Source organism: Leisingera sp. CC-HEC093 (assembly GCF_059429195.1).
The window spans coordinates 113,670-163,337 of sequence record NZ_JCAIJR010000002.1 but is presented as its reverse complement, the minus strand read 5'-3'; the positions used below and the strand labels follow the sequence as shown (position 1 = coordinate 163,337).

Below are 49,668 nucleotides of genomic sequence, written 5' to 3'. Positions count from 1 at the left end.
GGATGGGTAATTAACCTCGCTTTCAGGGGGGGGACATGAAAGAGATATCGGGGCTCTCATCGCCAGAGCTCGTGAAAGGGGCGTCGCCTGACCGGGCCCGAAGTTTGGCTTCCTGCGCGGGCGACAGATCATTCCTTCTATCGAAACGGATCTTCGATATTGCCGTCAGCCTGCTTGCGCTGCCTGTGCTGCTGGGGATTTGCAGCGTTCTGCTTGTGCTCAATCCGGTTTGGAACAAGGGCAGCCTTTTCTTCACGCAGCGGCGCACCGGCAAGGACGGCAAGGATTTCGTGATGATCAAGTTCCGTTCGATGTCACCGGCGGGCTCCAAGCTGCGCGGGGCGGACGATTCCCTGGAGCAGCATCGCATCACGCCGCTGGGGCACTGGCTGCGGCGCACGAAAATTGATGAAACCCCGCAATTTCTGAACGTCCTGAACGGCGACATGAGCCTGATCGGGCCGCGTCCCGAAGCTGCCGCGTTCAAGCAGGCCTATCTGGCCGAGATTCCGTTCTATTCCCTGCGTTGGGCGGTGCGGCCGGGCATCACCGGCTATGCGCAGGTCACGCAAGGCTACACGGACAGCATTGAGATGGTGCGCCGGAAGTCGGAGTTTGATGATTACTATATACGCAACATGGGGTGGCGGATTGATCTGCGCATTATCGTCAAAACGATCAAGATCATTTTTGTGCCGCAGACGGACGCCTGAAGCGGCCCGCCGGACCGCGCCTGCCCCGCCAGGCCGGCGGGCGGGGGCGCTCCCGGCATTCGGGTGCAGTTCCCGATGACGGTCTTTCGCTTCCCGCAGGCCCTGCTTCTGGCATCTGCCGCCCTGGGCGCCGTGTTGGCCGTCATTGCCGGTGTTGTGCCCGAGGCTGGGCGGTCGCACTCGACGGCGCGCAATTTCCATTCCAGCGACCTCAACTGGCAGCCCGGGGGGGATGTGACGGCCGACTTCGCCCGGTTTGCGGCAAGGGTGATCCGCCCGGGCGAGAGTCTGGTTCTGGATCACATGTACGGCCTGGATGCCGGGGCAAAGATCCAGCTGCCCGACAACGTTACCCTGGCTGCCAAGAACGGCGGCGGCTTCGACCTGCAAAGGACCGGCGCCTCCAACCGCAGCACGATCCTGATGGGCAATGGCGGCACCCTCAGCAATATCACCATCACCGCCAGCGGCGCCCCCGACACCGATTTCGAGGGCCTCAACCCGATGCGCGGCATCGATTTCGATCCGGCCCGGGCGGTCGGCATCCACGGTGCTGACAACGTGACGGTGATCAACAGCAGCTTTTCGGGCAATATCGACCAGTTCCTGAATGTCCACAACAGCGACAACCTGATTGTGCAGGGCACCCGTTTCACCGGCGCGCGGACCCAGCTGCAGATGAGCGGCAACGTGGCCGGCGCGCTGATCTACCGCAGCCGTTTCGCGGGCGCGCTCGGGGACGGGATCAAGACGCTCGACGGCAACAACACCGGCACCCGGGTGATCGAGAGCCTGTTTGAGGACAATAGCCGGGACGGGATCGACACCACCGGCGGCTTTAAGGACGCGGTAGTCCGGGGCACGGTGTTTTACAACAACTCCAGCGCGCTGGACATCAAGTCCCCGATCCATGACGCGGGCGACCTGACCCGGCCGCATGTGAACAGCAACATCCTGATCGACGGGGCCTATATCACCGGGTCGGGCAATGCGATCGTGACCACCTTCACGGATTACACCGGCCAGGTCACCGCCGCGACTGCCGACAGCTATATCCCGCACGACATCACGGTGGCCAACTCCACCTTCGAGAATGTCGGCCGGGCGTTCCTGATCAAGGACGGCTACAATATCACCTGGTCGGATCTGGTGTTCCGCAACGTGGACAGCGAAGCGCGGATCATGAACAGCGACGCGCCCGATGGCTGGCACCGGCTGAGCGGCGGCCGCCAGAACATCGGCGGCGGCTACTCGACCGCGCCGGTGCAGAACCTGACCGCAGACGCGCTGTGGGGGTTTGAGGCGGGGGCCGGGGGCGGTCCCCCGTGACCCACCCCCGGGCAGGAGGGTTTTAGGGCCGGCTGTTCCGGCCTTGCGGTTCCTGCCTTGCAAGCGCCCTGCCGGGGCGGCGGAACGGCACCGGAAAACACGCATCTTTGAGGCGGAGAAAGAAATGCAGCTTTGCGCACAACTGGCAGGATCAGGCAATGTCTGAAACGAGACCCCCGAAAGTCAGCATCGGCCTGCCTGTCTACAACGGCGCAAGGTACCTGGCAGAGGCGGTCGGCTCCGTTCTTGCCCAGGACTTCGCAGACTTCGAGCTGATCCTGTCCGACAATGCCTCGAGTGATGAAACCCAAGAGATCTGCATGGCCTTTGCCAAGGCGGATTCCCGGGTAAAATACGTGCGCCATCCTAAGAACATCGGGGCCGCCAAAAACCACAATTACACCTTCCTTGCAGCCTCCGGCGAGTTCTTTCAGTGGTTTGCCCATGACGACGTTCTGGGGCCGCAGTTTCTGTCCCTGTGCCTCAGCGAGTATGAGCGCCGCGAAGCCGATCCTATGCTGGTCTATCCGAAGTTCGCATTCATTGACGAGAATTCGAACGTGCTCGACCGGCCAAGACGGACGGTGGTGGCCACGGCTGAAACCGCCTCGGAGCGCCTTGTCCAAACGCTGGATTCCATTGGCGCGATGGTTGAGGTCTACGGCTTGTTCCGGAGAGAGTCCCTGGCCAGGACGCGGCTGGTAGGCAGCTATGTCAGCTCCGACATCTTCTTTCTGGCCGAATGCGCGCTGGCCGGGCCTATCGTCTGCGCCGAAGGCGAGACGCAGTTCTTCCGCCGCATGCATGGCGGCAGTTCACGGCAGGCCAACACAACCGATGAAACCGTTCTGCAATGGTTCGATCCCGATGCGGCAGTCCGCAAACCCGCCAAATGGAGGGCCCGGTCGTATGATTATTACCTGCAAAGCGGGGTTGAGGAGTATTTGAAGGCGGCGCTGCTGGTCAGGGGCATTCCCTTTTCCCAGCGGGCCGGCGCCGTCGCGGCACTGCTGGGCCGCCGCATCCGGAACAAGTTCCGGCGGCGCAGGAGACCTGCGCCCAAGTACTCCCGGCCGCAGCCGTGACCGCGCTGCCGGCGTTTGCCTTCAGAACGGGGCTCTCCCCGGCGCCTTTCGGGGCCGGAGAGGCCTTGCGTTCTTGACGCAGCCCGGGCGCGCGGACCGGGCCGCCGTGTATCTGCGCCGCCGTGCGGCGGTCAGAAGATGAAGTCGCCGGCGTCCAGCATGCTTTCCGCCACACCTGCCAGCGTCATCGTGTTGCCGAGACCATCGGAAATCACGGCCTCAGCGCCGCCGGACAGGTGATTGGCCTTCAGGTCGGCGAAACCGGTGATCCCGGCGACGCCGCTGAGATCAATCTGATCGCCCGCCTCAAAGCCGTCCACCAGATCGGCGCCGCTTGAAAACACCAGCGTATCCGCCCCCGCGCCGCCGCGCAGGGTGTCGTTGCCGCCGCCGCCGTTCAGGACATCCGTGCCGCTGCCGCCTTTCAGGACATCCCTGCCGCGGCCGCCGTGCAGGCCGTCGCCGCCGCTGCCGCCGTGCAGAAAGTCGTTGCCGCGGCCGCCGTGCAGGTCATCGTTGCCGCTGCCGCCGCGCTCCCTGTCGCGGCCGCCGCCGCCACGCAGAATGTCGCCGCCGTCACCGCCGAAGATCAGGTCCCTGCCGGTGCCGCCGCCGATCTCGTCGCTGCCGCCTTTGCCGTCGATGGTGTCATTGCCGGCGCCGCCGAAGAAGATATCCTGTTCCGCGCTGCCCGTGATAAGATTGTCGCCGCTCAGATCGCCGGGCTCGCCGCCGCCGTCACCGCCGTCTCCGCTGCCCAGTGTGCCGCTGGCGCCCGCTTCAAAGCCCCACAGCGCGTCGGCGGAGCGGTTCTGCACCGGCGCGGTCGAGTAGTCGCCGCCGATGTTCTGGCTGCCGTCGCTCAGCCGGTGCCAGCCGTTGGGCGCGTCGCTGTTCATGATCCGCGCTTCGCTGTCCACATTGCGGAACACCAGGTCCGACCAGGTGATGTTGTAGCCGTCCTTGATCAGGAACGCCCGGCCGACATTCTCGAAGGTGGAGTTGGTCACCGTGATGTCGTGCGGGATATAGCTGTCGGCGTTCGCGGCGGTGACCTTGCCGGTGTAATCCGTGAAGGTGGTCACGATCCCGCTGTTGGAGCCGGAGATATGGACGCCGTCGATCAGGATGTTGCTGTTCACATACGGGCGGGTCATGTCGCCGGAATCATGGATCGGGGACTTGATGTCCAGCGCGCTGAAATTGCGGTAGAAAACAGAGTCCTTGACCACCGCGTCCTTAAAGCCGCCGGTGGTGTCGATCCCGTCCCGGGTGTTGTTCTCAAACAGGCTCTCGATCACCCGGGTGCCGGTGTTGCGGCCGTCGATCGTCTTGATCCCGTCGCCGACCGCCTCTTCGAAATGGCTGCGGTAGATCAGCGCGTCCGCCACGTCGCCGCCCATCAGCAGCTGGGTCCGCGCGCCGGTGAAATGGGTGTTCTCGACAACCAGGTTGTCGCTGTCGTGGACATTCAGGAACTGGTCGATATTGCCCGCAAAGCTGCTGTTGATCACCGTGACATCATCAGCGTCGTGGATGCCGATCGCCCGGCCGCGGTGGAAATCGGTGCCCTGCTGCGGGTTGAGGCCCTCGAAATCGGTGTCCGGGGCGCCGCTGGCGGTGATGGTGATGTTGTTGAGCGTGCCGCCATTGCCCATCAGGATCGAGCTGCGGTTGGAGGCATTGGTGTTCTGCAGGTCAAAGCCGCCGCCGTTTTCTGCTGCCAGGGTGACATTGTCAGGCAGCTGGATCTCCATACCGGCGTTCAGGTCGTGCATCCGGTCGAGCACCAAAGTGTCGCCAGGCTTCAGAACCTTGCTGACCAGCTCCGCAAGCTGGCTCGTAACATTCTGACCGGCTGCCCAGCCCAGGTCGGAGGAATAGTAAACAGTCATAGATCTTCCTTTCGCGGACGGCCGTTCAGAGCCGTTTTGCGAGTGTTCAGTCATTGGCAGGGAAAGCGGGCTTTGCCTGATCCCTCTTGTTTTGCGCAGCGGGGTCGCATGCGCAGCTTGGCACCATGGGCTTGATGGCCCTGTTTACACTTCGAATGAGGCAACTCGAAGGCGGGATCATGACTGTTCGAAAGCGCCCTTAGGGACAACTGCAATCCCGGCGCAGGTCCTGATCCGGCGCGAAACCGCCGAGTTCGGGGGAACGGCGGCGGGGGATTGCTGAATCGGGAGGCGGGCGGCACGCCATGCCCCGGGCCGCCCGTCCCGGTGCCGACAGGGGGGCGGAGGAGGGTCTGCTCAACGCGGCAAGGCTGCTGGAACCGCCGCGCAGAGATCTCCGGTCAGGCATATCCCCGCCTATTTTGTGCCTTGCAGTTTAATCAAGCCCTCCACACTCCGCCTCAAATATACTAAAGTGGTAAAAACTGACCTTAAGAGAGTGTTAATCTCGCGAATATACCCTGTTCGACTAAGGTGTTTCTGCTGAAAAAGGAGCAGTGATCTTGGGACTTATGCTGGTTGGCATACTTGTCGGGACAGTGTCGGCCGCGGCCGCATTGATCGCCGGATACTCGCTCTTGGGTGCATTCGCCATTTATCTTGGCAGCAGCTGCTTGAGCATGCTCATTGCTGCCGCGGCAGCAATTCTCATTTCTGAACGCAAGCTGTTTGCGAAAGATCCGCAAAACAAAGCCCTCCGTTCTTGACCCAGGGCCTGCCCGGGCGGCCTCTCTCCCTGCCTTCTGCCGGTTTCTGCCGCGCCAGGCCGGTACAGCACCGCTGCTGAGACCTGAGCCCTCGCCATCGGCCGCCGCTGCGCCATTGGCGCGCGCAGGCGGTTTGCCCTCAGGCATTTACCTGATGTGCTGCATGCGCGGGCCTGCCGGATCAGGGCCGGAAGACGAGATCCCGGCGCATCGTGAAAAAGACGGAGTGGGATTGCGCGCGCGGCTCTGCCAGCTCCTCGCGCAGGCGGTAGCGGTAGCCAAGATCCAGCCCCCAGTCCCTGGTCAGGGCGTGCCGGTATGAGACCGTGAAATCCCCGATGTCGGTCTGGTCGCCGGTTTCCTCGCTGATCGAGTAGCCGGCATTGAGGCCGATGGCTGAAACACTGTTGATGTCGTGGGCATAGTCAAGGAACAGGGCGGTTCTCAGAGTGTTGCCGTTTTCTTCATCAAAGCTCACGGAACGGTCGAACCGCGCGCTCATTACGCCGCTGGCAAGCTCCTGGCTCCAGTCAAGGGAGCCGATGACATCGGCGCCGCCCGCATCGGTGTCCGCAACACCAAGCGTAACCGCAAAAGCGCCGGTCTTCATGTCGAGGCTGCGCCCGGCCCGGAAGGTGCGGATGTCCCCGTCCTCTGTCACGATCTGCTCGATTTCGGCATTGACGGTTCCATTGGGCATATCCCGCACCAGCCGCAGGAAACCGGACGGGCCCTGGGTTTGCGTAACGGTGCCGAACTCCCGCGTGTCGATGGTGGTATAGCCCAGCTGCGTCTGAAGACGCAGGATCGGGGATACCTCAAGGTTCAGGCCCAAATACCCGGTTTTGGTTTCCCGCCGCGTCTGCTCCTCATCCTCGGCATCATACACCTGGTAAGCGGCCCCCAATGTGCCTGTCACCAGCGGCGTGAAGCGCAGGGAAACATCCGCATCCAGATTGCTGAGGTCGTTGTCGAACAGGCTCGGGTTGGTTGTGTCGGAATAGCGCAGCGCAAGATACTCGCCGCTGAGCGCCGCCCCGACCGGCGCGTCCTCGCCAAGCTTGAGATTGAACCCGGTCTGGTAGCGCTCACGGGTGCCGGTTCCGTTCAGATCGTCCAGATCGGGCGGCAGATCGATTTCGCCGGCGTCATTCTCGAAATCCTCAAGCGGGCGCAGGAATTCGATGTCCGACTGAAAATAGCTGGCATTGAAATCAAACGCGGATTGCGCGCCTGTGCGGCCGTAGCCCAGTTCAAGGCGCTGCTCGTCAAGCCCCGATTCCGCCCCCGGCCCGTTCACCGCGCGCAGAGTGCCGGAAGCGGTCAGCCCGAACCGGTCCAGCGGCGTTTCACGCAGCAGCCCGAAAGACAGGCCGGTGGAGGCGAAGGTCGTGCTGCCCAGGCTGACCGGATCCAGGCTGAGATTGTCGCTGCTCTCAAAGCTCTGGCTGAAGCCGTAAGCGATTTGAGTCTCATTGCCCTGAACTGCGGCGGGCAGCAGGCAGCCCGCAAAACAGGCGCCGGCTGAAAGGCTGCGATAGATTAGATGCCGTCCCACGATTGCCCCAACTCTTGCTGTCATCGTTTTTATACTTTGCTTCCGCCGCCGCAGCCAGTGTTGCCTCTGGCCGCCTGCAGCCTGTCGTCCTGCATTCCTATTATACGGATTCCATAGCCTTGCGCGCGGCACGTCCGCGAATACAGCCGCTGGCAGGATCTTTGCCCCGCGCCGTATTGAAATTGCAACATATCGGGGGGCGGTTGAGCCTGCGGCCCGGCTGCAGGCCTTGCGCCGGGCGGCCAGGCTGCTTTCAGGATCTGTCCTGCCCTGCCGGCGGGAACAGCGGCCCGGGTGCGAAAAAAACGCCCTACCTTAGGGCAGTTCTGAATAAAATCTAGGCCTTACAGTGAGGCAAGACACGCGCTAAGCTGTCCCAATAGCCACAAACCTTGTGAGGACCAGCCATGTTCAGGGTTCTGTTAGGAATTTTTGCCGCGCTGCTTTTTACGGCCGCAGCTCAGGCGCAAAGCAGCTACCGGATCAAATCGGGCGATACGCTCAACGTTGAAGTTCTTGAGGATTCGACCCTCAACCGCAGCACGCTCGTGCTGCCGGACGGCTCCATCAGCTTTCCGCTGGCGGGCAGCGTTCCGGCCGGCGGGCGCACCGTCGACCAGGTCCGGAGCGACCTGACACGGAAACTGTCCTCCACTTTTGCCTCGCCGCCGACGGTGTTCGTATCGGTCGGCGCTGTCGGCGTGCGCCCGGCGGCCGCGGTTTCGGCGGCTCCGGCGACCAGGGCAATCTACGTCACCGGCGAAATCGCCAATCCGGGAAAGCTGGAGGCAACCCGGGGCACCACGCTTCTGCAGGCGATTGCGCAGGCTGGCGGGCTGACCCGGTTCGCAGCGGACAAGCGGATCCAGCTGCGCCGCGGGGACAAGATTTTCCTGTACAACTTCAGAACAAACGGCGGCAGCCTCTCCGGCAGTACGGTTCTGGTTCCGGGCGATGTGATCGTCGTGCCGCAGCGGCGTCTGTTTGAATAGGGCTGCGGCCCTCCCGGAAATCTTTGGGAAAAAGGCGCGGCCCGCGGCCGCTCAGGGGCTGCCGTCCCGCCCCTGCCCGCTCCGGCCGCCCGGCGGCAGCCGGAAGTCAGGCAATCGTGTCGCTGAAAACAAACTCGTCACCGGTGATCGAAAGGCCGTAAGTCCCCGCCAGAACCCCGATCAGCTCGTCTGCGCTGCCCGGCGCCCCGCGCAGCCAGACCGCCGTGCCGTCAGGCAATCCGGCGGCGTCCTCGGACAGGACGTAATCCGATGCGCTGCCGTGCAGCTGCACCTGGTCCTGGCCCGCCGTGAAATCCCAGACATAGGCGTAATCGTCGAGACCGGCCCCGGTTGTGCCGTCATCGTAGTAGACGAACGTGTCGTCCCCCAGCAGGAACAGGTCGCCGCCGCCATTGCCGGCAAGGATATCGAGTTCGCCCTGCCCCGGGGCGGCCGACCCCGTATCCACCGCCGACAGAAGGTCGCTGGTGCCGGTGCCTTTCACAATGTCGCTGCCGCCGATCTCGGTGACGGCTATGTCATGGAAGGTCACGTCGTAATAATGGCTGAGCAGCGCAAAGCCGCTGGTAATCGGCGCCTCCGATGCAATGATGCGCTGGAACAGCCAGTCCACAGGCTCAGCAGTGCCTTCTTCCCAGACTTTCACGCTGTACAGCCGGTCTATGACATTGGCCTGCTCCACCCGGATGGTGAAATTGTATTCCGTGTCTTCTTCCAGCTTGACCGGATAATTGCCGCCATCGTTGAAGAACCGGAACCGCCCGTTCGGATCGCCGTTGAAATAGAACAGCCATTCTGAAGGGTCGTATCCGGATTTCGGCTGCCAGCCGGACAGCGGATCATCCGTATGCCCTTCCCACCACGGGCCGAATCCGAAGGTGCCGCCGTCACGCCCCCGGGGATCCTCGGAATACAGATCGTGCCCGGTGAAGGACAGGTTGACCTCGTAATAATCCCAGCTGTCGTCGCCCAGAACCACGAACCGGTCATAGCCGGGTTCCGTAAGCCGGAGGCCGTCACCGGTCAGGGCCCAGTGCCCGTCGACGACCTGCACAACATCCTGAACATTGGTGACCGTGCTCCAGTCGATCGAGTAATCGGCCGCCCAGGTGCTGCCGCTCTGGTATTCGATCGTCACGTCCTGGGTATGGGACGAACCGTCATCATAGCGCGCGATGATCGAAATCTGATCGTCCGCGGCGCTGCCATCAAGCTCGGCAAAGTCGATATCGATGTTGAAATCGCCCTCTTCGGCAAGGCGCCGTGTGTCCGGGCCGATTTCAAGGGCGCGTTCGGCGCCGCCATTGAGCGTGTAACTCAGCGAGGTGAGATTGGTGGCGACGGCATTCCCGAGGACGTTGATCCAGCGCTGCGCTTCTCCAAGAAGCCCAAAGGTCTGGGTATCGCCGTACCACACGTGGATCGGGCTGCCGACATTGATGGTTGCGGTTGCGGTATCGCTGCCGGTGCCGTCGCTGACCGTGTAGGTAAAGCTGTCGGTGCCGGTGAAGCCCGCGTCCGGCGTGTAGGTGATGGTGTTGTCGGCATTGATCACTGCCGTGCCGCTGGCGGGGGCGGTGACCGCGGTAACGCTGAGCGGATCGCCGTCCGCGTCGCTGTCATTGGCCAGCACATCCAGCACCACGGCGGTGTCCTGGGCCGCATTGGCGCTGTCATCACCCGCCGCAGGCGGGGTGTTGCCCGGCGGGGTGACCGTCACCGTTGCGGTTGCGGTATCGATGCCGGTGCCGTCGCTGACCGTATAGGTAAAGCTGTCGGTGCCGGTGAAGCCCGCGTCCGGCGTGTAGGTGATGGTGTTGTCGGCATTGATCACTGCCGTGCCGCTGGCGGGGGCGGTGACCGCGGTGACGGTGAGCGGGTCGCCGTCCGCGTCGCTGTCATTGGCCAGCACATCCAGCACCACGGCGGTGTCCTGGGCCGCATTGGCACTGTCGTCACCCGCCGCAGGCGGGGTGTTGGTGCTGCCCCCGTCCTCATTGGCAATCGGCGCTGCGGTGTTCTCAAAGTAATCGGCCTCGGCGATGTAGCCCGGCGCGCCGCCGCTGCTGTTTGACATCAGCCCCACCGCCGTCACCGTGATTGCTTCGGTGAAGCTGCGCGACACCGTCCAGTTGCTGCCGTCGGCAGACAGCTCGAAGGTCCACCTGTCCCCGTCCCGGGTCAGCCGCATATAGGGCATCTCGGCGGTGCCCAGGCTGAGGTTGAACTTGGTGCGGGTGTCGCCGCCGGTTGTCGCCGCGCCATAGGCGAACAGCCCGGAGCCGTTTGAGTAGATATCAAAACGCAGCCAGGTGCCCGCGTCCTGCTCCACCAGGAACCCCTGCCCCTGGTACTGCGCGTCCGGCGAGGTCAGCCAGCGCGTGACGAGCTGGAAATCCTCGTCCGCCGCCGCCTGGACAATGCGCGCGCCGTTGTTGGTGTCATAAGGGTTGAAGTCGCCCGCCGGCGTCTCCAGCCGGATAAAGGCCTCCTCGCCGGCCGTGCCGGACGCCGCCGTGGCCCCCGCAGGCGCCACAAAGCTCCAGACAAGCGGATCAAGCGCGCCAGACGAAAAATCGTCAGAGACGATTTCTCCCGGCGGCGGGCTGACCGTCACCGTTGCGGTTGCGGTATCGCTGCCGGTGCCGTCGCTGACCGTGTAGGTAAAGCTGTCGGTGCCGGTGAAGCCCGCGTCCGGCGTGTAGGTGATGGTGTTGTCGGCGTTGATCACCGCCGTGCCGCTGGCGGGGGCGGTGACCGCGGTGACGGTGAGCGGGTCGCCGTCCGCGTCGCTGTCATTGGCCAGCACATCCAGCACCACGGCGGTGTCCTGGGCCGCATTGGCGCTGTCATCACCCGCCGCTGGCGGAGTGTTGCCCGGCGGGCTGACCGTCACGGTTGCGGTTGCGGTATCGCTGCCGGTGCCGTCGCTGACCGTATAGGTAAAGCTGTCGGTGCCGGTGAAGCCCGCATCCGGCGTGTAGGTGATGGTGTTGTCGGCATTGATCACTGCCGTGCCGCTGGCGGGGGCGGTGACCGCGGTGACGGTGAGCGGGTCGCCGTCCGCGTCGCTGTCATTGGCCAGCACATCCAGCACCACGGCGGTGTCCTGGGCCGCATTGGCGCTGTCATCACCCGCCGCTGGCGGGGTGTTGCCCGGCGGGCTGACCGTCACGGTTGCGGTTGCGGTATCGCTGCCGGTGCCGTCGCTGACCGTGTAGGTGAAGCTGTCGGTGCCGGTGAAGCCCGCGTCCGGCGTGTAGGTGATGGTGTTGTCGGCATTGATCACTGCCGTGCCGCTGGCGGGGGCGGTGACCGCGGTAACGCTGAGCGGATCGCCGTCCGCGTCGCTGTCATTGGCCAGCACATCCAGCACCACGGCGGTGTCCTGGGCCGCATTGGCGCTGTCATCACCCGCCGCAGGCGGGGTGTTGCCCGGCGGGGTGACCGTCACCGTTGCGGTTGCGGTATCGATGCCGGTGCCGTCGCTGACCGTATAGGTAAAGCTGTCGGTGCCGGTGAAGCCCGCGTCCGGCGTGTAGGTGATGGTGTTGTCGGCATTGATCACTGCCGTGCCGCTGGCGGGGGCGGTGACCGCGGTGACGGTGAGCGGGTCGCCGTCCGCGTCGCTGTCATTGGCCAGCACATCCAGCACCACGGCGGTGTCCTGGGCCGCATTGGCGCTGTCGTCACCCGCCGCAGGCGGGGTGTTGGTGCTGCCCCCGTCCTCATTGGCAATCGGCGCTGCGGTGTTCTCAAAGTAATCGGCCTCGGCGATGTAGCCCGGCGCGCCGCCGCTGCTGTTTGACATCAGCCCCACCGCCGTCACCGTGATTGCTTCGGTGAAGCTGCGCGACACCGTCCAGTTGCTGCCGTCGGCAGACAGCTCGAAGGTCCACCTGTCCCCGTCCCGGGTCAGCCGCATATAGGGCATCTCGGCGGTGCCCAGGCTGAGGTTGAACTTGGTGCGGGTGTCGCCGCCGGTTGTCGCCGCGCCATAGGCGAACAGCCCGGAGCCGTTTGAGTAGATATCAAAACGCAGCCAGGTGCCCGCGTCCTGCTCCACCAGGAACCCCTGCCCCTGGTACTGCGCGTCCGGCGAGGTCAGCCAGCGCGTGACGAGCTGGAAATCCTCGTCCGCCGCCGCCTGGACAATGCGCGCGCCGTTGTTGGTGTCATAAGGGTTGAAGTCGCCCGCCGGCGTCTCCAGCCGGATAAAGGCCTCCTCGCCGGCCGTGCCGGACGCCGCCGTGGCCCCCGCAGGCGCCACAAAGCTCCAGACAAGCGGATCAAGCGCGCCAGACGAAAAATCGTCAGAGACGATTTCTCCCGGCGGCGGGCTGACCGTCACCGTTGCGGTTGCGGTATCGCTGCCGGTGCCGTCGCTGACCGTGTAGGTAAAGCTGTCGGTGCCGGTGAAGCCCGCGTCCGGCGTGTAGGTGATGGTGTTGTCGGCGTTGATCACCGCCGTGCCGCTGGCGGGGGCGGTGACCGCGGTGACGGTGAGCGGGTCGCCGTCCGCGTCGCTGTCATTGGCCAGCACATCCAGCACCACGGCGGTGTCCTGGGCCGCATTGGCGCTGTCATCACCCGCCGCTGGCGGAGTGTTGCCCGGCGGGCTGACCGTCACGGTTGCGGTTGCGGTATCGCTGCCGGTGCCGTCGCTGACCGTATAGGTAAAGCTGTCGGTGCCGGTGAAGCCCGCATCCGGCGTGTAGGTGATGGTGTTGTCGGCATTGATCACTGCCGTGCCGCTGGCGGGGGCGGTGACCGCGGTGACGGTGAGCGGGTCGCCGTCCGCGTCGCTGTCATTGGCCAGCACATCCAGCACCACGGCGGTGTCCTGGGCCGCATTGGCGCTGTCATCACCCGCCGCAGGCGGGGTGTTGGTGCTGCCCCCGTCCTCATTGGCAATCGGCGCTGCGGTGTTCTCAAAGTAATCGGCCTCGGCGATGTAGCCCGGCGCGCCGCCGCTGCTGTTCGACATCAACCCCACCGCCGTCACTGTGATTGCTTCGGTGAAACTGCGCGACACCGTCCAGTTGCTGCCGTCGGCAGACAGCTCGAAGGTCCACCTGTCCCCGTCCCGGGTCAGCCGCATATAGGGCATCTCGGCGGTGCCCAGGCTGAGGTTGAACTTGGTGCGGGTGTCGCCGCCGGTTGTCGCCGCGCCATAGGCGAACAGTCCGGAGCCGTTTGAGTAGATATCAAAACGCAGCCAGGTGCCGGCGTCCTGCTCCACCAGGAAGCCCTGCCCCTGGTACTGCGCGTCCGGCGAGGTCAGCCAGCGCGTGACGAGCTGGAAATCCTCGTCCGCCGCCGCCTGGACAATGCGCGCGCCGTTGTTGGTGTCATAAGGGTTGAAGTCGCCCGCGGGCGTCTCCAGCCGGATAAAGGCCTCCTCGCCGGCCGTGCCGGACGCCGCCGTGGCCCCCGCAGGCGCCACAAAGCTCCAGACAAGCGGATCAAGCGCGCCAGACGAAAAATCGTCAGACTGAAAGGTCATCGGCCCCCCCAAGCGATACACAACAAACACAGTCAGCAGCTAACCCAAGGCCGCTAGAAAGCAAGGCATGCGGGGCGCCAACCCTTACCGCCGCATTGCCACAAGGCCCTGCCAACACTATCAGTTACAGCCCGTTCTGCCAAGCTGGGGAGGTTTTTGCGGACAGCTGCGATGAGGGCTCCGTCCGGGATCTCAACCCAAAAGCGAATTGCCCGCGGATGGTGCGGACAACCAGGCAGGACAGCCCGTATCCGGCCTTCATCTCATGCGGGCAGCTCATGCGGGAAGGAGCGCTGCCGGGCCGCCGCAGGGGCTGGAGGGCATGTTCTCAGAAGCGGTATCCGCCCGGGCGGGGGCAGGTTTCTCCAGAGTGCCGGCAGACATGAAAAACGGGCCCGAAAGGCCCGTTTCCTTGAAAGCATTCCAAGTGCCCCGGAGGGCAGCCGGATCAATCGGTGGTGGTGGTGCTGGTTGCGTTGTCGTCGTCATTGGCAACCACGCCAATCACAACCACGCCGGCCACGATGCCTGCAGTGGCACCGGCGCTCAGGCCGCCCAGGGCAAAGCCGTTTGCAGCACCTGCGCCGCCGGCACCTGCACCTGCGCCGCCGGCGCCTGCGCCGGCACCCGGTGCAGCCGGTGTAGCCGGCTGCTGCTGCGCCGAAACGGCAGTGGCGGATGCCAGGGCTGCCAAGGTCAGGGCGGTCATAAGTTTCTTCATATCAAACTCCTTCGGAGAACTGTGGAACAGGCCGTTGATCGGACCTTAGGGGAGGCGGGTTTTCATTTCAACGTGGAGAATAGCTGCAAAACTGTTGAAATCCGGTTTGCAGCGCGGATTTTTTCCGTCCGTTGCCGCAATGCCGCTGGTGCCGGGGGCAAGGGTCAGCGCCGCAGCTGGCGGATCCGCACATAGCCGATTTCAGCGCCTGCCCATTGCCGCGACTGCCACACCAGGGTGCGCCCGGGGCGGGAATCGACCCAGTAATCGTTGACCACCGCCCCGCCGCCGCCCTCGCAGTGCTCCTGCAGATGGCGGGCGGGATGGGTGATGCCGACGATCTCCACCGGCACCAGGCCCAGATCCTGCAGGCTGCAGGCCATGTTCACGATGGTCTGGCCGTTGCCTTCGGCACGCAATGCATAGCGGCGGGCGCCGCCGCGGGCGGGGCCGCCAATACCCTCTGCCGCAGGCACCTGCGCCGACAGGAGGCCGCCGCCGAGGCCGCGGGTGGCGATCAGCATGCCCTGGCGCAGAGCGACCGAGACATTGTCCTGGGTGCGCCAGACCTCGATCTGCCCGGGATGGCTGTCGCGGCGGCTGAGCGTCCGGCTCAGATAGGCCTTGGCATCGCGGTTCTCGACGGTGACCTCGATATAGTCCTGGGGCTGCTGGTCCAAGAGCGCCCGGGTCAGCTGGGCCGGCGGCGGCGCGTCGCCGCGGCGGCTGAATTGCTCGCCGACAGCCTGCAGCACCGCCAGCTCGGCCGGCGCCTCGTCGGGGCCGCGGGCGCATCCCCCCAGCAGCAGGGCGGCGGCCAGGACGGCGGCAGCGGCACGGATCATGCTCATTCCCAGAACCTCGCACGCTGGTTTTCCAGGCTTCTGCGGTGGGCTGCGCGCACCGGCGCGTAAAGCCGGCCCGGCACGATCACCTTCTGGCCGCCGTCGCGCTGGGTCGGGCGGATGGTCAGGCCGAAGCTGGAGCGTGACGGTTTGCCCAGGAGCCAGTCCACCGGAATGCGGAAACGGAAGCCCTTGTCAAAGGAGCCTTCGCCAAAGTCCTCGGACGAGACATCGGTGAGGGTGAAGAAGGCGCCGACCAGGAAGCCGTTGTTGAACTCGCGGTTCAGGCTGACGGTGCCGCCGTAATCGCCGGCCAGGTAGCGCCCGGCATCCAGCTGCAGCTGGTAGCCCCGGTCCAGCTCGTAATAGGCCGAGGCATGGCCGGTGAAGGTCCTGTAGTCGCGGAAGGAAAACCGCTGGTCGAAATCACGCTGCACCACATAGTTGGCTTCCAGCCCGAGGCCGAGGCGGCTGTTCACCGGCTTCCACAGCACCTCGCCGGAAACACCGCCGTACATGCTCTCAAACAGGCCGGCAGTGGCGCGGGCATAGAGATTGCTGCCCGGCTTCCACAGGCGGCTGACATAGAGGTTTTCCAGCGTGGTGCCGTATTGGGCATATTCCGCCTGGTCGGTGCGCACATGCGGCAGCACCGAGTTGGAGGCGCGGCCGCCTTCCACATTGCCCCAGATCCGCTGGCGGATGGCACCGGCGATGCGCCAGCCGGGCGCGGGCGCATAGGAGGCGGCGAAATCGACCCCGGCATCCAGGCGGAACGGCTGATCCGGGTCGAAATAGGCCGGCTGGGTGTAGGGGCTGACCGAGGTGGCAAAGGCCGGGTACAATTCATCCGAGAAGATCGCATCCTGCGGCAGCGGGCCTGCGTCCCTGATCCCGGCGGCAGCCAGCAGCGCATCTGCGGCCTCCGGGTCGAACTCCAGCGCCTCCAGGTCGGAACGGCGGATCTCGACCGCCGCCAGGCCGGTGCCGCGGCGCACCGGCACCAGGCGGAAGGTCTCCACCGAGGGCGGCATGGTCTGCGCCAGCGCGCGGGCGGCGCGGCCGGCGGCCTGCGATTCAGAGCGGTAGCGCAGGTTGCGGTAGCGCAGCTCGGCCTCTGTGCCGGTCAAGGTGACCGCCTCCAGCACCAGCCCGTCCGCCTTCAGCGCCTCTGCCGCCAGGTCGCGGATCTGGCGCTTGCGGCTGGCGCTTGCGGCCCAGTCCCGGGTCCAGTGCGCCTGTTCGGTGGCCCATTGGGTCCGCGGCACAACCGGGTGCGGCGCAGGCACGGCCAGCGGGGTGGGCGGATGTTTCGGATTGAGCTGGATCTGCGCGTTGAAGCCGAGTTCTGATCCGTAGAGGTAATAGGCGCCGAGCCGGACCCGGTCGGAATACTGGTATTCCACCCCGAAGTTGGCGGCGGACTTATGCTCGAACACATCCGAGTCGCGGGTTTCGATCACATAAGCATCGGTGGAATATTCCGCCTTGAAGCTCCAGCGCTCATCCGGCTGCCACTCAAAGCCTGCAAAAGGGGACACCGTGCCGCGGAACCACTGATCCGTGGACAGTTCGCCGCCGGTGTCGCCGGCGGCAAAGGCCGGGCGGGCGCCGCCGGTGGTGGCGATGCCGCCATTGCTGCCGAGCCGCCCCCAGCCGAAGCCGCCGGTGAGCTTCAGCCGCCCCGGCCCGCGGCCCCAGCCTAAGGCGGCGGCCTCAAAGCGCTTGGTGGCGACGAAATATTCCGCCGCATAGATGCCGGTGCCGGCAAAATCCTGCAGCCCCATGGTGACCTCGGGCAGCCAGCCCCGCTCGCGCCAGAGCCGGGCGCGCACGTCGAAGCCGCGGTCGTAATAGGTGTCAAAGCCGAACAGGTTCAGGTTCTGGATGCCGTTGTAGCGGAAGCTGGCCGACAGCCAGGGCAGCGCCTGAAAGGTGAGGTTGTAGCGGCTCTGGCCCGCGAACCAGGAATAGCTGACCGCGTACTGGCCGTCCGGCAGCATCTCCGCGCTTGGCATGTCGATGAGACCGGGGCTGCCATAGAAGTTGAGGCTGGGGGGCGGCAGCGGTTTCAGCCGCGGCGCGGCAGCGGCGGTGCCGGGTGCCGCCGCCCCGTCCGCGGCCCCGGGGTCCAGCGCCTGGCCCGGCAGGGCTGCCAGGCACAGCGCCGCCGCCGGGGCGGTCCTGCGCACGAGGGATTTGATCGGGGTCACGGGAAATGCCTGCCTTCTGGTGCTGCCTGCCGCCGGGTGCTGTTGCCCGGGCGCTGTTATCTGCTGCCTTGCTTAGACCATGACGGCGGGCCGGATCAATTGCCCGCAGGCCCGGCGGCGGCGGTTTTGCGGGGATTGCAGCCCCGGCGCCGCACTTGCGGCGGCCGCCGGATCAGGAGCTTATGCGCCCTGCCGCCGCGGCCTGGCCATAGCCCTCGACCCAGTGCCGCACCACCTGCAGCGCCGCCGCCTCGTCGCCAGCCGCCACCGCCTGGCGCAGGCTGCGCAGGAAGCCCGCGACCTCGATCTCCGACAGCACGGTCTCGCGGGCGCAGAAGATCTTCGGGTGCCGGGTATGGATCAGCTCCGCGCTCAGCGTCAGCTCCTCCTCCATCTTCTCGCCGGGGCGCAGGCCGATAATCTCGATGGCGATGTCGCCGTCCGGATTGTCCGCATCGCGCACAGAGTGGCCGCCGCTTTCGATCACCTGGCGGGCCAGCTGCAGGATCGGCACCGGCTCCCCCATGTCGAGCACGAAAACCTCGCCGCCCTGGGCCATGTCGCCTGCCTGCAGCACCAGCTGCACCGCCTCGCTGATGGTCATGAAGAAGCGTTTCACATTCTGGTCGGTCACCGTGACCGGACCGCCGCGGCTGATCTGCTCCTGAAACAGCGGCACCACCGAGCCGGAAGAGCCCAGCACATTGCCGAAGCGCACCATGGTGAACACGGTGCCGGTGCCGAAGCGGGTGGCCAGGTCCTGCACAATGAGTTCCGCCATCCGCTTGGAGGCGCCCATTACATTGGCCGGGTTCACCGCCTTGTCGGAGGAAATCAGGATGAAGCGCTCCACCCCCGCCCGGGCTGCGGCGCGGGCCAGGATCTGGGTGCCGAAGACGTTGTTGGCAAGGCCCGGCAGCGGGTTTGCCTCGACCAGCGGCACATGTTTGTAGGCGGCGGCATGCAGCACAACCTGCACCTGATGGGTATTGAGCACCAGCCGCATCTGGCGCGGGTCGGTGATTGTGCCCAGGACCGGCACCAGCTCGATGCCCGCCTCTGCGGCCACCGGCCCCAGTTCCTGATGCACCGTGTAGAGCGCCAGTTCCGAAAGCTCGAACAGCACCAGCCTGGAGGGGCGGCAGGCCAGCACCTGGCGGCACAGTTCCGAGCCGATCGAGCCGCCGGCGCCGGACACCAGCACGGCCTTGCCGCGGTAGGATCCTGCGGCTTCCTGCAGCGGCACGGTGCAGGCGTCGCGGCCCAGGAACGCTTGCGGCGCCACCGGCGTCAGCTTGTCGACCAGCGCCTCCTCGCCAATGAGCTGGGCAAAGGAGGGCAGCGCTTGCACCTCCAGCCCCAGTTTCTGCAATCGCTGGATGATCTGCGCCTGGCGCGGCTGGCGTTGCGACGGCATCGCCAATAGCACCCGGCGGATCTGCCGGGTTTCGACGATTTCGGCAATCCGCGAGGGCGCATAGACCGGCAGCCCGACCAGTGTCATCCCCTGCAGCGAGGAGTTGTCATCGGCAAAGGCGATGGGGTCGATGCCGCCATGCGCCTTCAGCGCCTGCGCCAGCTGGGTGCCGGTATTGCCGGCCCCGTAGATCAGCACCCGGCAGCGGGGGTTGGCGCGGCGGTAGACCATCAGCACCAGCTGCAGCATCACCGCGCGCGCCGCCGCCATGGCCAGGAAATAAAAGATCGCAAAGGCCACATAGGTGCCCGGCCCGAGCGCCGGGCCGAAGAAGCGGGCCAGCAGGGCCAGCACCAGCGCGCTGGCGCCCGCCAGCACCCCGCTTTGCACCGCGGCATGGCGCTCGTAGGCGTTGAGCTGCACCCGCGGCAGCCCCAGCCACAGCGCCAGCAGCGCGGCGGCGGCCAGCACATAGGGCAGCAGCGGCAGCAGCAAAACCAGGGTCGCCAGCGCCGGGTCCGGCAGCGGCTGCACCTCCAGCGTGAACAGCAGCGCCAGCGGCAGCAGCGCCAGATCCACGGCCAGGAAGACGTAGGATTTCTGCTTGCGCGACAGCGCGCTGATCACATTGTACATGCTTGTCTGCCCCTGCGCCCGGGTGTTTTCCCTGTTGCATTCTGCTGGCCTGTCCTGGCAGCCCTGCGGGTGCCGTACAGCAGAAAAAGTAAATAAAAACTTACCGCCAAGCACCCGAACCCGTTGCCAAATCCGCGGCGCGGCCGTTTGGCCGGAAATTCTATCATACCGGGTTTGCGCCGCACCGCAAAACCGGCAGCGGCGGAAAACCGCCGCACTGTGGCCCCCGCGCCTACCGGCGGCGGAAGAGGTTGCCGATGGTCTGGAACACGATGTCGAAATCAAAGCACATGCTTTGATGGCGCTGGTAAATCAGGTCCAGCCGCGCCTTCGCCGGCACGCAGAGCCGGGAATAGACCGCATCCGTCTCCCCGGCTGTTGCGCAGCGCGCCAGGAGCGCCGCCTCATGCTTGTGATAGGTGATCGAGGCGAGCCCGGTGACGCCGGGGCGCGATTTCAGCACCCGGGCATAAAGGTCCGGATGCGCCTCGACATACTGGCGGAGCGGCGGCCGCGGCCCGACAAAGGAGAGATCGCCCTTGAGGATGTTCCACAGCTGCGGGAATTCATCCAGCCGCTTGGAGCGCAGCCAGGCGCCGGTCCTGGTGATGCGCGCCGCCTTGTCGCCGCCCGAGACCCCGGTGTCCGCATCCGCCGCCGTCATGGTTCGGAGCTTCCACAGGTTAAATGGCCGGCCGGGCGCCTTCATCCGCTCCGCCACATAGAACAGGGGCCGCCCCTCCTTCCACAGGAGCCAGCCGAGCAGCAGCAGCAGCACGGGGCCAAGCAGCGCAATCAGCAGGGTGGCAAAGAACAGGTCGAACAGCCGTTTGCGCCAGGTCATAACGTGGGTCTCCTCTGCGTGTCCGCCTGTTGCCCGCCTGCCGTTTCCAGCCCTGACGCGGCCCAGTCCGCCGCCATCCGGGCCGGATCCGCCGCCGCCAGCGGCACAGGCAGCAGCGCTTGCAGCCGGGCCGTGTCCAGCACCACCTCTGCGATTGCAGCGGGCGGGGCAGGCTGCCAGCTGAACCGGCGCCCGGCCGCCCGCAGAAGGGCCGCCATCTCCACCGCCCCGGGCTGTGCGATGTTGAGGGCCGCGGGCAGCCCGGGCCGCGCCAGCAGCGCCGCCAGCACCTGCGCCAGGGCCTGCAGCCCGATGTAGCTGCGCCGCGGGCTGCGGCCATCGGCGAACCGGTCGAGGGCAAAGCCCGGCCGCCAGCCGCCCAGGGCCGCGTCAAAGCCTGCGATATTGCCGATCCGCAAGGCACAGGCCTGCACCCCCAGCTCAGGCGCCAGCGCCGCGGCGCGGGCCTCCATTTCCGCTTTGGCTGCGCCATAGGCATTGGCAGGGCGCAAGGGCGCCTCCTCCGGCAAAAGCCCGGACTGCGCGCCATAAACCGCGGCCGAAGAGGCCAGCAGCACCCGCGCGCCCGCCGCCGCGCCCGCGCGCAGCGCCGCTTCGCCGAGGCGGATGTGGTCCTGCATGCCTGCATCCCCCTGCCCCGGCCCGGGCACTGGCCCGGCCAGGCAGAGAATGGTCTCTGCGCCCGCCGCGGCACGGGCCAGCGCGGCCGGGTCCGCCAGCGGATCGAACACATGCCAGTCCCCGCCCGGCCAGCCCCCGCCCGGGCTGCCGGGCAGCGGCGGCGCCCGGCGCGCCTGCAGCCGCAGCGCCATGCCCTTTGGCGGCGCCAGCTGCAGCAGCCGCCCGATGCGCCCTGTTGCACCCAGAACCAATACGGCGGGAATCCTCATGCCTGCGGCCCGTTTCTGTTGAACCCTCTGGCTCAGCCCAGTATCCTTCCAGCAGAAAAAAATCAAAGCGGTTCCGCAACAGGCTCTTCATGCTGAAATTCCTTCCCTGGCTGGCGGCTGCCGGCCTTATCCTTCTGCCCGCGGCCTGTTCCCGCCTGCCCGGCGGCGCTCCGGCCAGCGAAGAGATTCTGAGGGAATCAGGTGAGGCGGATGCCAATTTCGCGCTCTACAAGGTGAACCGGGCCTTGCTGCCCACAGTGGCGGCCTGGCCGCCCACCGGCAAACAGGAGCGCTTGAACTGGCTGCACGCCCACCAGGGCGCCAAGACCCAGATCATCCAGCCCGGCGATCTCTTGTCTCTCAGCATCTGGGACAGCAACGACAATTCGCTGCTGACCACCGCTGAACAGAAAATGGTGCAGCTGCAGGGCATGAAAGTGGCCGCCAACGGCACCATCTTCATGCCCTATGTGGGCGATGTGAACGTCAACGGGCTGACCCCGGCAATGGCGCGCATGAAGCTGCAAGAGGCGCTGGAGCCGGTGGTGCCGTCAGCGCAGGTGCAGCTGGCCATGGCCGAAGGGCGCGGCAATTCGGTGGACCTGGTGTCCGGCGTCGCCCAGCCCGGCACCTATCCGATGCCGGACCGCAATTACACGGTGATGGGGCTGATCTCGGCCGGCGGCGGCATCAGCGCCAGCCTCAACAACCCGCAGATCCGGCTGGTGCGCGGCCAGTCGATCTATGGCACCTCGGTCGACACCCTGCTGAACACCCCCCGTCTCGACACCCTTCTGCGCGGCGGCGACCGGGTGTTCGTCGAGGAGGACGAGCGCTATTTCCTCTCCTTCGGCGCCACCGGCGAGGAAGACCTGCACATCTTCTCCAAGGATGAGATGTCGGCAATGGACGCGATGTCGGTGGCAGGCGGCTTCCAGGACGGCAAGGCCGATCCCAAGGGGCTGCTGATTCTGCGCGAATACCCGGCAAGCGCGGTGGCGCCCGGCGTGCGCGGGCCGCGCCAGCAGCGGGTGGTGTTCTCGCTCGACCTCACCTCTGCCGACGGGCTGTTCTCGGCGCGCCAGTTCAAGATCAATCCGGGCGACCTGGTGATGGCCACCGAATCGCCGGTTAACGACGTGCTGACCGTCTCTAACATCTTCGGCAATTTCTTCGGCGTCTTCAGCCGCGCCGGGGTGATCAACTAAGGGCCTGGCGCCTGCCTGCTTGCGGCCCCCAGGCCGCAGGCGCAAAAAATGCTGCAAAACCAACAAAACTCTTAACATTTTACTTTTACGTCAGGTAATACTTCTTGAAATGAGCGTATTTCCGCCGGTACAGGCCATGCAGACCGGCGGCAGAGCAGTTTCTGATGAAAAATGCACAACGGGAGACATGCCATGCGGATGACATTCCGGGCTTTCGGGTTTTGCCTCAGCCTCAGCCTGGCCAGTGCGGCAGCGGCACTGGAGGCGGATCCGGTGCAGCAGCACAATTCCAATGCGATCTGGTTCGAGAACTGGATCGGGCTCAGCAATGCCACGCTGGTGGTGGTGGCCCCGAACGGCCGGGTCACCTCGATCCAGGCGGCCTCCGGCACCCCGGTCTATGAGCTGGAGCGCGGCGCAGTGCAGGACGGCACCTACCGCTATGAGCTGAGCGCCGCCGCCAGCGAACAGGAAGAGATCGTCAATCCCATCGACAACGGCCGCGGCGAACCCGCCACGTCCCGGGCCAGATCCTTCACCATGACCGGATCCTTCACAGTGTCGCGCGGGGCCATCATCACCCCCGAAACCGTGACCGAAGACTGAGCCTCAAAAGACTGCCGCGGCCGCCGCCGCCCCCTGTTTGAAAGAAAAGGAATTTGACATGAGCCGCAAACCCCAACGGATTCTGGCTGCGGGCGCCAGCCTTCTGGCCCTGGCCGCAGGTGCTGCGCAGGCAGACCAGGTGTTCAGCGACGATGTGGTCGTGACGGGAAGCCTCTGCGTCGGCGTTGACTGCGTATCTGGTGAAAACTTCGGCTTCGACACCGTCCGGCTGAAGGAAAACAACCTGCGGGTTCATTTTAACGACACATCGGTCTCTGCCAGCTTCCCGACCCGCGACTGGACGCTGATTGCCAATGACAGCGGCAATGGCGGCGCCAACTATTTTGCCATCGAAGACCGCGATGCCAGCACCAAGCCGTTTCTGGTCGAGGCTGATGCGGGCAACAATGCGGTCTATGTCAAATCCGGCGGTGAGGTCGGCTTTGGCACCTCCGCGCCGGTTGTCGAGCTGCATGTGGCAGACGGCGACAGCCCGACCCTGCGGCTGGAGCAGAACGGTTCCTCCGGCTTTACCCCGCAGACCTGGGATATCGCGAGCAACGAGACCAACTTCTTCGTGCGCGATGTGACCAACGGCAGCGAACTGCCGTTCCGGATCGAACCCGGTGCGGATGACAACTCCATTTACATCGAGGCCGACAACGACGTCGGGATCGGCACCAATAATCCCTCGGCAAACCTGCATGTCAGAACAACCGCTGCCGGCGGGGTGACGGCAGGCTATGACGCCAATGACACCGGGCATTTTCTGATTGAGAATGCCAATAGCTCACCCTCTATCCGGACCATGGCGGGCCTGAAGAACAACGGCGATTCCGCCTTCAACTTCATCAACACCGCAACCAGCAAGACCTGGAAGCTGGCAACGATCAACAACGCGTTCACCATTCTGTCGCCGGATACGGCCGGCATTGAATTCTCGCTGTCCAATGCCGGGGATCTGACCGTTCTCGGCAACTTCATTTCAGGCAGCACCACGCTGAACGTGCCCGACTATGTGTTCGAGGACAGCTATGAGCTGCGCCCGCTCAGCGAAGTCGCGGCCTACATTGAGGAGAACGGGCACCTGCCGGATGTGCCTTCCGCGGCGGAAATCAACAACACTGGCCTGAACATGAGCGCTATGCAGATGGTGCTGCTGCGCAAGGTGGAAGAGCTGACTCTTTATACGCTGGAGCAGGAGCGGGTCATCGCGGAGCTGAGCAAGCAGCTGGACTAACTGACGCTGCCGCTGGCGCCGGGGCCGTCCCGGCGCCGCTTTTCAGCTGGCCGCAGCGGCACAGGCGCGCTCTGTCAGAAACAGATCCAGGACGGCCTGCCCCCATTCGATACTGCCATGCATCGTGTCCGCCTCATTGGCGTACCGCGCGGCCAGGCACGGGCCGTCCATCGTCTGCGGCCGGTGGTCCAGAAAGACTGCACCGGTCTTGCAGACCTCGCGGATCAGAACCGTTTCACTTGCCGCAAGAAGCTCCCGCAAATGCGGTGCAACACGCTGCGGAGAGCAGGTGAAATAGACCTCCCGGCCATGAGCCGCCAGCAGCCGGTAGAATGCCAGCGCGGTGCGGCGCGCCTCAAGGACCGCCTGCTCAAACACCTGCCCGGACATGGCCTGCCGCCAGTCCTGGATCCCCGCTGCGCTGCAATATGCGTGGATCTCTCCGGCAAGCCTGTGCGAATTGAACCCCAGGGTGCTGAGAACCGGCAGAGGGCTCGTCAGGAGCGGACGGAACAGCGGCCGCAGCGGACCGGTGCTGGGCAGCGTAATGATAAAATCGCCACCTTCCACACGGTAAAAGGGTTTCTCCAGCCGGGCGCCTGCGCCCAGCGGGCCGCCAGTCACCGCCAGGCCGGCGCGGCGGGCGGCCTGGCCGATGGCCACAGTGTGCGAATCCCCGGTCAGAAACAGGCTGTCAGTCACGGTAGTAATCCAAAATCATCTCCTCGCAGACCAGTTCACCATCCGCCAGAGCCCCTGCAGCGCCGCCGTCGGCAGCCTCCCCCTCTCCGTGACCGCCGAAACAGCTGAAGAAGTGCTGCATGACAAAGGCAACCCCCTGCGCCGCCACGGTCCGCTTGTTCGGCTCGAAAAACACGCCGCCGAAAGCCGGGGCCGTGAGCAGCTCATACGACGGGAAATAATCGGTCCAGTCATGCGCCGCAGCCAGGCTGCCGGCCGCGGCCCGCAGCACCGCCTTGGTAAAGCCGTTGGCGGACAGGGCATGCGCGCCTGGAACCGCCGTTGCGGTCAGCGGCACCGGGGACACCGTGAGCAAGACACGCAGTTCCGGGTTGACCGCGCGCAACAGCGCCAGTGCTGCCGCCATGTTCTCCTGCACCGCTGCCGCATCCTGATTGACGAGCTTGTGCAGGCCGGGGTCGAACACGCCAGCCTGAGTGCCCGGGCACATCTGGTAGACCAGGCCGCTGCGGCCATTGATCCAGGTTTCGGTCTGCCCCATCGTGAAGATAAAGACCTGGGCTTCCCGGACGGCGCGCCGCAGCGCCTCCAGCGTGCGCCGCCGGGCCTGGCGCACCTCTTCAGCGCTGGCAAAGCCGCCCGGTTCGGCAGCCGGGCGCACGGGGTCGAACCAGCGGCCGTCCTGATGCCAGATTTCACAGTCCTCCTCGCGCTGGCCAAAGGCCCATTCCAGCCACTGCCGCAAGAGCGCCGCCGAATAGATATTGCCGGTCCGGCAGGAAAACACGCCATAGCCGAAGCGCCGCGCCGCGGCGGCGGACATCATTGGAGGCGCCGGCTCCGCATCGAGCCAGTTGTATCCGCTGCCGGCAAGCGCCGTGCTGACATGCTGGGCAAAGCAGGAACCCGCGGTGATGATGCAATCCTGCGGGCTGATCCGGAATTTCGCCTGATGCAGGTCCTGCACCCCGAAAAGGCCGGGTTCGGCCACGGCGGTGCGCCAGAAACTCTGCGGCGGCAGGTCCTGGTACGGGTTGCCCGGACGGGCGCGGCGGCTGGGGTCATGTGTCAATAGAAATGCTCCGGCAGACTGGGAATGAGGCGCAGCAGCACCCGTTCTAACCGGGCCGGCCGCGCATGACTACCCGGGCCCGGCATTGCGGCCCGCACGCGGCTTTCCGCAAGAAAATTGCATTTACCGGGGAACGTGGTACGAAAAGGCGTTCGCCTCTTCCGCCTTCCATTCAAGTCTTTTCCATGCACGCTTTCATCGCCCCTCCCCACCGGAAACGCTTTCTCCTTGCGCTCTTGATCCTCGGTGCCCTGGCCTATCTGTTCTGGACCGGCTCGCGCTATCCGGCACTGAATGAAAAGGCGATGATGTCAGGGGCCATCCAGCTCGAGGACCCCTTGAGCTTTGAGGCGAAGTACCCGCTGAGTGCGGCGATGGGCACGCTGGAGCGGATCGGCTATTCGACCCTCAACTGGATCCACACCAACAAGAAGGGCATGGCCTTCGGCATTCTCTTTGCCGCCGCCATCATGACCCTGCTGTCCTGCCTGCAGACGCGCAGCTTCCGCGGCCGGTTCGCCAATTCGGCGCTGGGGCTGGCGGTCGGCGCGCCGCTGGGGGTCTGCGCCAATTGCGTCGCGCCGATCGGCAAGGGGATGTATGCCTCCGGCATGCGGGCCGAGACCGCGCTGTCGGCGATGGTGGCCTCGCCCACGCTCAACGTGGTGGTGCTGTCGATGCTGTTCTCGCTGGTGCCCTTCTACATGGCCGCAGCCAAGCTGGCGCTCAGCCTCTTTGTGATCCTGGCCGCGGTGCCGCTGATCTGCCGCTTCCTGCCGCAGGTGCAGATCGCCCCGGCAGAACCCGCGGCCCAGACCCCCTGGAGCACCGGCGAGCTGGCCGCCGGGGCGGCGCCGGGCGAAAGCCTGCCGGCAGCGGTTCTGGGCGTGGCCCGGGTCTATCTCAAAAACCTCTGGTACATCATCCGCCTGACGGTGCCGATGATGCTGCTGGCGGGATTTCTCGGCGCCGCGGCGGGCACGCTGTTCCCGCAGGATCTGATCACCGGGCTGGGCTTTGGCATCGGCGCCCTGATGCTGCTGACGCTGGTGGCGCTGTTCCTGCCGGTGCCGATGGGGTTCGATGTGGTGCTGGCGGGGGCGCTGATCGCCGCCGGAATGGCGCATGGCTATGTGATGGCAGCGCTGTTCACGCTGGGCAGTTTTTCCGTCTATTCCTTCATGATCATCACCTCGGCGCTGGGGCTCCGGGCGGCGGCGCTGATGGCCGCCGTCATCGGCTCCTTGGGCTTTGCCGCCGGGCTGGGCACCCATGTTTATCACGAGTGGCAGAGCCGCCGCGCGCTGGAGCAGCTGCTGGGAGACGGCCCGCAGGCGCCCGCCCCCTGGGGCGCAGCCCAGGCCGCCGGGCTGGAGGCGCCAGTGCTGGCCGCGGGCGCAGGCGCAGGCGCGGCGCGTATCACGGTGGCCGCCGCCCCCTTCACCCCGCCTTCGCCCGCCGCTGCCGCAGGCTTTACCCGCGCCGAGGCCGCCACGATCGGCATCACCAAGCCGGTCGAGTTCACCATGCGCGACATGTGGCCGCCGTTCTGGGAAGGCCGCAGCCTGGCCTCGGGCGATATCGACAACGACGGCGACATCGACCTTGCCGTGGCTTCCACCGAGGCGGGCCTCTACCTCTATGAAAACGACGGCAGCGGCCGGTTCACGCCCGTGGCCCTGGACCTGGGGGGCCTGGCCGGGGCGCCGGTCTTCAATGCCGCCCTGGCCGATATCGACAATGACGGCTGGGCCGACCTGTTCCTGGCCACCTACCTGCAGGGCAACTACTGGTGGCGCAATGCGGAGGGGCGCTTCGGCGCCGAGCCGCCGCGCCCGGTCGCAAACCGTGCCGATGCGCCGCTTACCATGGCGCTCTCCTTTGCCGACATCGACCGCGACGGCCATCTGGATGCGGCGCTGGGGAACTGGGCGGCGGGCTGGTACCGGCGCATTCCCGGCGAGGAATCCCGCAACCGGGTGCTGTTGAACCCGGACGGGCAGCTGACCGGCGCGCAATTCACCGAGCTGCCGGGCATCCCCGGCGAGACGCTGTCGGTGCTGTTTTCCGATTTCGACGGCGACGGGACCCAGGATCTGATCGTCGGCAACGATTTCGATATCCCCGACTACTTCTACCGCGGCGACGGCACCGGCGGTCTTGCCATGGTGGCCCAGCCCGAGGGCGTGATCCCGCACACCACCACCACCACGATGGCGGTGAAGACGGCGGATCTGTTCAACCAGGGCCGCCCCGCCATCTATCTGGCGCAGATCGCCGGGCGCTCCTCCGGGGTGTCGGAGCGGCTGAAGATGCAGCCGCTCAGCCGCTATTGCGATGCCATCCAGGCGGCTGAGGCCAAGGCGGTTTGCCGGCAGAACATGGCGATCAAGGCTTGGTACAAGGCGGGCAACAGCTTCGATCCCGCCTATGCCGGGCGCTGCCAGCAGCTGAGCGGCCGCTATCAGGCGGAATGCAAGGCGATGCTGATCAAGGATCTGGCGATCCAGAAGCGCGACGCCACGCTGTGCGCGCTGATCCCCGCCGGCCAGCCCGTCCCGCGCGCCTATTGCGATCTGCATTTCAAGCCCGCGCGCCAGCCCAAGGCGGAAGAAATCGCCCTGACCCACCCGCAGATCCTGCGCTCCAACGTGCTGCTGGAGCCGGAGGGCGCCGCGTTCACCGACACCGCCGCAGCGCGCGGGCTGGATGTGGGCGGCTGGAGCTGGGACACCAAAGTGGCCGATTTCGACCAGGACGGCTGGCAGGACGTCTATATCGTCAACGGCACCTGGGTGCCCAACGAGGTCTCGCCCTCCAACCTGTTCTTCCGCAACACCGGCCAGGGCCGCTTTGAGGAGGCCTCGGGCCCGTTCGGGCTGGAAGATTACCTGATGACCGCCGCCGCCACCCAGTTCGACATGGACGGCGACGGCGATCTGGACCTGGTGACCCACCCGGTGAACGGGCCGCTGATGGTGTTCCGCAACAACACCCAGAACCCGGGGCTGGCGTTCCGGCTGCAGGATCTGGCCGGCAACCGCGCGGGCATCGGCGCCCGCATCACGCTGCTGGGCCGGGACGGCAGCCGCCAGATGCGCGAGATCCAGCTCGGCGGCGGCTTCATGAGCTTCGATGCGCCGCGCGCCCATTTCGGCCTGGGGGCGCAGGACAGCGCCGCGGGCGCCCTGATCCGCTGGCCGGACGGCCTGGAGACCCGCCTGGACGGGCCGCTGCAGGCCGGGCAACTCTATACGGTCACCCGGCAGCCGTAACGGCAGACCGAAAAACAACCTTGAGTTTAATTTTGGCTGGGCTTCTGCCTGGCGTTCCGCGACGGACCCGGCGGCGGCGGCGGCAGATTAATGCCTTGATACACCGGGCAATTGCATAGCTGCTACAGTGCATGAAACTTTGTTTTTTTTCACATTGCAGAGTTGTGGCGGATTTCCGCCTGCAGTAGCGTACCCCAATGGAGGGCCATGGCTGGCAGAGACCGGGCCGGGCCCCGTCCGAGGGATAGTTAAGGAATTTCGATGACCTGTTTGCTGCACCGCGCCCTGCGCCTGCTTTCCGTTGTTCTGACCCTTGCGCTTCCCGCGGCCGTTCAGGCCCAGTCCGCCCCCGGTTTCAGCGCCGCCTTCTCGCCGGACTCGATCGCGCCGGGCGGGGACTCCACGCTGACCTTTACCATCGACAACAGCAGCTCCGGCACCCCGGCAAGCAGCCTTGCCTTCAGCGGCACATTGCCCGCGGGTGTGACCATCGGCAGTTCCAGCAGCTCGGACGGCTGCGGCGGCACCCTCACCGCCAGCGCCGGCGGCAGCACACTCACCTACGCCGACGGCCGCCTGGGCAGCAGCAGCAGCTGCACGGTGTCGCTGCCGGTGACCTCCAGCACCACCGGCAGCCATGTGCTGACGACCGGCGACCTGACCTCATCTTTGGGCAACAGCGGCACCGCCTCGGACACGCTGACGGTGACGGCTTCGTCGGTCAGCGTCACCCAATCGGTCGCCCTGGCCACGCTGGATCCGGGCGGCAGCACCACGCTCACCTATGTCATTGAGAACAACAGCGGCAGCGCCACGACGGTGTCGCTGTCGCTGCCGCTGCCTGCCGGCCTGGAGCTTGCCACGCCGGCAAACGCCACCAGCAGCTGCGAGGGCACGCTGACCGCCAGCAGCGGCGGCAGCAGCTTCGCCTTTTCCAAGAGCGGCGCATTCTTGGGTTTTGACGGCGGGGTGCCGCAATACGACAGGCTGGAGGACGGCGCCAGCTGCACCGTCACCGCCGGTATCAAGGGCACTGCGTCCGGAGACTACGACCTGACCACCTCCTGGAGCGCCTCGGCCGGCGGCTCCGGCAGCCTCAGCACTGCCGTCACCGTGAACGCGCCGCCTGAGAACGGCATCGGCCTGTTCAAGGCCTTCGACGTGAGCCAGGCCAGCGCCGGGGACACCGTCACTCTGGACTTCAGCCTCAGCAATATCAGCCGGGACAACAGCGCCGCCGGGATCGCCTTCACCGATGACCTGGATGCCTTTCTCTCCGGCACCGCGTTTTCCAGCCTCAACAGCGACAGCTGCGGCGGCAGTCTCAGCGGCAGCTCTACCCTGTCCTACTCGGGCGGCAGCCTGGCGTCCGGCGCCAGCTGCGTGGTGTCGGTGGAGCTGGCATTGCCCGCCGGCGCTGCAGCCGGCACCTACACCAACACCACCAGCGCGGTGACCGCCACCGATTTCGGCGGCAGCGCCTATACCGGGTCCACGGCCTCCACCACGCTGCGCATCCTGGCCGATGGCGGCCTGCCGGTGACAATTGCCAAGACCTTCACCGACGGTCCGGTGCAGCCGGGCAGCACCATCACCGCGCGCTACACCCTCAGCAATCCCAACACCGCCCTGGCGGCTTCGGACATTGCCTTCAGCGAGCCTCTGGACGCCCCGGGCGGCATCGCGGTCAGCTCCTTGCCCTCTGCAAACTTCTGCGGCAGCGGCAGCGTTGCCGGCACCGCCAGCTCGGGCGGCACACTGTATCTCAATATCTCGGGCGGCACGCTCGCAGCCGGCAGCAGCTGCGATGTCGATGTGGTCTACCAGATCGCCGACGGCACCGCGCCGGGCGATTACGCCACCGCCACCGGCGCCGTCACCGCCACCGTCAACAGCGCTTCGGTGTCCAGCACCTCCGGCGCCAGCGCCACGCTCGCCATCGAGGGCGGTGCCAACCTGTCGCTGGTCAAGGCCTTTGGCAGCGACACCGCTCAGGGCGGCGGCACCGCTGCGCTGACCTTCACGGTGTCCAGCAGTGCTGAATCCGCCAGCACCGCCACCGCAATCGCCTTCACCGATGACCTGGATGCCTTCCTGTCCGGCACCACCCTGTCCAGCCTGACCAGCAACAGCTGCGGCGGCAGCCTCAGCGGCAGCTCCACCCTGTCCTACACCGGCGGCAGTCTGGACCCCGGCGACAGCTGCACCGTCGTGGTGGAGATCGCGCTGCCCTCCGGCAGCCCCGGCACCTATACCAACACCACTTCCAGCCTGACCGCCACCGCCGGCGGCGAGGCCACCACCGCCGCTGCGGCTTCGGACACGCTGCAGGTGCTGGAGGCCGCGGCGCTGATCACCGCCAAGAGCTTCAGCCCGGACAGGGTCCTGCCTGGCGAAACCATGACGCTGACCTACACGCTGGAGAACCCGGACAGCAGCTTCACCTATTCCAGCGTCGTCTTCACCGACAGCTACAGCACGGCGCTGTCCAGCCTGGCAGCATCCTCATCGGCGTCCTTCAGCGCCGGCTGCGGCGGCAGCCCCGCCTTCTCCGGCACCACCACCGGCATCTTCACTGGAATCGAGATCGCGCCGGGCGCAACCTGCACCATCGGCCTGGACCTGGCGGTGCCCGCCGGGGCCGCGGACGGGGATTACGGCTCGGTCAGCTCCTCCGTCAGCGGCACCGTGAACGGCAGCGGCGTGACTCTTCCGGCGATCACCGCCAATTTCAGCGTCAGCACCAGCGATTTGCTGGAACTGGGCAAGAGCTATTCCAGCAGCACCGTCACGGCCGGCGGCGCGGTGGACGTGCAATACACGGTCACCAACCTGAGCAGCAGCTATGATGTCAGCGCCCTGGCCTTCAGCGACAGCTTTGATGCCGGCATGGTGGTGGCAGCCACCCCGAATGCCGCCACCACCTGCACCGGCGGCACCCTGACCGCCGCCGCAGGCGCAAGCAGCATCAGCTACTCGGGCGGCAGCCTTTCCCAGGGCAGCAGCTGCACCGTCAGCGTCTCGATGACCGCCCCCACCGCCGCGGGCAGCTACAGCGGCGAGACCAGTGAGATCACCGGCACCGCCAGCGGCGCCTCGGTCACCGGCACCGCCGCCAGCGCCACGCTGACCGTGCAATCGGCCAACCCGCCGGCGTTCAGCAAGAGCTTTACCGCCAGCGCCCTGGCGGCGGGCGGCAGCACCACGCTGACCTATCAGATCAGCAACCCCGCGGGCGGCAGCAGCCTCAGCGGCCTGCGCTTCAGCGACGACCTGGACGCCATGCTTTCCGGCCTGGCGGTGACCGGCGGCACCGGCAGCGATCTGTGCGGCAGCGGCTCCAGCGTATCAGGCAGCGGCACCGTGCTGCTGACCGGCGGCAGCCTGGCGGCAGGCGAAAGCTGCTCGATCGAACTGACCGTCAGCGTTCCGGCGGCGGCGGCCACCGGCAGCTACAGCGGCAGCACCAGCGAGCTGACGGAGAACGCTAGCTTTGCCGCCGCCGCCGCCAGCGCCGCCTTCAGCGTCGAGCCGGCCCCGGATTTCGCCAAGGCGTTCAGCGATGCCGGCATCGTGCAGGGCGGTACCACCACCCTGACCTTCACCGTGGACAACAGCGCCTCGGCGGTTGCCGCCTCCAGCCTGGATTTCACCGACAGCCTGCCTGCGGGCATGGTGGTGGCACCGGTTCCGAATGCCGCCGCCACCTGCACCGGCGGCACCCTGACCGCGACGGCCGGATCCGGCAGCATCAGCTACTCGGGCGGCACCGTGGCAACGGGCGCGTCCTGCACCGTCAGCGCTGATGTGCGCGCCACCTCGACCGGCACGCTCAGCAACACCAGCGGCGCCCTGACCTCCTCCTCCGGCACCTCCGGCACCGCATCAGCCAGCCTGACAGTCAGCGCAGCGCCGGTGCCCGGTTTTGCCGCCGCCTTCGGCGATGCGACCATCGCCCAGGGCGGCACCTCCACCCTGACCTTCACCGTCGACAACAGTTCCGCCCTGATCGATGCGGCCGCACTGGATGTGACTGTGCCGCTGCCTTCAGGGCTGGTGGTGGCGCCGGCCCCGAATGCCTCTGCCAGCTGCAGCGGCGGCATCCTGACCGCCGCCGCCGGCAGCAGCAGCCTGTCCTACAGCAGCGGCACCGTGGCGGCGGCCTCCAGCTGCACCATTGCCGTGGACCTGCGCGCCACCGGCACCGGTTCGCTCAGCGTCACCAGCGGCGATCTGACCTCGGATCTCGGCAATTCCGGCTCCACCTCCGCCAGCCTCACGGCCAGCGCGGCGCCGGTGCCCGGCTTTGCCAAGAGCTTTGCCGCCGCCAGCGTGCCGCTGAACGGCAGCACCACGATGACCCTGACCATCGACAACAGCAGCGCCCTGATCGAGGCCAGCGCGCTGGATGTGACCGACAGCCTGCCCGCAGGCATGGTTGTTGCCAGCCCGGCCAATGCCTCCGCCACCTGCACCGGCGGCACCCTGACCGCCGTCCAGGGCAGCACCACAGTCTCCTACAGCGGCGGCACCGTGGCGGCGGCCTCCAGCTGCACCATCACCGCCGATGTGGCCGCCTCGGCCACCGGCGCGCTGGTCAATACCACCGGCAGCCTGAGCTCCTCGCTGGGCAGCTCCGGCACCGCCACGGCAACCCTCACCGTGCCCGCGCTGAGCCTGGCCGCGCCCATCGCGGATGACGATGTGGTCAGTGCCTCCGAAGCGGCAGCGCTCAGCCTGTCCGGCAGCACGGATCAGATCGAAGACGGCCGGAGCGTCTCTGTCACTGTCACCGACAGCAATTCCGCCAGCGTCAGCAGCAGCACCACCGTCACCAGCGGGGCCTGGAGCCTCAGCCTGGATGTCTCCAGCCTGGCGGATGGCAGCCTGACGGTCACCGCCGATGCTTCGGATGCGGCAGGCTCTGCCGCGCCGCAGGCCAGCGCGGCCATCAGCAAGGACGCCACCGCGCCCGCGGGCTACAGCGCGGCCTTCGACCAGACCGCCGCCAATGCCGCCAATGAAAGCGCGATCAGCTTCACCTTTGCGGATGCCGAAACCGGCGCCGCCTACAGCTACAGCATCAGCTCCAGCGGCGGCGGCAGCGATGTGACCGGCGCCGGCAGCATCGCCACCGCCAGCGATCAGATCACCGGGCTCGACCTGTCCGGCCTGGCCAGCGGCACCCTGACCCTGTCGGTCACCCTGACCGACACCGCCGGCAATGCAGGCGCAGCGGCCACCGATACAATCGCCAAGGACATCACCGCCCCCAGCCTGGCCTTCGGCAGCCCGCTGGCCGGGGATGACGTGGTGAACGCCTCCGAGGCGGCCTCCCTCACCCTGTCCGGCACCGCCGGGGATATCGAAGACGGCCAGAGCGTCGCTGTCACCGTCACCGGCCCCAGCGCCGCCAGCGCCAGCGGCAGCGCCACCGTCACCGGCGGCGCCTGGAGCCTCAGCCTGGATGCCTCCGCCCTGGATGACGGCAGCCTGACGGTCACCGCCGATGCTTCGGATGCGGCGGGCAATGCCGCGCCCCAGGCCACTGCTGCGCTTTCCAAGGACACCGCGGCCCCCGCCGGTTACAGCGCAACGCTGGACCAGGATCCGCTCAATGCCGCGGAGGAAGCCGCCGCCAGCTTCACCTTTGCCGGTGCCGAAACCGGCGCCGCCTACAGCTACAGCATCAGTTCGGACGGCGGCGGCAGCGATGTGACCGGCTCCGGCACCATTGCCACCGCCAGCGATCAGATCACCGGGCTCGACCTGTCCGGCCTGGGCGACGGCACCCTGACCCTGTCGGTCACCCTGACCGACACCGCCGGCAACGCGGGCGCAGCAGCCACCGATACAATTGCCAAGGACATCACCGCCCCCAGCCTGGCCTTCGGCAGCCCGCTGGCCGGGGATGACGTGGTGAACGCCTCCGAGGCGGCCTCCCTCACCCTGTCCGGCACCGCCGGGGATATCGAGGACGGCCAGAGCGTCGCTGTCACCGTCACCGGCCCCAGCGCCGCCAGCGCCAGCGGCAGCGCCACCGTCACCGGCGGCGCCTGGAGTCTCAGCCTGGATGCCTCCGCCCTGGATGACGGCAGCCTGACGGTCACCGCCGATGCTTCGGATGCGGCAGGCAATGCCGCGCCCCAGGCCACTGCTGCGCTTTCCAAGGACACCGCGGCCCCCGCCGGCTACAGCGCAACGCTGGACCAGGATCCGCTCAATGCCGCGGAAGAAGCCGCCGCCAGCTTCACCTTTGCCGGTGCTGAAACCGGCGCCGCCTACAGCTACAGCATCAGCTCCAGCGGCGGCGGCAGCGATGTGACCGGCTCCGGCACCATTGCCACCGCCACCGATCAGATCACCGGGCTCGACCTGTCCGGCCTGGGCGACGGCACCCTGACCCTGTCGGTCACCCTGACCGACACCGCCGGCAATGCAGGCGCAGCGGCCGCGGACACGGCCAGCAAAGATACCGGGCTGCCCTCGGCCACGCTCAGCGGCCCGGACAGCGCCCAGAGCGACCCCTTCGCGGTGACCCTCACCTTCAGCGAGGATGTGACCGGCTTTGCGCTCAGCGGGCTGACGCTGGACAATGGCGCCGCTTCGGGTCTTTCCGGCTCCGGCGCCAGCTACAGCTTCACCGTGACCCCGGATCATGACGGCACCGTCACCATCACCGCCGAGGCCGGCGCCGCCGCCGATGCCAGCGGCAATGCCAGCACCGCCTCCGCGCCGCTGGAAGTGACGGCCGCGCTGACAGGCACGCCGAATCCCAGCCCGGAGGCCGACAGCGATGGCGACGGCACCCCGGATTCCTATGAAAGCAGCACCGCGGACCGCGATGGCGACGGCATCCCGGATGCCGAGGATTACGACCCGCAGGGCTATTTCTACTGCGAGGATGACGGCCGCATCCTGACCGGCGGCTCGATCACCGTGACCGGCCCGTCAGGCTCAAACAGCAGCACCGGCATCAGCAATGACATCAACATCGTGCGCGACGGCTCCAGCGGCGAATACCAGTGGTTCGCGCTGCGCCCGGGCACCTATACGGTCGCCTACGGCTACCCGTCCGACGGCGGCGCCGCCAGCACCGCGCGGCTGTCTTCGGGCAGTCTCGACGTGACCTCGCTGCTGCCCGACAACCCGGCGGTGATCGGCTCCACAGAGGTGGGTTCGACCGGCTACCTGGCCGATGCTTCGCTCTCTGCCAACCCCGCCTTCTACGACACCTTCGTGATCGAGGCCGGCGACCCCAACGTGCTGGCCAACAACATCCCGATGACCCAGTGCTCGGAAAACGCGGTGACAGTCAGCGCCGTGCAGAACGGCGCCGAAGCCAGTGGCGGCACCCCGGATGCGGCGGTCTTCACCGTGTCGCTGGCGCGCGCCGGCGCGGTGGACACGGTGATCAGCTACACGCTGGCAGGCACCGCCGCCGGCGGCGATGACTACACCGCGCCCTCCGGCACCGTGACCATCGCGGCAGGCGATACCGAGGCCGAGGTCGAGGTGCCGGTGCTGGATGACACCATCGTCGAGGGCGGCGAGACCATCGAGCTGACCCTGACCGCGGTGACCGCGGGCGACCAGGGCACCGTGCTCAGCAGCACCGCGTCGGAGCTGACCGGCAGCGCCACCATCACCGACGACGATTTTGCGGCGATTGCGGTCACCAATGACGATCTCACCGCATCGGAGAACGGCGACGACACCGCTGCGATGTCCTTCAGCCTGTCGGGGGCGCCCCTGGCGGATGTGGTGCTCAGCTTCAGCGGCGACAGCCAATGCACCGTCTCGCCGTCGCGGATGACCTTCACCCCCGGCAATTTCGCCAGCGCCCGGACCCTGACCATCCGCGCCATCGACGACGAGGATGTGGAAGGCACCCACAGCTGCCAGCCGTCGGTTGCCGTCAGCTCCGCCGACACCAGCTTTGACGGCTATGCGCTGGCGCTGGCCGAGGTGCAGGTCGCCGACGACCTGGTCGACCAGATCCGCGAACAGCTGACCGAAGTGCTGAAGCGCGACCTGGAAGCCACGGTAAAGACCCAGCAGCGCTACTTCAGCCGCCTCTCCAAGGGCGCGCTGGACCGGCTGCAGGCCGGCCGCGAGGATCTGCGCTGCGGCACCATCCGGGCCTTCGACACCGACGGCAACGTGCAGCTGCAGGACGGCAACGGCTCCAGCGACGGCAGCTTCGGCTGGGAGACCTACAACTGCAACCGCGGCAGCCGCGAGATCCTGGACGGGGCCTTCTCGATCAGCCACACCGACGGGCTGGGCACCCAGGCGATGCTGCAGGTCTCGCGCCAGAGCGAGCGCTTCCTGTCGGACCGGGATCTGCGCGGGTATTTCTGGGGCGGTTATGCCAGCCGCACCAGCGTGCAGGATCTGGCCGATGGCGCGATCACCGGGTTCGGGCTGAACACCGGGATCTACGGCGCCCGCAGCCTGAGCGGCGGGCTGTTCCTGGATTATTACGCAGCAGCGGCGCTTGGCCATCACCGCTTTGACCTGGACTTTGCCGCCGAGGCCGCACCGATCCGGGCCGAGGGCGATTACCAGTATGCGGCGGGCTTTGCCGGCGCGGCGCTGTCGGGCAGCCGCACCTATGACAGCATGACCGTCAGCCCGCGGGTGGGGCTGGATATTGCCTATGCGGCGGCCAGCGATGCGGATGTGACCGCCACCCAGCTGTCGCAAAGCGACACCGGCTCGATCAGCATTCCGGATTACAACGGCGCCCGGCTGTTTGCCGAGCTGGAGTTTGCCGGGTTGAAAGCGCCGGAGGGCAGCACCCCGCCGGGCGTCACCCTCACGCATCTGTCGTTCGCGCCGCGCTTTGCCTGCGAGCTGTCCTCCTTCGGCGGCAGCAGCTCTGAGACCGGCTGCGGCTTCGGCTTTGCCTTCTCGCAGGAGATGCTGAACCTGTCGCGCGGGCTGAGCTTCGGGCTGGAGCTGGATTACGAGCATCTCGACGGCAGCGACCGGCTGTCGCTCGGCGTCACCCGCGAGCGCCGCTTTGCCGGCGGAAAAGGCGCGGTGGTGACCCGGCTGACAGCGCCATCGGCGGACAGCCTGGCCATCGAGCACGGCATCCGGCTGGACTTCTGAACCGCCGCCGCCCCTCTCCGGGGGCGGCGCGCTCCTGCAGCGGGGGTCAGTTGCTGGCGGTGTTCCCGGCGGCACGGGCCGCCGCCATCCTCTGCGCCTCAGCGATCTGCGCCGCGGTCATCCGCGGCGACAGCGCCGCCCCCAGCTGCGGCGCCGCGTCAAAACCGGCGGTGCCAGCCAGCACCAGCCACATGTAGCCCAGCACATAGTCCTGCGGCAGCGCCCGGCCTTCAAAATACATCAGCCCCAGGTTGGCCATCGCCGCCGGGTAGCCGGCCCGGGCCGAAGCGCCAAGCAGCCGTGCCGCCTCCTGCAGCTGCGGCTGCGGCACGCTGTCCGGCTCCGGCTGCAGGTAGAGCCAGGCCAGCATGAACTGCGCCACCGGATCCCCGGCCCGCGCGCCGCTTTGCAGCTGCTCCAGCGCCTCCGGGCCGGAGCCGGGCGGCAGCAGCCGCGGGTCATAGACGCTGGCGGGCAGAGTCTGGCCTGCCGCCCCCGGCGCGCCGCCCTGGCCCGCCTGCCGGTACAGCTCTGCCGCGCGCGCCTCGTCCAGCGCCACGCCAAAGCCGTTTTCATACATCACGCCAAGGTTGCCCATCGCCACCCGCAGCCCCTGCGCCGCCGCCGCCTGGAACAGTTCCGCGGCGCGGGTGTAGTCCTGCACCGCGCCTTCGCCGCGCACATGCATCAGGCCGAGGTTGTTCTGCGCCCGCGGATGGCCCGCCGCCGCCGGCCCCTCATAAAGCTGCCGCGCCCGCTCCAGGTCCTGCGCCACCCCGGTGCCGTTCTGATAGAGCACGCCGAGGCTCACCGCCGCATCCCTGTGGCCGGCCTCTGCGGCGCGCTGGTACAGCGCCGCGGCGCGGGCGGCGCCGCCGGGCTGCGGCTCCAGCACTGACGCAAGGTCGAACAGATACTGCGGCTGCCCGCCCGCCGCGGCCTGCTCCAGCCAGCCCAGGGCAGCTTCGAGGTCGCGTTCCACCCCCAGCCCGCCATGATAGTACTGGCCCAGCCGGTTCTGCGCGCCGGCATGGCCCTGGGCCGCAGCGCGGGCCAGCCATTCGGCGGCCAGGGTATAGTTCTGCAGGATGCCGCGGCCCTCCTCAAGGCGCATCGCCAGCGCATATTGCGCCTCAGCGCCGCCTGCATCCGCCGCCTGCTGAAGCTCTGCCAGCGCCGCCGCCTGCCAGGGCCCGTCCTCTGCCGCAGCTGCCCCGCCGCTCAAGAGCGCCGACAGCCACAGTGCCGCCAGCGCGCTCCGCCGGCGGCTCATTGCGAGGCCCCGGCGTCTTGCTGAACCTGTACCGGAGGCGCCGCCTGCTCAAAAAAGACCCGCGCCGCCGCCTGCGCTTCGGCCAGCTGCTCCGGGGTCATCAGGTCGCCCGCCACCGCGCGCATCTCCAGCGCTTTCGCATGGCCGCCCGCCGCCGCGATGTTCAGCCATTTGTGCGCCTGGACATAGTCCTGCGGCACGCCCTGGCCCTTGATGTGCAACAGCCCCAGCTGATGCTGGGCTTCGGTGTCGCCGCCCTCAGCCGCCGCCTGGAACAGCCCGGCCGCGCGGTCCGCCTCAGCCTCCGGCAGATCCTCGCGGGCGCTGATCAACAGCCCCAGCGCGGTCTGCGCCGGGCGCAGCCCTGCGCCCGCCTGATCCTCCAGCCAGCCCTGCGCCGCCGTATCGCCACCCTTGGCCGCGGCCAGCGCCCAGGGCACCGCCCGGTGCGGCGCCATCAGCCCGTCCAGCCGCCCGGCACCCGCCAGCGCGCCCAGATGCAGCACCGCCGCTTCGCTGCCCGCCTCCGCCGCCTGCCGGTACAAGGCAACCGCCTGTTTCAGATCCGGCGGGCCGCCCTCTCCCGCCTCGCGCATTCCGGCCATCTCAAAGGCCGCCGCCGCCAGCCCCGCCCCGGCGGCCTGGTCCAGCAGGCCCCAGGCCCGCACCGGATCCGCCGCCACGCCGTGCCGGCCGCGCAGCGCCGCGCCCAGTTCCGCCGCCGCCGCGGCACTGCCGCCTGCCGCCGCCGTGCCCAGCCAGCGCTGCGCCTCGGACGGGCTGGCCTCAGCGCCGTCGCCCTTCAAATACTTGCGCCCCAGCGCCAGCTGCGCCTGGGCAAAGCCGCCCTCTGCCGCGCGGCGCAGCCAGTCCAGCGCCTGACCGCGGTCCTGCGCCGCCCCCTGGCCGCTGTCCAGCGCATAAGCCAGATAGAACTGCGCCTCCGCATGGCCGGCGCCGGCCGCCTCCTGCAGCCAGCGCAGCGCCTCATCCCCGTTCAGCGCGGTGCCAAGCCCGCGCGAGTAGGCCCGGCTCAGCTCGAACTGCGCCCCGGCATGGCCCGCCTCAGCGGCCGCCAGGAACCAGGTGAAAGCATCCCCGCCGCTTTGCGCCACCCCCTCGCCTGCGCGGTGCAGCAGGCCCAGGTAGTACTGCGCCTCGCTGCGGCCGCGCGCCGCCGCACCCTTCAGCAGCTCCGCCGCCCGCGCCGGATCGCGCTGCGGCCCGCCCGGCACCCCCGACAGGTAAAGCCGCGCCAGCAGCACCGCCGCGTCGGCATGGTTTTGCGCCACCGCCTGCTCCAGCCAGACCTGCGCCGCCGCCGGATCGGCCGGCCCGCCGCGCCCCTCCAAGAGCACCCGGCCATAGCGGTACTGCGCCAGCGGCTTGCCGGTCTCCTCGGCATGGCGCTGGAGGCCCTGGCGGACAAAAACAAAATCCCCCGCTGCCCAGGCCTGTTCAATGGCCGCCATGTCCGGCCGCGCGGGCACCCCCGCCGCCGCCGCCGGAGGGGGCACGTCATCACCGGCTCGCAGCGCCTGCGGCAGCAGCGCAGGCAGAGACAGCAGGGGCAGCAGGAAAAGCGTCTGGAAACGGGGCATTATCTCTCACGTGGTCAGGAAACAGGGGTAGGGGACGCGGCGGACCCTAAGCGGCAGCCGGGACAAGATCAAACCAATCCTCACCCGCTCAGCCCGGCAGCAGCGCAGCGGTTCTGAGAAGCCACAGCAACGCCGCCGCGGCACAGAGCGCGGCGCCGAAAGGCAGCGCCTGCTGGCCCAGCGGCACAGGCTCCGGCTGCCGGTGCAGCAGAGCGCGCGGCAGCGCCGCGGCCAGCGCACCCGCCGCCGCCAGCAGCACCAGGAGCGGCAGGTCGTAAGGGCCGGCAAAGGCGCCGAGCCCGGCCATCAGCTTGACATCGCCCAGGCCCAGCCCCTCGCGCCCGCGCAAATGCCGGTAGCCCGCGCGGATCAGCCAGAAGCTGCCCGCCCCCAGCACCGCACCCAGGCAGGCCGCCGCCAGTGCCTCCGGCCCGGCGGGCCAGGCCAGGGCCAGCGCCACGGCACAAAGCGCCGCCGTCAGCGCATCCGGCAGCTGCAGCCACAGAAGATCCGCCGCCGCCAGCGCAATCAGCAGCCACAGGAACAGGCAGCTGAGCAGCACGGCCCCCCAGGGCCCGCCCGCCGCCAGCGCCAGCACCGCCGCGCCCGCCGCCAGGATTTCCACATAAAGGAGCCAGGCCGGCAGCACCGCGCCGCAATGGCGGCAGCTTCCGCGGCACAGCGCAAAGGACAGAATCGGAACCAGGTCCCGCCCGCCCAGCCGGGCACCGCAGCTGCGGCAGGCAGAGCGCTGCACCAGCACATCCTCGCCGCGCGGCAGACGGTCCGCCAGCACCCCCAGAAAGGAGCCGATGGCCGGTGCCAGCAGCAGCAGAACCACCTCCGGCACGGTCACCGGAGACACAGGCAAGAGCTTATTGCGGCAGGCATTCTTTCCCCTCTTTTCCGCCCCCGTCCGGATCGGCTAAGGGTCGGGTCAGCAGATCCGCATCCCCTCTATCATGCTGCCGGAGAAAAGAAAGAGAGCCATGCCGCATCCCCGTTCCTGCCCTGCCCGCCGCCGCCAGCCGGCCCGTGACGCCGGCTTTTCGCTGCTGGAACTGATGGTGGTGGTGGTGATCCTCTCGGTGCTGGCGCTGGTGATCGTGCCGCGGGTGATCGACCGTCCCGACCAGGCCCGCGCGGTGCGCGCGCAATCCGACATCGCCGCCATCTCCAGCGCAGTGAAGCTCTACCGGCTCGACAACTACCGCTACCCGACCACCGAGCAGGGGCTGGCGGCGCTGGTCAGCCGGCCCGCCTCAGACCCGGTGCCCGCCAACTGGGCCTCCAACGGCTATATGGACCGGCTGCCGGTGGACCCCTGGGGCCAGCCCTACCAGTATCTCTCGCCTGGCGTGCATGGTGAGTTCGACATCTTCACCTATGGCGCCAACGGGGTGGCCGGCGGCACCGGCGCGGATGCGGATATCGGCTCTTGGACCCTGCAATAGAGCCTGAACGCGGGACCACGGCCGGCTTCACGCTGATCGAACTCTTGGTCTGCGTTGCCATCCTGGCGGTGCTCGCCGTGGCGGCCAGCCTGGCGCTGCCGCGCGGCAGCAGCCCCGGCAGCCGCGACCGGGCGCTGTTCCAGAGCCAGTTCGAGGCCGCCCGCCAGCTTGCCGTCTCCGGCGGCCAGAGCCGCGGCCTGGCCATCACCCCGCAGGGGCTGCAGCTGGTGCAGCGCACCGCCGCGGGCTGGCAGGACCCGGGGCGGCTGCAGCGCTGGCAGGGCAGCGCCGTCTTTGCCCGCCGCGGGGCGGCGCCGCCGCCGGGGGTGCCGCAGATCCGGTTCCTGGCCAACGGCCGGACCAGCGCCTTCCGCCTGTCCTTCCAGGACGGCAGCCTTTGTGAAAGCGACGGATGGGCGGGGCTCAGATGCACAGGCGGATAAACTGGCGGATGACAACAGGCAAGCGCACGGGCAGACCCACGGGCAGGGCCAGCGCCGGGCTGACGCTGGTGGAGCTGGCGGTGGCGGTGCTGATTATGTCGATCGCCAGCCTTGCCGCCTTGCGGGCGGCGGACCAGTCGCGGGTTGCGGCCGGCGGCGAGGCGCCGCGTCTGCTGGCGCGGATTGCCGCCCGCAACCGCGCCGAGGAGCTGCAGCTTTACGGCACCATTCGTCCCCTGCCGGGGCAGGTCACCCAGGGCGGCCGCACCATCACCCTGGAGACCGCCACAAAGGCGGCGGCCAGCGGGCTGCTGCAGGCCACCGTCACCGCACGCGCCGACAGCGGCGAGGGCGCGCAGCTGGTGCTCTACCTGGCACCGGGACGGGCGCAGTGAAACCGGATGGAATGAAACCAGCGGCGCGCGCGCCCCGCAGCCGGGGCCTCAGCCTGATGGAACTGGTGGCCGCGATGGCGATCTTTGCGCTGGTGGCGGTAATGGGGGCGCAGGCGCTTGGCGGCATGATCCGGCTGCGCCAGGGCATCGCCGGACGCAGCGCCGAGGCGGCAGCGCTGGACCGCACCGCCAGCCTGCTGCGCGCCGATCTGGCTGCGGTGGTGCCGATGCTGTTTTACCCGCCGGGCCGGGCAGCGCCGCAATCGGCGCTGCGCTTCCGGAACGGCGGGCTGGCGCTGTCGGCGGGCGGCCAGCCCAGCCTGGACAGCGGCCGCGCCGGCACGCCTGGGCTGCAGCGGATCGAATGGCAGCTGGCAAACGGGCAGCTCAGCCGCCGTTTCTGGACCGCGCTGACACCGGCCTCCGCCGCCGCGCGGCAGCCGCAGATGCCGGTGCTGGACGGGGTCGCCGGGCTGCGCCTGCGCAGCTACTGGGACGGGACCGGCTGGCGCGACGGCGTCCAGCCGCTGGCCCGGCCCGCCGCCCCCGGCAGCGCCGACAGCGACCAGGCCGGCGCCGCGCCCGAGGTCTATTCCAGCACCCTGCCGCTGGCGGTCGAGGTGACCCTGGACACCCGCGCCTTTGGCCGCATTACCCTTGTGGAGACCCTGAAATGAGCCGCCGCCGCCCCCGCGACGCAGGCTTCGTGCTGGTCAATGCGCTGGTGCTGGCGGCGGCGCTGGCAGCGGCGGCGGCGCTGCTGCTGGCGCGGGCGGAAACCGGCCGCGCCCGGCTGCAGGCGGGGCAGCAGGCAGCGCAGCTGGTGCTGGCGCTGGACTCGTTTGAGGCACTGGCGGCCGCCCGGCTCAGCCGCGGCGCACCGGACAGCACCGCCTGGGCCGCCCCGGTGGAGGCGGCAGAGCTGGCAGGCGGCGCGGTGCTCAGCGGCGGCATCAGCGACTTGCAGGGGCGCTTCAACGTGAACTGGCTGGCCGATCCCGAGGACAGTGCCGCGCAGGAAGGATTTGCCCGGCTGCTGAAGCAGCTGGCGCTGCCGCCGCAGGCAGGCGCCGCCATCCGCAGTTTCCTGCAGCCCGGCGGGCCAAAGAACCGCGCCGCCTGGGCCCGGCTCGACCCGCCGCTGGACCCGGTGGGCGGCGCCCTGCTCAGCACCCGCCAGCTGCAAGGCATCCCCGGCCTGTCCCCCCGCGCCTATGCGCGGCTGCTGCCCTTCATCTCCGCCCTGCCGGGGGACGCCCGGCTCAACGTGAACACCGCGCCGCCGCAGGTGCTGGCCGCCCTGCTGCCGCAGATGCCGCCCGCGGCGCTGAACCGGCTGGCCGCCCGCCGCCGCCAGCAACCGTTTCCCTCGGTGCAGGAGTTCCTGGCGGCGGCCGGGCTGGAACAGGCTCAGGCTGAACAGGAGGGCGCGGGCACCGGCAGCAAGGACGGCCCGGCTTCGCTGCTGAGCGAGCACCGGCTGGCCGTATCCTCGGACTGGTTCGAGGCCGCATCGGCAGCGCAGCTCGGCGCGATGTCCGGCCGCCGCGTGACCGTGCTGCACCGGCAGGGCACCGGGCAGCAGGCGGCGGTGGCCTGGCGGTTGACCACCCGCCCCTGAGCCGCCATGACAGATCAGAACCCCCTGCCGCAGGAGACCCCCGCCATCGCTTCCGCGCCCGCACAAGCCTCTGACGCACCGCCGGAGTTCCTGCCCCTGGACGGCGCTGCCGCCGCCGGGCCGCGCCAGATCGTGCTGGTGCCGGGCGAGGAGGTGCCGCTGTTTGCGCTCGACCTGCCTGCCGGGCTGCGCGGCCAGGCCCGCGAGCAGGTGGCCCGGCGCCAGCTGACGGGTCTGCTGGGCGCCGCCGCAACGGCAGCGGAGGGCGGGCTGGAGCTGCGCCCCTTCGCCCCTGCCCAGGGCAAGGCCGGCAGCCAGAGCACCGCCGCCTGGACCCGGGTGCAGGCGGCCGATGCCGCCTGGCTCGCCAGCCTGCGCGGGCTGCCCGGCCGCGCGGTGCTGCCCGACTACCTGTCCTTGCCCGCCGCCGAGGGCATCTGGACCCTTGCCGCCGCCCCGGACGGCCGCATCCTGGCCCGGCTCGGCCCCGGTGACGGCTTTGCCGCGGCGCCGCCGCTGGGCGAAGCGATGCTGAAACGGGCACTGGAAACCGGGCCTGCGCCCAAGGCGCTGCTGCTGCAGGACCCCCTGCCTGCCCTCCGCGCGCTGGCCCAGGAGCGGGATATCCCGGTGGCGGACAGCCCGGCGGCCGCGGCGGCGCTTGGCCTGCCGCAGCCGCAGCTGCTGGGCCACGGCGAACTGGCCTGCGACCTGCGCCGGAACCCGATGGCGGCGCGCGCCCAGCTCGCCGCCCGGGTGCTGCCCTGGCGCTGGCCCGCGCTGGCCGCCGCCCTCGCCGCGGTGCTGTGGAGCGCGGCGCAGCTCACCGCAATCAGCCGCCTGGAGGCAGAGACACAGATGCTGGCGGCAGAGACCGGCGCGCTGGTGCAGCAGCATTTCACCGGCGGCGCCCCGGTGCTGGACGCCCGCCTGCAGGTGAGCCGCGCCCTGGCAGAACTGCGCGGCGCCGCCGCGGGCAGCGGCCCGGACCCGCTGGAAATGGCCGCCCGCACCGCAGAGGCCGCCGCCGCCTCCGGCGGCCAGACCGAGCGGCTCGGCTACCGGGACGGCGACGGGCTGACGCTGGCGATCCGCCTGCCCGGCTTTGCCGCCGCCGACGCCCTCGCCGCCGCCCTGGGTGACGCCGGGCTGCAGGCGCAGCTCACCGATTCCCGCACCCTTGGCGGCGCTGAAGGGGTGCGAACCGAATTTTCCATCACCGCGGCGGAGGCCCGGCCATGAGCGCGCGGCTGATCGATCTGCTGCTTCAGCTGAGCCGCCGCGAGCGGCAGCTGCTGGCCGCGCTGGCGGTCCTCCTGCCGCTGGCGCTGGCCCTGGCGCTGCTGCTGCCGCTGCAGGAGCGCCGCCAGCAGGCGGCAGCGGCGCGCGGCGATGCGCTGGCGCTGCAGGCCTGGGTGCGGGCGCGGGTGGCAGAGAAGGCCGCGCTGGACGCCGCCCTGCCGCTGCCGCGGGGCGCCGCCGGGGCGCCGGCCGGGCTCAGCGGCCTGGAACAGGGTCTGAAAACGGCCGGCCTGCGCGCTGCGCTCAGCGAGCTGGGCAGCGAAACCGGCGGCGCGGTGACGCTGCGCTTTGACGCGGTGGATTTCCTGCGCCTGGCCAGCTGGCTGTCCTCAGTGCATCCCGGCTGGGGCTACAGCATCCGCAGCTTCCGCTTCGAGGCGCTGGAGGATGCCCCCGGCAAGGCCGCCGCCCGGATCACCCTGGAGCCCGCAGAAAGCTGAATCCTGCCGCCGCGAGCAGGCCGGAACAGGCTCTAATAAGGCGGATCAGAGGGTTTTCAGCCGGGCCTCGATGCTGGCGCGGCGGCCCGCCATCGACCCCAGCGGGTCCAGCTCCGGATAATTGTCCAGCACCTCGGCCAGCGCCGTGCGGGCGGCTTCCAGCTGCTGCCGCCCGGCAGCCGCCTGGCCCTGCGCCAGCTGCGCCAGTCCCAGCTCATGCAGCGCCGTGCCCTGCACCGCCAGCGCCGCCGCGCGGGCAGTGCCGGACTGGCCCTGCGCCAGCTGGCCAGCGCTGCGGGCGGCAGCGGCAAAATCGCCGCCGCGCAATTCGGCATGGGCGTATTCCAGCTGCAGCCGCGCCGCCAGCGGCCCCGGCTCCTGCAGCAGTTTCCGGTAGCTGCGCCGGGCCAGGTCATATTCGCCGGCCTCCAGCGCGTTGCGCGCCACCGCATATTGCGCCTGGAAACCGGTCTGGCCCAGCGGGCTGCCGCCGCAGCTGCCCAGCAGCAGCACGGCCACGCCCGCCAGCGCGGCTTTTGCAAAGGGGATCGCCTGCATTTCTGCTCTTTTCGTGTTTATTTATGGGCCGGTTTTTATCATGGTTGCGCCAGCCCGTCTATGCTTGGGCTGCGGCCGGATTTTCCGGCCGCCAGGATCTGCGGCTGATGTCCGGGAAAGGCTCTAATGCGTCTGATTGCTGCAATTTGCACCCTACCGGCCCTCGCTGCGGCGGGTTGGTCCGGCCATCTTCTGTGGCAGGAGCTGGCCCCCGGCGGCGCAGATGGCAGCCGGGCGATGGCTTTTACCGCCGCGGACCCTGCTGCGCAGCCCCCGGAACCGGCGCCGCCGCGCCGCGGGAGCCGCCGCTGGCCGCCGCTGTTCGGGGAGCCGCAGCCGCCCCGCCCGGCCGCAGCCGCTGCTCCGGCGGCCGAGCCGCAACCCTCCCGCCCGCCGCTGGCCAGCCTCGGCTACAGCCTGCGCGGCGTGGTGCAGTCGGGCGGCGCCACCTGGGCGGTGCTGGCGCATCCGGCAGGCGCGCAGATGGTGCGCGCGGGCGACCAGCTGGAAGGCGGCACCGGCGTGGTCCGCATCAGCGCCGAAGGGGTCTGGCTGGCCCGCGGCGGCGGCGCGCCGGAACTTTTGGGGTTTGCCGAGTAGGCCCGGCCGGCCCGGTTCAGCCCGCCAGGCTCAACCCGCCACTGCCGCCTGCAGGTCAAAGACCGGCAGCAGCACCGCCAGAACGATCACCAGCACCAGCCCGCCCACCAGCATCATCAGCACCGGCTCCAGCAGGGCCGCGAGCCGCTTGCGCTCGGTGGCCAGCCGGTGCTCGGCCAGGGTGGCGGCACGGCCGGTCATCCGCGCCAGCTGCACCGAAACCTCGCCCGCGGCAATCAGCTGGCGTGCAGCCGGCGGCAGAAAGCTCAGCCGGGAAAGCGCCGCCGCCAGGCTTTCGCCCTGCCGCACCGCCCCAGCCACCGCCCGGCCTTCGGCCTGGAAAGCGGCGATGGTCAGCACGCCGGCCGCACTTTCGGCAGCACTCAGCACCGCATGGCGCGAGCCCAGCACCAGCGCCAGGGTGCGCATGTACTGCACCGCCTCCGCCAGCCGTGCCAGCCGCCCCGCGACCGGCAACCGCAAGAGCAGCCGGTCGCGCGCCGCCCGCAGCGCCGCCACCCGCGGCACCGCCGCCGCCAGCATCAGCCCTGCCAGGGCCAGCGCCGCCAGCAGCCAGCGGTTGGCCAGCACCGCGTCGGAGACCGCCATCACCGCCACCGTCAGCGGCGGCAGCGGGCGGCCCGTCAGCTCAAACATCGCCACGATCTCCGGCGCCACGCTGGTCATCAGGATGCCGCAGACCAAAAGCGAGACCGCCGCCACAAAAGCCGGATAGACCAGCGCCGCCGCCACCTGCGCCTTGCCGGTGCCCTGTTCCTCCAGATGCGCGGCCAGGCCGGAAAACACCGGCGCCAGCTCGCCCGCCGCCTCGCCAGCCTTCAGCGACGCCAGGTAATAGGGCGGAAATCCTGCGCCTGCCTGTTCCAGCGCCGCCGACAGGCTGGCCCCGTCCAGGAGTGCTGCCCGCGCTGCAGCCGCAGCCGCATCGAGCGCCGGATGGCCGCCCGCGCGCACCGCCTCCAGCGCCGCATCGGCCGGCAGCCCGGCCTCCAGCATCACCGCCATCTGGCGGGTGAACACCGCCTGCAGCTCAGCATTGAGCCGCCGCCGGCCGCGGCCCCAGCGGCCCGCTGTCCCGGGCTGCGCCTCCCCCAGCTCAGCGGCAAACAGCTCCTGCTGCGCCAGCTGGGCGGCGGCATCCGCCTCGGTCTCCGCCACCACGGTGCCGGTGCGCCGCCGCCCGCGGGGGGTATAGGCAACATAGGAATAGGCCTTCATGAGGCATCCCCCGCCACCCGCAGAACCTCCTCCAGGCTGACGGTGCCAGCCGCGGCGGCCGCCAGC

The 49,668-nt window shown here is 68.2% G+C and carries 35 protein-coding genes (1 of these 35 cut by a window edge); 18 read left to right on the top strand and 17 right to left on the bottom strand.

Annotated elements, in window-relative coordinates; all coding sequences use genetic code 11:
* Nucleotides 1-35 precede the first annotated feature (35 nt).
* The 3 genes from AC5STB_RS20745 (at nt 36) to AC5STB_RS20735 (ending at nt 3,127) form a co-directional block, all read left to right on the top strand.
* On the top strand, nt 36-713 hold the full coding sequence (locus AC5STB_RS20745) for a sugar transferase (RefSeq protein ID WP_495444762.1): 678 nt from the start codon (nt 36-38) through the stop codon (nt 711-713).
* Nucleotides 714-788: 75 nt separating this feature from the next.
* Nucleotides 789-2,042, top strand: a complete 1,254-nt coding sequence (locus AC5STB_RS20740) for a right-handed parallel beta-helix repeat-containing protein (protein ID WP_495444761.1) — start codon at nt 789-791, stop codon at nt 2,040-2,042.
* Between the two features lie 158 nt (nt 2,043-2,200).
* Nucleotides 2,201-3,127: a glycosyltransferase family 2 protein gene (locus AC5STB_RS20735; RefSeq protein WP_495444760.1), complete on the top strand. Its 927-nt coding sequence runs from the start codon at nt 2,201-2,203 to the stop codon at nt 3,125-3,127.
* A 131-nt stretch (nt 3,128-3,258) separates the two neighbouring features.
* On the opposite strand, the gene AC5STB_RS20730 is transcribed toward AC5STB_RS20735, so the two are convergent.
* Nucleotides 3,259-5,022, bottom strand: a complete 1,764-nt coding sequence (locus AC5STB_RS20730; protein WP_495444759.1) for a right-handed parallel beta-helix repeat-containing protein — start codon at nt 5,020-5,022, stop codon at nt 3,259-3,261.
* A 563-nt stretch (nt 5,023-5,585) separates the two neighbouring features.
* Between AC5STB_RS20730 and AC5STB_RS20725 the strand changes: the two genes are divergently transcribed.
* A complete protein-coding gene (locus AC5STB_RS20725) occupies nt 5,586-5,789 on the top strand; it encodes a hypothetical protein (protein WP_495444758.1) in 204 nt (67 codons plus the stop codon).
* A gap of 181 nt (nt 5,790-5,970) precedes the next feature.
* On the opposite strand, the gene AC5STB_RS20720 is transcribed toward AC5STB_RS20725, so the two are convergent.
* Entirely contained in the window at nt 5,971-7,347 is a 1,377-nt protein-coding gene (locus tag AC5STB_RS20720) for a hypothetical protein (protein WP_495444757.1), read from the bottom strand.
* A 407-nt stretch (nt 7,348-7,754) separates the two neighbouring features.
* Between AC5STB_RS20720 and AC5STB_RS20715 the strand changes: the two genes are divergently transcribed.
* On the top strand, nt 7,755-8,339 hold the full coding sequence (locus AC5STB_RS20715) for a polysaccharide biosynthesis/export family protein (protein ID WP_495444756.1): 585 nt from the start codon (nt 7,755-7,757) through the stop codon (nt 8,337-8,339).
* 106 nt (nt 8,340-8,445) lie between these two features.
* Here the strand turns inward: AC5STB_RS20715 and AC5STB_RS20710 are convergent, their stop codons facing one another.
* The 7 genes from AC5STB_RS20710 to AC5STB_RS20680 all read right to left on the bottom strand — a co-directional run bounded on the left by AC5STB_RS20710 (nt 8,446) and on the right by AC5STB_RS20680 (nt 21,453).
* Nucleotides 8,446-13,866: an Ig-like domain-containing protein gene (locus AC5STB_RS20710; protein ID WP_495444755.1), complete on the bottom strand. Its 5,421-nt coding sequence runs from the start codon at nt 13,864-13,866 to the stop codon at nt 8,446-8,448.
* Between the two features lie 448 nt (nt 13,867-14,314).
* Complete coding sequence (locus tag AC5STB_RS20705) at nt 14,315-14,587, bottom strand: hypothetical protein (protein WP_495444754.1); 273 nt, start codon at nt 14,585-14,587, stop codon at nt 14,315-14,317.
* Nucleotides 14,588-14,751: 164 nt separating this feature from the next.
* Nucleotides 14,752-15,432 (bottom strand): YjbF family lipoprotein, encoded by a 681-nt coding sequence (locus tag AC5STB_RS20700; protein WP_495444753.1) that lies wholly within the window; start codon nt 15,430-15,432, stop codon nt 14,752-14,754.
* A 2-nt stretch (nt 15,433-15,434) separates the two neighbouring features.
* Nucleotides 15,435-17,645, bottom strand: coding sequence for a YjbH domain-containing protein (locus tag AC5STB_RS20695; protein WP_495444752.1), 2,211 nt, complete (start codon nt 17,643-17,645; stop codon nt 15,435-15,437).
* A gap of 172 nt (nt 17,646-17,817) precedes the next feature.
* Nucleotides 17,818-19,698 carry a polysaccharide biosynthesis protein gene (locus AC5STB_RS20690; RefSeq protein WP_495444751.1) on the bottom strand — a complete coding sequence of 627 codons (1,881 nt, stop codon included), beginning with the start codon at nt 19,696-19,698 and terminating at the stop codon, nt 17,818-17,820.
* A gap of 232 nt (nt 19,699-19,930) precedes the next feature.
* A complete protein-coding gene (locus AC5STB_RS20685; RefSeq protein ID WP_495444750.1) occupies nt 19,931-20,542 on the bottom strand; it encodes a sugar transferase in 612 nt (203 codons plus the stop codon).
* Nucleotides 20,539-21,453 carry an NAD-dependent epimerase/dehydratase family protein gene (locus AC5STB_RS20680; RefSeq protein ID WP_495444749.1) on the bottom strand — a complete coding sequence of 305 codons (915 nt, stop codon included), beginning with the start codon at nt 21,451-21,453 and terminating at the stop codon, nt 20,539-20,541. Before AC5STB_RS20680 ends, AC5STB_RS20685 begins: the two co-directional genes overlap by 4 nt.
* A gap of 89 nt (nt 21,454-21,542) precedes the next feature.
* On the opposite strand from AC5STB_RS20680, the gene AC5STB_RS20675 reads away from it, so the two are divergent.
* From AC5STB_RS20675 to AC5STB_RS20665, 3 genes are all read left to right on the top strand, one after another.
* Nucleotides 21,543-22,661, top strand: coding sequence for a polysaccharide biosynthesis/export family protein (locus AC5STB_RS20675; RefSeq protein WP_495444748.1), 1,119 nt, complete (start codon nt 21,543-21,545; stop codon nt 22,659-22,661).
* A 192-nt stretch (nt 22,662-22,853) separates the two neighbouring features.
* A complete protein-coding gene (locus AC5STB_RS20670; RefSeq protein WP_495444747.1) occupies nt 22,854-23,267 on the top strand; it encodes a hypothetical protein in 414 nt (137 codons plus the stop codon).
* Between the two features lie 58 nt (nt 23,268-23,325).
* Nucleotides 23,326-24,507, top strand: coding sequence for a hypothetical protein (locus AC5STB_RS20665; RefSeq protein WP_495444746.1), 1,182 nt, complete (start codon nt 23,326-23,328; stop codon nt 24,505-24,507).
* 42 nt (nt 24,508-24,549) lie between these two features.
* On the opposite strand, the gene AC5STB_RS20660 is transcribed toward AC5STB_RS20665, so the two are convergent.
* Nucleotides 24,550-25,209: a hypothetical protein gene (locus AC5STB_RS20660; protein WP_495444745.1), complete on the bottom strand. Its 660-nt coding sequence runs from the start codon at nt 25,207-25,209 to the stop codon at nt 24,550-24,552.
* Nucleotides 25,202-26,281 (bottom strand): GSCFA domain-containing protein, encoded by a 1,080-nt coding sequence (locus AC5STB_RS20655; protein ID WP_495444744.1) that lies wholly within the window; start codon nt 26,279-26,281, stop codon nt 25,202-25,204. The genes AC5STB_RS20660 and AC5STB_RS20655 overlap by 8 nt, the downstream gene beginning before the upstream one ends.
* Before the next feature lie 185 nt (nt 26,282-26,466).
* Here AC5STB_RS20655 and AC5STB_RS20650 point away from each other — a divergent pair, with 185 nt between their 5' ends.
* Nucleotides 26,467-29,556 carry an FG-GAP-like repeat-containing protein gene (locus AC5STB_RS20650; protein WP_495444743.1) on the top strand — a complete coding sequence of 1,030 codons (3,090 nt, stop codon included), beginning with the start codon at nt 26,467-26,469 and terminating at the stop codon, nt 29,554-29,556.
* Between the two features lie 261 nt (nt 29,557-29,817).
* Nucleotides 29,818-38,676, top strand: a complete 8,859-nt coding sequence (locus tag AC5STB_RS20645; protein WP_495444742.1) for a DUF7933 domain-containing protein — start codon at nt 29,818-29,820, stop codon at nt 38,674-38,676.
* 46 nt (nt 38,677-38,722) lie between these two features.
* Here the strand turns inward: AC5STB_RS20645 and AC5STB_RS20640 are convergent, their stop codons facing one another.
* The 3 genes from AC5STB_RS20640 to AC5STB_RS20630 all read right to left on the bottom strand — a co-directional run bounded on the left by AC5STB_RS20640 (nt 38,723) and on the right by AC5STB_RS20630 (nt 42,406).
* A complete protein-coding gene (locus AC5STB_RS20640) occupies nt 38,723-39,949 on the bottom strand; it encodes a tetratricopeptide repeat protein (protein ID WP_495444741.1) in 1,227 nt (408 codons plus the stop codon).
* The gene (locus AC5STB_RS20635) at nt 39,946-41,550 is read right to left on the bottom strand and encodes a tetratricopeptide repeat protein (protein ID WP_495444740.1); all 1,605 of its coding nucleotides are present in this window, start codon (nt 41,548-41,550) and stop codon (nt 39,946-39,948) included. The genes AC5STB_RS20640 and AC5STB_RS20635 overlap by 4 nt, the downstream gene beginning before the upstream one ends.
* Before the next feature lie 88 nt (nt 41,551-41,638).
* Nucleotides 41,639-42,406 (bottom strand): prepilin peptidase, encoded by a 768-nt coding sequence (locus AC5STB_RS20630; protein WP_495444739.1) that lies wholly within the window; start codon nt 42,404-42,406, stop codon nt 41,639-41,641.
* A gap of 133 nt (nt 42,407-42,539) precedes the next feature.
* Between AC5STB_RS20630 and gspG the strand changes: the two genes are divergently transcribed.
* Genes gspG through AC5STB_RS20595 form a run of 7 tightly spaced genes read left to right on the top strand, consistent with a single transcriptional unit; the run spans nt 42,540 to nt 47,205 of the window.
* Complete coding sequence (gspG, locus tag AC5STB_RS20625) at nt 42,540-43,004, top strand: type II secretion system major pseudopilin GspG (protein WP_495444738.1); 465 nt, start codon at nt 42,540-42,542, stop codon at nt 43,002-43,004.
* On the top strand, nt 42,989-43,447 hold the full coding sequence (locus AC5STB_RS20620) for a GspH/FimT family pseudopilin (RefSeq protein ID WP_495444737.1): 459 nt from the start codon (nt 42,989-42,991) through the stop codon (nt 43,445-43,447). Before gspG ends, AC5STB_RS20620 begins: the two co-directional genes overlap by 16 nt.
* Nucleotides 43,448-43,455: 8 nt before the next feature.
* Nucleotides 43,456-43,842, top strand: coding sequence for a prepilin-type N-terminal cleavage/methylation domain-containing protein (locus tag AC5STB_RS20615; RefSeq protein WP_495444736.1), 387 nt, complete (start codon nt 43,456-43,458; stop codon nt 43,840-43,842).
* Between the two features lie 11 nt (nt 43,843-43,853).
* Nucleotides 43,854-44,519 (top strand): type II secretion system protein GspJ, encoded by a 666-nt coding sequence (locus AC5STB_RS20610; protein WP_495444735.1) that lies wholly within the window; start codon nt 43,854-43,856, stop codon nt 44,517-44,519.
* Nucleotides 44,516-45,463, top strand: coding sequence for a type II secretion system minor pseudopilin GspK (gspK, locus tag AC5STB_RS20605; RefSeq protein ID WP_495444734.1), 948 nt, complete (start codon nt 44,516-44,518; stop codon nt 45,461-45,463). Before AC5STB_RS20610 ends, gspK begins: the two co-directional genes overlap by 4 nt.
* A gap of 6 nt (nt 45,464-45,469) precedes the next feature.
* A complete protein-coding gene (gene gspL / locus AC5STB_RS20600) occupies nt 45,470-46,705 on the top strand; it encodes a type II secretion system protein GspL (protein ID WP_495444733.1) in 1,236 nt (411 codons plus the stop codon).
* Nucleotides 46,702-47,205 (top strand): type II secretion system protein M, encoded by a 504-nt coding sequence (locus AC5STB_RS20595; protein ID WP_495444732.1) that lies wholly within the window; start codon nt 46,702-46,704, stop codon nt 47,203-47,205. The genes gspL and AC5STB_RS20595 overlap by 4 nt, the downstream gene beginning before the upstream one ends.
* Nucleotides 47,206-47,250: 45 nt before the next feature.
* Here the strand turns inward: AC5STB_RS20595 and AC5STB_RS20590 are convergent, their stop codons facing one another.
* Nucleotides 47,251-47,763 carry a hypothetical protein gene (locus tag AC5STB_RS20590; RefSeq protein WP_495444731.1) on the bottom strand — a complete coding sequence of 171 codons (513 nt, stop codon included), beginning with the start codon at nt 47,761-47,763 and terminating at the stop codon, nt 47,251-47,253.
* Nucleotides 47,764-47,889: 126 nt separating this feature from the next.
* Between AC5STB_RS20590 and AC5STB_RS20585 the strand changes: the two genes are divergently transcribed.
* Entirely contained in the window at nt 47,890-48,363 is a 474-nt protein-coding gene (locus tag AC5STB_RS20585; protein ID WP_495444730.1) for a type II secretion system protein N, read from the top strand.
* A gap of 30 nt (nt 48,364-48,393) precedes the next feature.
* On the opposite strand, the gene AC5STB_RS20580 is transcribed toward AC5STB_RS20585, so the two are convergent.
* Nucleotides 48,394-49,602 carry a type II secretion system F family protein gene (locus tag AC5STB_RS20580; RefSeq protein ID WP_495444729.1) on the bottom strand — a complete coding sequence of 403 codons (1,209 nt, stop codon included), beginning with the start codon at nt 49,600-49,602 and terminating at the stop codon, nt 48,394-48,396.
* Nucleotides 49,599-49,668: the 3' portion of a GspE/PulE family protein gene (locus AC5STB_RS20575; protein WP_495444728.1), read on the bottom strand. Its footprint extends 1,463 nt past the window's final position; only the last 70 of its 1,533 coding nucleotides appear in the window; its start codon lies off the right edge, out of view; it ends in the stop codon at nt 49,599-49,601. Before AC5STB_RS20575 ends, AC5STB_RS20580 begins: the two co-directional genes overlap by 4 nt.

Excerpts from the sequence above, each read along its gene's own strand:
- AC5STB_RS20745 (WP_495444762.1), top strand. The coding sequence starts at position 36 with ATGAAAGAGATATCGGGGCTCTCATCGCCAGAGCTCGTGAAAGGGGCG.
- AC5STB_RS20740 (WP_495444761.1), top strand. The coding sequence starts at position 789 with ATGACGGTCTTTCGCTTCCCGCAGGCCCTGCTTCTGGCATCTGCCGCC.
- AC5STB_RS20735 (WP_495444760.1), top strand. The coding sequence starts at position 2,201 with ATGTCTGAAACGAGACCCCCGAAAGTCAGCATCGGCCTGCCTGTCTAC.
- AC5STB_RS20730 (WP_495444759.1), bottom strand. The coding sequence starts at position 5,022 with ATGACTGTTTACTATTCCTCCGACCTGGGCTGGGCAGCCGGTCAGAAT.
- AC5STB_RS20715 (WP_495444756.1), top strand. The coding sequence starts at position 7,755 with ATGTTCAGGGTTCTGTTAGGAATTTTTGCCGCGCTGCTTTTTACGGCC.
- AC5STB_RS20710 (WP_495444755.1), bottom strand. The coding sequence starts at position 13,866 with ATGACCTTTCAGTCTGACGATTTTTCGTCTGGCGCGCTTGATCCGCTT.
- AC5STB_RS20705 (WP_495444754.1), bottom strand. The coding sequence starts at position 14,587 with ATGAAGAAACTTATGACCGCCCTGACCTTGGCAGCCCTGGCATCCGCC.
- AC5STB_RS20700 (WP_495444753.1), bottom strand. The coding sequence starts at position 15,432 with ATGATCCGTGCCGCTGCCGCCGTCCTGGCCGCCGCCCTGCTGCTGGGG.
- AC5STB_RS20690 (WP_495444751.1), bottom strand. The coding sequence starts at position 19,698 with ATGTACAATGTGATCAGCGCGCTGTCGCGCAAGCAGAAATCCTACGTC.
- AC5STB_RS20685 (WP_495444750.1), bottom strand. The coding sequence starts at position 20,542 with ATGACCTGGCGCAAACGGCTGTTCGACCTGTTCTTTGCCACCCTGCTG.
- AC5STB_RS20680 (WP_495444749.1), bottom strand. The coding sequence starts at position 21,453 with ATGAGGATTCCCGCCGTATTGGTTCTGGGTGCAACAGGGCGCATCGGG.
- AC5STB_RS20675 (WP_495444748.1), top strand. The coding sequence starts at position 21,543 with ATGCTGAAATTCCTTCCCTGGCTGGCGGCTGCCGGCCTTATCCTTCTG.
- AC5STB_RS20670 (WP_495444747.1), top strand. The coding sequence starts at position 22,854 with ATGCGGATGACATTCCGGGCTTTCGGGTTTTGCCTCAGCCTCAGCCTG.
- AC5STB_RS20665 (WP_495444746.1), top strand. The coding sequence starts at position 23,326 with ATGAGCCGCAAACCCCAACGGATTCTGGCTGCGGGCGCCAGCCTTCTG.
- AC5STB_RS20650 (WP_495444743.1), top strand. The coding sequence starts at position 26,467 with ATGCACGCTTTCATCGCCCCTCCCCACCGGAAACGCTTTCTCCTTGCG.
- AC5STB_RS20645 (WP_495444742.1), top strand. The coding sequence starts at position 29,818 with ATGACCTGTTTGCTGCACCGCGCCCTGCGCCTGCTTTCCGTTGTTCTG.
- AC5STB_RS20640 (WP_495444741.1), bottom strand. The coding sequence starts at position 39,949 with ATGAGCCGCCGGCGGAGCGCGCTGGCGGCACTGTGGCTGTCGGCGCTC.
- AC5STB_RS20635 (WP_495444740.1), bottom strand. The coding sequence starts at position 41,550 with ATGCCCCGTTTCCAGACGCTTTTCCTGCTGCCCCTGCTGTCTCTGCCT.
- gspG (WP_495444738.1), top strand. The coding sequence starts at position 42,540 with ATGCCGCATCCCCGTTCCTGCCCTGCCCGCCGCCGCCAGCCGGCCCGT.
- AC5STB_RS20615 (WP_495444736.1), top strand. The coding sequence starts at position 43,456 with ATGACAACAGGCAAGCGCACGGGCAGACCCACGGGCAGGGCCAGCGCC.
- AC5STB_RS20610 (WP_495444735.1), top strand. The coding sequence starts at position 43,854 with ATGAAACCAGCGGCGCGCGCGCCCCGCAGCCGGGGCCTCAGCCTGATG.
- gspK (WP_495444734.1), top strand. The coding sequence starts at position 44,516 with ATGAGCCGCCGCCGCCCCCGCGACGCAGGCTTCGTGCTGGTCAATGCG.
- gspL (WP_495444733.1), top strand. The coding sequence starts at position 45,470 with ATGACAGATCAGAACCCCCTGCCGCAGGAGACCCCCGCCATCGCTTCC.
- AC5STB_RS20595 (WP_495444732.1), top strand. The coding sequence starts at position 46,702 with ATGAGCGCGCGGCTGATCGATCTGCTGCTTCAGCTGAGCCGCCGCGAG.
- AC5STB_RS20590 (WP_495444731.1), bottom strand. The coding sequence starts at position 47,763 with ATGCAGGCGATCCCCTTTGCAAAAGCCGCGCTGGCGGGCGTGGCCGTG.
- AC5STB_RS20585 (WP_495444730.1), top strand. The coding sequence starts at position 47,890 with ATGCGTCTGATTGCTGCAATTTGCACCCTACCGGCCCTCGCTGCGGCG.
- AC5STB_RS20580 (WP_495444729.1), bottom strand. The coding sequence starts at position 49,602 with ATGAAGGCCTATTCCTATGTTGCCTATACCCCCCGCGGGCGGCGGCGC.